This window comes from Bacteroides pyogenes DSM 20611 = JCM 6294, from assembly GCF_000428105.1.
Classification (GTDB): Bacteria; Bacteroidota; Bacteroidia; order Bacteroidales; family Bacteroidaceae; genus Bacteroides; species Bacteroides pyogenes.
This window is the reverse complement of the sequence record NZ_ATZH01000033.1, coordinates 1-50142: the sequence shown is the minus strand read 5'-3', so window position 1 is coordinate 50142 and position 50142 is coordinate 1. Positions and strand designations below refer to the sequence as shown.

General features: G+C 46.5%; 31 protein-coding genes and 1 pseudogene. 11 read left to right on the top strand and 21 right to left on the bottom strand.

Going from position 1 to position 50142, the window contains the following annotated elements; genetic code table 11:
* Positions 1-1096: 1096 nt before the first annotated feature.
* Positions 1097-3874 carry a transglutaminase domain-containing protein gene (locus C234_RS0109440; protein ID WP_027325558.1) on the bottom strand — a complete coding sequence of 926 codons (2778 nt, stop codon included), beginning with the start codon at positions 3872-3874 and terminating at the stop codon, positions 1097-1099.
* 296 nt (positions 3875-4170) lie between these two features.
* Between C234_RS0109440 and C234_RS17800 the strand changes: the two genes are divergently transcribed.
* On the top strand, positions 4171-4308 hold the full coding sequence (locus C234_RS17800; protein ID WP_162830788.1) for a hypothetical protein: 138 nt from the start codon (positions 4171-4173) through the stop codon (positions 4306-4308).
* Positions 4309-4698: 390 nt separating this feature from the next.
* Here the strand turns inward: C234_RS17800 and C234_RS0109430 are convergent, their stop codons facing one another.
* Both C234_RS0109430 and C234_RS0109420 read right to left on the bottom strand, forming a co-directional pair.
* Positions 4699-5400: a DUF4627 domain-containing protein gene (locus C234_RS0109430; RefSeq protein ID WP_021646855.1), complete on the bottom strand. Its 702-nt coding sequence runs from the start codon at positions 5398-5400 to the stop codon at positions 4699-4701.
* A 292-nt stretch (positions 5401-5692) separates the two neighbouring features.
* Positions 5693-7627 carry a heparinase II/III domain-containing protein gene (locus C234_RS0109420; protein WP_021646857.1) on the bottom strand — a complete coding sequence of 645 codons (1935 nt, stop codon included), beginning with the start codon at positions 7625-7627 and terminating at the stop codon, positions 5693-5695.
* 532 nt (positions 7628-8159) lie between these two features.
* Between C234_RS0109420 and C234_RS17490 the strand changes: the two genes are divergently transcribed.
* Positions 8160-8579, top strand: a complete 420-nt coding sequence (locus C234_RS17490; protein WP_148295200.1) for a hypothetical protein — start codon at positions 8160-8162, stop codon at positions 8577-8579.
* Between the two features lie 39 nt (positions 8580-8618).
* Here C234_RS17490 and dinB read toward each other — a convergent pair whose 3' ends face one another.
* A complete protein-coding gene (gene dinB, locus C234_RS0109410) occupies positions 8619-9710 on the bottom strand; it encodes a DNA polymerase IV (protein ID WP_027325556.1) in 1092 nt (363 codons plus the stop codon).
* Positions 9711-10075: 365 nt separating this feature from the next.
* On the opposite strand from dinB, the gene uvrA reads away from it, so the two are divergent.
* Positions 10076-12850: an excinuclease ABC subunit UvrA gene (gene uvrA, locus C234_RS0109400; protein WP_027325555.1), complete on the top strand. Its 2775-nt coding sequence runs from the start codon at positions 10076-10078 to the stop codon at positions 12848-12850.
* Between the two features lie 604 nt (positions 12851-13454).
* On the opposite strand, the gene C234_RS0109390 is transcribed toward uvrA, so the two are convergent.
* Genes C234_RS0109390 through C234_RS0109380 form a run of 3 tightly spaced genes read right to left on the bottom strand, consistent with a single transcriptional unit; the run spans position 13455 to position 15601 of the window.
* A complete protein-coding gene (locus C234_RS0109390; RefSeq protein ID WP_021646867.1) occupies positions 13455-13940 on the bottom strand; it encodes an outer membrane beta-barrel protein in 486 nt (161 codons plus the stop codon).
* A 24-nt stretch (positions 13941-13964) separates the two neighbouring features.
* The gene (locus C234_RS0109385) at positions 13965-14174 is read right to left on the bottom strand and encodes a hypothetical protein (RefSeq protein ID WP_021646868.1); all 210 of its coding nucleotides are present in this window, start codon (positions 14172-14174) and stop codon (positions 13965-13967) included.
* Positions 14171-15601 carry a carbon starvation CstA family protein gene (locus C234_RS0109380; protein WP_027325553.1) on the bottom strand — a complete coding sequence of 477 codons (1431 nt, stop codon included), beginning with the start codon at positions 15599-15601 and terminating at the stop codon, positions 14171-14173. Before C234_RS0109380 ends, C234_RS0109385 begins: the two co-directional genes overlap by 4 nt.
* Before the next feature lie 107 nt (positions 15602-15708).
* On the opposite strand from C234_RS0109380, the gene C234_RS0109375 reads away from it, so the two are divergent.
* Positions 15709-17166 (top strand): glycoside hydrolase family 10-like protein, encoded by a 1458-nt coding sequence (locus tag C234_RS0109375; RefSeq protein WP_027325552.1) that lies wholly within the window; start codon positions 15709-15711, stop codon positions 17164-17166.
* Positions 17167-17633: 467 nt separating this feature from the next.
* Here C234_RS0109375 and C234_RS0109370 read toward each other — a convergent pair whose 3' ends face one another.
* Positions 17634-18842 carry a hypothetical protein gene (locus C234_RS0109370; RefSeq protein WP_027325551.1) on the bottom strand — a complete coding sequence of 403 codons (1209 nt, stop codon included), beginning with the start codon at positions 18840-18842 and terminating at the stop codon, positions 17634-17636.
* Positions 18843-19100: 258 nt separating this feature from the next.
* On the opposite strand from C234_RS0109370, the gene C234_RS0109365 reads away from it, so the two are divergent.
* The 5 genes from C234_RS0109365 to C234_RS0109350 all read left to right on the top strand — a co-directional run bounded on the left by C234_RS0109365 (position 19101) and on the right by C234_RS0109350 (position 27922).
* Positions 19101-20279 carry an ATP-binding protein gene (locus C234_RS0109365; RefSeq protein ID WP_027325550.1) on the top strand — a complete coding sequence of 393 codons (1179 nt, stop codon included), beginning with the start codon at positions 19101-19103 and terminating at the stop codon, positions 20277-20279.
* 30 nt (positions 20280-20309) lie between these two features.
* On the top strand, positions 20310-23858 hold the full coding sequence (gene nifJ, locus C234_RS0109360) for a pyruvate:ferredoxin (flavodoxin) oxidoreductase (protein ID WP_027325549.1): 3549 nt from the start codon (positions 20310-20312) through the stop codon (positions 23856-23858).
* Positions 23859-24147: 289 nt separating this feature from the next.
* A complete protein-coding gene (locus tag C234_RS17890; protein ID WP_187423448.1) occupies positions 24148-24312 on the top strand; it encodes a hypothetical protein in 165 nt (54 codons plus the stop codon).
* Positions 24313-24410: 98 nt separating this feature from the next.
* The gene (locus C234_RS16795) at positions 24411-25238 is read left to right on the top strand and encodes a GLPGLI family protein (protein WP_051290227.1); all 828 of its coding nucleotides are present in this window, start codon (positions 24411-24413) and stop codon (positions 25236-25238) included.
* Positions 25235-27922: a TonB-dependent receptor gene (locus C234_RS0109350; RefSeq protein ID WP_027325548.1), complete on the top strand. Its 2688-nt coding sequence runs from the start codon at positions 25235-25237 to the stop codon at positions 27920-27922. Before C234_RS16795 ends, C234_RS0109350 begins: the two co-directional genes overlap by 4 nt.
* Here the strand turns inward: C234_RS0109350 and C234_RS0109345 are convergent.
* Complete coding sequence (locus C234_RS0109345; RefSeq protein ID WP_027325547.1) at positions 27906-28232, bottom strand: MGMT family protein; 327 nt, start codon at positions 28230-28232, stop codon at positions 27906-27908. The two genes, C234_RS0109350 and C234_RS0109345, sit on opposite strands and share 17 nt — an antisense overlap.
* Before the next feature lie 16 nt (positions 28233-28248).
* Between C234_RS0109345 and C234_RS0109340 the strand changes: the two genes are divergently transcribed.
* A complete protein-coding gene (locus C234_RS0109340) occupies positions 28249-28434 on the top strand; it encodes a hypothetical protein (RefSeq protein WP_027325546.1) in 186 nt (61 codons plus the stop codon).
* Positions 28435-28662: 228 nt separating this feature from the next.
* Here C234_RS0109340 and C234_RS0109335 read toward each other — a convergent pair whose 3' ends face one another.
* The 6 genes from C234_RS0109335 to C234_RS0109310 form a co-directional block, all read right to left on the bottom strand.
* A complete protein-coding gene (locus C234_RS0109335; RefSeq protein WP_051290226.1) occupies positions 28663-31533 on the bottom strand; it encodes an alpha-amylase family glycosyl hydrolase in 2871 nt (956 codons plus the stop codon).
* 105 nt (positions 31534-31638) lie between these two features.
* On the bottom strand, positions 31639-33255 hold the full coding sequence (locus C234_RS0109330; RefSeq protein WP_027325544.1) for a SusE domain-containing protein: 1617 nt from the start codon (positions 33253-33255) through the stop codon (positions 31639-31641).
* Between the two features lie 19 nt (positions 33256-33274).
* On the bottom strand, positions 33275-34906 hold the full coding sequence (locus C234_RS0109325; protein ID WP_027325543.1) for a RagB/SusD family nutrient uptake outer membrane protein: 1632 nt from the start codon (positions 34904-34906) through the stop codon (positions 33275-33277).
* 11 nt (positions 34907-34917) lie between these two features.
* Entirely contained in the window at positions 34918-37917 is a 3000-nt protein-coding gene (locus tag C234_RS0109320) for a SusC/RagA family TonB-linked outer membrane protein (protein ID WP_027325542.1), read from the bottom strand.
* Between the two features lie 92 nt (positions 37918-38009).
* The gene (locus C234_RS0109315) at positions 38010-40217 is read right to left on the bottom strand and encodes a glycoside hydrolase family 97 protein (protein WP_027325541.1); all 2208 of its coding nucleotides are present in this window, start codon (positions 40215-40217) and stop codon (positions 38010-38012) included.
* Positions 40218-40408: 191 nt separating this feature from the next.
* Positions 40409-42265 (bottom strand): glycoside hydrolase family 13 protein, encoded by a 1857-nt coding sequence (locus C234_RS0109310; RefSeq protein WP_027325540.1) that lies wholly within the window; start codon positions 42263-42265, stop codon positions 40409-40411.
* A 241-nt stretch (positions 42266-42506) separates the two neighbouring features.
* Between C234_RS0109310 and C234_RS0109305 the strand changes: the two genes are divergently transcribed.
* On the top strand, positions 42507-44102 hold the full coding sequence (locus C234_RS0109305) for a DUF6377 domain-containing protein (protein WP_027325539.1): 1596 nt from the start codon (positions 42507-42509) through the stop codon (positions 44100-44102).
* Between the two features lie 220 nt (positions 44103-44322).
* Here the strand turns inward: C234_RS0109305 and metH are convergent, their stop codons facing one another.
* From metH to C234_RS17665, 6 genes and pseudogenes are all read right to left on the bottom strand, one after another.
* On the bottom strand, positions 44323-47082 hold the full coding sequence (gene metH / locus C234_RS16225) for a methionine synthase (RefSeq protein ID WP_051290224.1): 2760 nt from the start codon (positions 47080-47082) through the stop codon (positions 44323-44325).
* A gap of 20 nt (positions 47083-47102) precedes the next feature.
* A complete protein-coding gene (gene smpB, locus C234_RS0109295; RefSeq protein ID WP_027325538.1) occupies positions 47103-47555 on the bottom strand; it encodes an SsrA-binding protein in 453 nt (150 codons plus the stop codon).
* 9 nt (positions 47556-47564) lie between these two features.
* A complete protein-coding gene (locus tag C234_RS0109290) occupies positions 47565-48110 on the bottom strand; it encodes a Yip1 family protein (RefSeq protein ID WP_021646027.1) in 546 nt (181 codons plus the stop codon).
* Positions 48111-48146: 36 nt separating this feature from the next.
* Positions 48147-48896: a hypothetical protein gene (locus tag C234_RS0109285; RefSeq protein WP_027325537.1), complete on the bottom strand. Its 750-nt coding sequence runs from the start codon at positions 48894-48896 to the stop codon at positions 48147-48149.
* Between the two features lie 78 nt (positions 48897-48974).
* Positions 48975-49478: a DMP19 family protein gene (locus tag C234_RS0109280; RefSeq protein ID WP_027325536.1), complete on the bottom strand. Its 504-nt coding sequence runs from the start codon at positions 49476-49478 to the stop codon at positions 48975-48977.
* A 394-nt stretch (positions 49479-49872) separates the two neighbouring features.
* Positions 49873-50142 (bottom strand): annotated as a pseudogene (locus C234_RS17665) (IS982 family transposase); the annotation flags it as partial.

The window sequence follows — 50142 nt, the reverse complement described above, 5'->3', positions numbered from 1 at the left end:
TTTTCGGAAGCCCCGTAAAACTCTCTGTAAGAAAGATAAAGACAACCCGGACAAAGAAAAAGCGGGAAAAGAACCCATCCTTTGCCGCACGGACGGTAAAGATAAGCATTTTATTCCCATAACTCCAAATTTTAATGGGGAGTTTTTTTTAAATGGGGAAAAACAGAATATCAAACCGAAACCGGGCTTTTGCAACATGTCAACTCTAGAAAGCCCTCCCACGCCGGGAAAGCGGGTGCAAAAGTAGAAACTTTTAAAACAACATCCAAATATACAAAGGAGTTTTTTTGAAGAAAATCAAAAAGAAAAACATAAGAGTCTAAAGGACAGGAAGATGAGAAAGGAGATAAAAGAAAGCCAAGCTATCTACTCGCCTGTTGTTGCCCCCCGGCAGAACAAACAAGGTGTGTGAGCAAGAACAATCAAAAGAAGAAAAATCGATTTATTACCTCTTCAACAGCAATACTATTTAAATCTTCAAATAATGATAAAAAGCTATTACCAAGGTAGTAAGCCGAAACGAACATAAATAATACAAAGTACTAAACTTATAGGTTGACATCAATGAGAAAAATCACATATTACTACAAAAATAAAGCTGTAAAATCAATCTGCCACACTTGAATATCTTACATGAAAAGCTGTAACTGTAATCCACAGTTGCCTGAATCATTCTTGCATACTTCAACATTTACATTTATGAAAACACTCACTGCATCTATCTTTTCAATTGTAAGAAACAAAAGTTTTATGTAAAAAGAACCGGCTGGGAATGTTTTACTCCATTCCCTAAGCCTTTCCACCTATTATTATAAAGCTCATTCGTTTCACTTACTAATTGCCAAACGGCTTATGACCAACAACTCCCCATCAATATTATAAAGTTCATCGGTTTTACATAATTAACTGCCGAATAACTCATAACCACCACCCCGATGAATATTATGAAATTCATCCGCTCTACCTATAACTACCAAACGGCTTGTATGCGGCAACTCCAACGACTAATGCACACTATATCCTCGATCTCTTATAACTGCCAAACGGCTTATATGCAGCAACTCCCGATGAACACCATAAAAAGCATCCGTTCTATTTAAAGTCCGTGAATCACTTTAAGCAATTGCTCTCCCAATCCGATAGTATATCCTTGCGAAACAAAAACCACCCTGTTGAACGTATCGGAGATGATAAACAGTGGAAGATTTGTTTGACCGGAAAGCTTCATGGAAGTCACAATCTGCTTCCGGATACTATTGTCGATATCGATACCATAAATAATAGTAGAGGGTAACCCCGGGAACTCATCGGGGCGGAACTTCTTGTATTGCTCTTCAGACGAGAAAAGAAGAACGATTTTCCGTCCCCATTTTTCAAGCTCGGCACTCCGGGCAGCAATATCCCTCAACGCATGATTGGTAGGCTCCTGTCCTACTCCTAAAATTCCGACCACAAAATATCCACGCCCGCAAGCCTGTAAGAGACTTCGGGAAGAACATTCTCCTGCCGTTTCATTTGGTTCGCTTCCACAAGAAGCACTTGTCTGATTTGCCTTATCCGTACCTATCGGACGATACAGAGACTCCGAATTGAAACTGCCTATAACCTGCACGGCATCCTTACTCTCGCGCATCACCAAATCAGTTACAGTTCTTCCTCCACTCGCTACATTAAAGAAAGAAAGACGCGAGAGAACCGCACCGCTGGCCAGACGGGTTCCGGTGACGAGCATATAATATCCCGCATCCAGTCTTGCTCCCCGCTTCAACAGATTAGCCCAAGTCGCACCACCACCCATATCAACATCGCCCTCGTCATAGTTTAACAACCGGAAAGTACCGTCTTTAAAAACAGATAGCGTAAAATGAGAGTAATATTTCGGATCGTCTAAAGAAGGAACGGGTTTGTATGTCGCGGACACAAGACCAGCAGAAGCCTGCGACGGAACACTTTCCAAGAAATCCACATCAAAAAGCCGCCCTTCTTTCAACCGGACTTCTTTCCCATTCTCCATAAAAGGATTTTCATCCATATACTGCACCTTACCCGTTACCTCATCAATCCATGCCGGTATACCCAGTGTGCGAGCCATCGCCACAAAAAAGATATCACGAGATTTTTCATCGGCTACCTTCGCTTTCCACACGCCTGCCGGAGAGATTGGAATGCGCTGCGAGTTCAAGCCATTATCAATCTTAATGTTTTCCTTACACCATTCCACCAAGCGGACGGGGTTCTTAACGAATGCTTCGGCATCGGCCTGCGGAATCACATTATTGAAAAATCCGCGATAAGGCGTTAACATTTCATTGGCCACGCGCTGATTAGCCACCCTGACACTTGCTGCCATCCCCACTTTCCGGGGGTCAGGCGCATGACGAATAATATCCTCCAACACAGTTGCCGACACATCCCGCCAATCTTTCGCAGAAAGCGCCTGAAGAAGTTCGACGGCAAGTTCCTGCTTATCTTGGGTCTGAGCCGTTTGGACAAAATCGAGCAACGTCTGATAGTTGCCTCTGGAAGCAACCAGCATCTTCACCATGCTACTCCTTGTGTTCGAAGCAAGGTCTACCTCTTTCAAAGCAGCTTCCGCCCGCTCCTCCGTCATCATGGTAGCCACGTACGCATTCCGTATAGAATCTTCCTGCGCCAATCTTCGGTCGTTTTCCGCACGCATTTCGGGAGAGACTTCCGGCAAATTCGCTCCTTCGGCAGGAGGAGTTATATCCAGTTCCAACGTATGAGCATCCCCTTCCTTACGGTCTAACGCCACTTCCACAGTATCTTCTTTACCGAACGAAACCTTTCGATAACCGAATCTGCCGTCCTTAGAGACCCATACCAGCATGTCTCCCTTTCCCGCTGTCAGCGCAGCTTTTCCTTCCGTGTCGGTATGCTTGGCGGCAACCGTATAAAACTCGGCATAGTTGTAAACCTTAAATTCTACCTTCGCCCCTGCTACTGCCGCACCCTTCTCATCGGTAACCCGAACCGTCACTTTCGCTGTCGGGGCATAATTGTCTATCACATTGATTTCGGTATAATTGGAGGTTTCACGCATAATCTCTTCAGGACCATCGTAATGTCCGAACACTTTGGTATGCATCAACATTCCCCGGCTGGCAGGTGCATTGAACCATCCCAGATTCAAGACCGGCTCCGGCTCGCAAGCTCCGAAGAAATACCATTCTCCGTCAGCCCATGCTTCTACCCATGCGTGATTGTCATCGGTATGAGCCCAGCGGGGAGTATAGACCTGACGAGCAGGAATACCGACCGACCGCAAAGCCGCTACAGTGAATGTAGACTCTTCTCCGCAACGCCCGTAAGCTGTTTTCACCGAAGCAAGCGGAGAGCTGGTCCGCGCATCGCTCGGGCGATATACCACTTTCTCATGACACCAATGATTTACTTCGAGAATAGCCTCTTTCATGGAAAGCCCTTTCACTCGCTCCTTCAACTCCTGATAAAACACCCTTCGCGAGTCGTCGAGATTCTCATTATTCACTCGAACAGGAAGAACAAAATGACGGAACAGCTTGTCGGGAATATCCTTCCCCCAGCTCATTTCAGCTCGGGCCTGCTCCGACAAACGGTAGTTTTCCAAATAATACTCGCCGGGGTAATCTGTCAAATCACCTATCGGCATGTAGGCATAAAGAAACATCAAGGCCTCTCTTTCGGCAACAGAAAGGTCTGCTTGCGAAAAGATTGCAAATAAATCGCCGTTAGGAAGAGCCTCTTTCTTTCGTTCAAAATCCTCGAGCACTTTATTGCGATAGGCCTCTTCTTTGAGGAAGTGAGATTGACTGCAAGCTCCGAGAAAGAAAGGAAGCAAAAACAGAGGGAGAAGACGAACAAGTGTTTTCATATATCTACGCATCTATATTATATAATAAGGTATAGCAATAATAGCGACAAATTTACAAGATTTTATCATAAGGACATAATAAAACATCCGGAAAATAAATGGGAAATAATTGTAACAGAAATGTAATATCCGTTATATTTGAGCCTCTATAACAAGAAAAAACTAAAATAAAAAGCGATTTTGTATGTTTTATAGCATATATTCCGAAAAAGAATCGTATATTTGCAACGTAAATAAGAAACAAAAGTAAAATCGCTCTTCAAAACGTGGAGAGCAAAAAAAAGAGGAAAAAAGTTATGAAAAAGAATGTAGATGAAAAAATCATGATGTTACAATACCGCATCAAACGCTATCAAGCAATGGGAAACGGTATTATGTGTCAAACCTTAAACGGTAAACTTCAAAAACTGCTGAACGAGCAGATTGCCATGTAATTAAGCACACAGAAATATAACAATGAGAGCGGGGAGTCTTTTCAGATTCCTCGCTCTCTTTTTATACACGCCGCAAATCAATGAACCGGCATGTAGAACAAGCGAATGAAATGGAAAGACATGCCTCTCTTTTCCACATACGAACCGGTATCACGAAGAGCAGGTCTCAGTGCCGATATTTCATACAAGCACAAAAAACTCTGCCTAAAAAACTTTTCACGTTTGCCTGAGAAAAAACGCATTTAGGCAAACGTGAAAAGTTTTTTAGGCAGCAACCGTTTCTTTCTGCAAGTTCTATCTTTTCAAAAACGGCTCTTTAAAGGCCCCTTTTTCTTCGGGGATTGCCGTACGCGCTGTGTGTTGCGGTAAGGCTATCCCCGACCCGCGCCTTTATTTCTTTTTCAACGAAACATCCGAAACTTCTACGACAGCCCCTTTGCCCTGAGCAAGGATAGCCACGTAGCAATCTTTCAGGATAGCTGCATCGTCGTCCGTATCGGTAACTTCCAGATTGGGATTGGCTTTCTTGCTGTTGATTACATTCACCACCTGGCTCATATCGTAGTACACAACCACTTTCGTCCATTTGCCTGCCGACTTCAACTTAAAGTTGTATTGCGCTCCCGAAGCATTCGGCTGCGCGTCCGCATCATAATCTCTGCGCACGAAGAATGTGGTGTTCGCCTTGCCGGCCTCATTCTTTTCTTCGTTCGTCTGTTTGATGTACACCCCTACCTGAGTGTCCTCCTTGTCTGCCTTTGCATAGAAAGTGAGCACGTACACTCCTCTTTCCAGCCCCTTCGTCACCCGTTGTCCCAAGAAAGCCTTGTACCACGAAAGATTTTTCTCGGCTCCCGAATTATCCATCTTCACCGCATTCGGATAGGCCGTGTCCGATGTTTTCGTCCATGAGATGGTCGTAGCGCCTTCCGTTTCATTGTTCATTACAAACCATTCACCCTCGTTTGCTTTGTTCGGGTTGGTGACTTTCGCAGTCACTTCGGTTTCAAACTTACCGTTATTAATCAGATTCTGAGCACTGATTCCGGCTCCCATTGCAGCCAAAAGGCTAAAAAATAATACTTTTTTCATACTTATATCATTTAAAACTGGTTATTATTTGCAAGTTGCTTCAATTCTTACTCCCCTTGATTTGAGACGACCTGTTGCGACTGATTTGTTCGTGTGACAGGCCGGGCAGTCGGCTATTCGACGAAAAACGCAAACCAACAGAGGCGAAAAAGCTGCTCAACCGAAGAATGAAAATCATTCAAATCATGCGGAGTGCCGACCGCTTTCATGCGGAAAAGCTGCTCAAAGCACGAATGAAAACAAAAGGAAGTCGCCAGTCAAGAGCTTCTTTGCAGAAGGTTGAGACAGCTTCTTATTTTATTTTTCGAATAACAAATCTGTAACTGCCGCTCAACCGTTTCTCATCCGTTTTCAGTGTAATGCGGTAGATTTCCTTTCCCCATACGTTCGAAAGGCGCGGATCGGTGAGCTTTATCGTTTCGAGTTCGGGTCTGAATTGAGACGGATATTCCATCTCCACTTTCTGCCCTTTCACCTCGACGACGATTCTGCCTGCCGACGGGAAAGACGTTTCACCCCAAACGAGGAAGTTGAACTGATTGGGAACTACCGCCTCGCTAAGCTCGTAACGGTCGGTGATGGTGAGCTTGGCATCGTCGAGAGTATACCCGCGCACCCAGCTTTTCACCTTTGCTTCGGACGGGTATGCCGATGCGATATCCAAAGAGAAAGTCCGCTTTCCGGCGTTGCAAACAGCGTTCGTCGCCTTGTACTCCTGCCCGAATGCCTCGCCAACTCCGTTAATCACAGGCAGGTTGTGGTAATTGCTCTGCATCGTCCAGATCGTGTAACGCTCTTTGCTGAATGTCTGTTTAGTGTATGTTCCCACCCCGGCGTCGATGAATACGGGGATGGTATTGACGTAGAAAGAGAACGTTCCCACATCATTATGGTTATGGCTCTCGTTGTTGAAACCTCCTTTGGCGGCCACAAACAGGCCTTGTTTGCTCTTCATGTAGCAAAATTCGGTCTCGGGATACCAAGTCACATCGGGCATATCGTGCTTGGGTGCAGTCTGCGCCAGCTCGTTGCAGCAGAGCAACGATTCGAGCGAGCGGAAAGCATCGTTGCCCATCGTAGCATACGGTTTCCTCCCGTTGAGCAGGTAAGCGGCGAAGTGCTTCATTTCATCGCTGCCCACCGCCTTTCCATACCGATAGATCAAAATAGGATCTCCCCCGCCCTGAGCGGACGCATCGGCAAAGTTCACCACCCAACCGTTGCCCACATAAGAGCGTGAAATGTACTCGCCCATCCTCCGTATCATCGGTTCGTGGAATAAAGAAACCTTTCCTCCCGTTCCTTGGTAAAGGATTTCGAGGTAGTCGAACAGTTTGCCGGCGGCATGTCCCCAGTAAGAAGGACCTTCTTCGCAGGCCCCGTCGGACTTTACGAAGTTGATAAACTTATCGACCGACTGCATGGAACGATACACCGCCTTCGCCAGTTTGTCCTTGTTGTTCTCCATCAACAGAAAGCAAAGCAGGACGTTGGAGTTGCACCACGGGTTCCAGTTGTTGATGATTTCGCCCGGTTTCCAACCGAACGCCATCCACCACATCTCATCGTCATTCATATAAGGATCGAGTATACGCTCCTTGATTGCTTTGCGCATTTGCAGCGAAACGACCGGATTGATTTTATCGAAAGAACTGCGGAAAAAGTAGTGTACCCATGCCATCAAAGCTCCGTATCCGCCCGACCCCAAGTCGATGATCTGTTCACGAAAGTCGGGTAGCGACCGCTTGCTGCTCTGACGGGGCAAGTGAGCCGAAAGCACCCACGAAGTCATCTCGCAACTGAAAAACGCTCCATTCAGCAATTGGTCGATGAAACGTCCTTTCCCTTCGGCAAGTTCGGCAAGCATCAGCGCGTTGAGAGCCAATCGGTTGGCTTCGTAAGGCTGCTGCATCACATTGCGGTCTCCGGTGCGTTCGTACGCCAGATAAGCAGTAGCAGGGATCGATTTCCACTGGTAAGACAAGTATTTCTCCCCGTTTGCAATCAGCTTTTGCTTGTTGTCCCCCATCAGAGAGTCCCATGCCGCCCGGTCTGTATAAGCCGGATACGCCACCCAAGCCTGCTTCATTACCAATACGTTTTTCAACGTTGCTTCGTCTGCCGCCCGTTGCAGCATGTTGCGCTCGGTGTAAGCGTAGGCCTTGAAAGACAAGCTTCCCGCAACCGCCAGCAACAGAATACATAGCCAATGTTTCGTTCGATTCATGATATTATATAGATTTTAAACAGCACAAAGATAAGAGTTCCTATATAATATAAGGTGAAGAAATCATACGAACCTGATGGCAAAATAGTACAAACGACCGGGTCCGGGCGTTCGAAGCGTCCTGACAAGGGTTTTGTCTGCCCGAAATGGAAGTTCCCGCTGTGGCAAGCAACGAGTTTTTTCATGATGGAGAGAGCCTCGTGGGTTGGATGAGCAACAGTGTTTTTATAGGGCAGAAAGCCTGCGAGTTTGACAAACGGCAGTGTTCTTACAATGAAGAAAAACCTCCGAGTCTGGCGGACAGAAGTGTTTTACAGGGAAAAGAGCCAGCGAATAACAGGACCAGAAACGCTGTCTGCGGTAAAATAAAGCCGGTGAGTATGATAAACACAGCCGCTTTTAATAAGAAAGAAAATCTGTGAGCGCAAAAACAGAGCCTTTGTCCGTTCCGAATAGAAGTTCTATTTACCTCAAACAAAGGTTCTGTTTGCTGTAAATAGAACCTTTGTTTTTCCATTTAGAAAGGTCAGGCATGTTTCAGACAGAACTCTCGGTGGTCAAAACAACTCGTAAACCTATACAACGTCGTGCAACCAATCAGTACCAGACAGAACTCTCGGTGGGCAAAACAATTCGTAAACCTATACAACGTCGCGCAACCAATCGGTACCAGACAGAAGCCTCGGCAAGCGAAGCAGCGGCTTCACTCCGGTTTCGCCCACTAAAGGGTAAAGCAAGATTCTTACAAGAACAAACCGAAACTTCCACAAAGAAAGAAAGCAACACTACCCACATTCGCTCTCCAAGAAACCAAGAAAAAACCGGGAACCTTACAGGAATCACAACAAGTTTTTATTCAGTTCGGCTGTTATACACAGAAAAACAAACCCCAACCTCATCTGTGTGTTATCAAATACCGCCAAGTTACCGGCTGTCATACACAGAAGAATAAACTCCACCCCCACCCCAAACCTCAATGAGGAAACACGCCTCACTCCCAATCGCTAAACTCAAAGCTGAGCTGTTCCCAAACGCCATGTTGCTCCGGCCCTTCTTCTTTCGGATGAGAAACAGAAAGACCGATGAGCCGGATGGGATGCTGTTCATAGTCGACGGTTTTGAGCAACTCCTTTGCCAGCGGTAACACCGAGTCCAGATCGGTCAGTTCTTGCGGACGGGTTGCGCTCCGGGTAATCTGGGTGAAGTCGTGAAACTTTATTTTGAGCGTCAGCGTATTCCCCCTGAAGGCTCTCCGCCGAAGCCGTTCAACAAGTTCCACCGCCACGTGGTAAAGCTCGATGATAACCGACGAACGCAGGGAGATATCTCGTTCCAGCGTCCGTTCGCAACCGACGGACTTACGTATGCGGACTGCCTCCACCGGACGATCGTCGATACCACGGGCGCAATGGTAATAGAGAGAGCCTGCCTTCCCGAAATGAGCCGTCAGCATTTCGAGCGTGCAATTCCGCAGTTGAAGCCCGTTGCGGATGCCGAGCAAGTGCATCTTCTTTGCCGTCACAGGTCCTACGCCCCAGAAAGACTCGATGGGAAGACGGGCGATAAAGTCGAGAGCCTGCTCGGGATGAATGGTACACAAACCGTCAGGCTTGCGGCGGTCGGACGCTATTTTCGCCAGAAACTTATTGTACGACACACCCGCCGAAGCCACCAGATGCAGCCTTTCCCGTATCTTCCTCTTAATCTCTGCGGCTATATCCACCGCCAGAGGAATGTTCCGTTTGTTCTCGGTGACGTCGAGAAACGCCTCATCCAACGAAAGAGGTTCCACCAGATCAGTGTACTCATGAAAGATTTCGTGAATCTGCCGGGAGACGGATTTATATACATCCATCCTTCCGGGAACGAAGATAAGCGAGGGACACAAGCGTTTGGCTTTCTGCGAAGACATTGCCGAACGCACCCCGTAGCGGCGGGCTTCATAGCTGGCAGCGGCAACCACTCCCCGCTCCTCAGCATGTCCCACAGCCACCGGCTTGCCCCGCAACTCGGGATTATCCCTTTGCTCCACCGAGGCATAAAACGCATCCATATCGATATGTATAATCTTCCGCAGCGACATCGGTTCTGTTTTACAAAGGCAAACGTACTACAAATTACCGAAAACGGAAAAAAGAAACGCATGAAAGAAGCACAAACCCGGTAGAAAAAGCATTGTTCCGAGACGGAACTCATAGCCTGCGTTATACATCAAGAAGCACGAACTCCGCAAAAAAAGCATTGTTCCGAAACGGAACTCATAGCCTGCGTTATACATCAAGAAGCACGAACTCCGCAAAAAAAGCATTCCGGAGAAGCGGGAAAGGGCGGTCGACGGACTTCACACACAGGCAGCCGCAGCCGGAAATATCATCTTAATGCAGCAAAAAGGTTTCTTCTACCGAGAAAATCGTTAACTTTGCCGCCTACTACAGAAAAGAAGCATTTATGTCAGAAAACAACTGTATCTCTATCAGAGGAGCACGGGTGAACAACCTGAAAAACATCGATGTAGATATTCCCCGCAACCGGCTTGTGGTAATCACCGGACTCTCGGGTTCGGGCAAATCGTCGCTCGCTTTCGACACGCTATACGCCGAAGGACAACGCCGTTACGTAGAGAGTCTGAGCAGTTACGCCCGCCAGTTTCTCGGAAGGATGAGCAAACCCGAGTGCGACTTCATTAAAGGAATCCCGCCCGCCATCGCCATCGAGCAGAAGGTAAACAGCCGGAATCCGCGATCGACCGTAGGAACATCGACCGAGATATACGAGTATCTGCGCCTGTTGTACGCGCGCATCGGCAAAACATTCAGTCCGGTGAGCGGAGAAGAGGTGAAGAAACACTCTACGGAAGACATCGTAAACTGCATGCTCTCTTATCCCGAAGGAACGAGATATACGGTGCTGACATTGATTCGCCTGCGTGAAAACCGCACGTTGCAAGAGCAATTGGAGATCGACCTGAAGCAAGGATTCAACCGCGTGGAGGTGAATGGCGAGATGAAGCGCATCGACGAATACACTCCGGCGAAGGGCGATGAAGTCTACCTGCTGGTGGACCGCATGGCTGTGGCAAGCACCAAAGATGCCGTGAGCCGCCTGACCGACTCTGCCGAAACGGCGATGTACGAGGGCGACGGAAATTGCATGCTTCGCTTCTACCTGCCCGACGGAAGCACACGACTTCATTCTTTCAGCACGAAGTTCGAAGCCGACAGCATCGTTTTCGAAGAGCCAAACGACCAGATGTTCTCGTTCAACTCGCCCATCGGAGCTTGTCCCGAGTGCGAAGGATTCGGTAAAGTCATCGGCATCGACGAGCATTTGGTCGTACCCGACCGTTCGTTGTCGATATACGACGGCGCCATCGTCTGCTGGCGAGGCGAGAAAATGGGCGAATGGAGGGACGAACTCATCCGTAATGCGGAGAAATTCGGCTTCCCTATCTTTACTCCTTACTACGAACTGACGGACGAGCAACGGAGAACGCTTTGGGAAGGCAACGAGTATTTCGGCGGCATCAACCAGTTTTTCCGCATGCTCGAAGAGAATCAGTACAAGATACAATACCGCGTAATGCTTGCACGTTATCGCGGGAAAACGCTCTGTCCGAAATGCCGGGGCACACGGCTGAAGCCGGAAGCGGGCTACGTGCGGGTAGGCGGCAAAAGCATCTCGGAACTGGTAGACCTTCCGGTCACCGAACTGAAGCGGTTCTTCGACACCCTACGGCTGAGCAAACACGACACGGACGTAGCGCGGCGCATCCTTGTGGAAATCAACAGCCGCATCCGCTTCCTTATCGACGTGGGATTGGGATACCTCACGCTCAACCGCCTCAGCAACTCCTTGTCGGGCGGGGAAAGCCAGCGTATCAATCTGGCAACGTCGCTCGGAAGCAGCCTTGTAGGAAGTCTTTACATCCTCGACGAACCGAGCATCGGGCTTCACAGCCGTGATACCGACCGGCTTATCCGTGTGCTGAGGCAGTTGCAGCAATTAGGCAACACGGTGGTAGTGGTGGAACACGACGAGGAAATCATCCGTGCCGCAGACTACATCATCGACATCGGGCCGGATGCCGGACGTCTCGGCGGGGAAATCGTCTATCAGGGCGACATGAAAGACCTGCGGGAAGGAACGAAAAGCCATACGGTACGCTATCTTCTGGGAGAAGAAAAAATACCCGTCCCCCGGCACCGCCGCCCGTGGAACAACTATATAGAACTGAAAGGCGCACGCGAAAACAATCTGAAAGGAGTAGACGTACGCATTCCGCTGAACGTTATGACCGTTGTTACGGGAGTCTCCGGTTCGGGAAAAAGCACCTTGATACGCGACATCTTCTACCGGGCGTTGAAGCGCGAACTGGATGAATGCAGCGACCGCCCGGGCGAGTTTTCTTCCATCGGAGGAAGCCTGCGCGACCTGCGCAACGTAGAGTTTGTCGACCAAAACCCCATAGGAAAGTCCTCACGCTCGAATCCGGTGACCTATATCAAAGCCTACGACGAGATACGGAAGCTGTGGGCAGAGCAGCCGTTGTCCAAGCAAATGGGATATACGCCGGGCCATTTCAGCTTCAACAGCGAAGGCGGACGGTGCGAAGAGTGTAAGGGCGAAGGCTCCATCACGGTGGAAATGCAGTTTATGGCCGACCTCGTGCTGGAATGCGAGTCATGCCACGGAAAGCGTTTCAAAGCCGATACGCTGGAAGTAAGATACAACGGCATGAACATATACGACGTGCTCGAAATGACGGTGAACCAAGCCATCGAATTCTTTACCGTCCACAAGCAGAAGAAAATAATAAAGAAACTGCTGCCGCTGCAAGAAGTGGGTCTGGGATACATCAAACTGGGGCAGTCGTCTTCCACCCTTTCGGGGGGTGAAAACCAACGCGTCAAACTTGCCTTCTACCTGAGTCAGGAGAAAGCAGACCCCACGCTCTTCATCTTCGACGAACCTACTACGGGACTGCATTTTCATGACATCCGCAAGCTGCTCGACGCGTTCGACGCATTGATTCGCAGAGGACACAGCATCGTAATCATCGAGCATAACATGGATGTGATTAAGTGTGCCGACCACGTGATCGACTTGGGTCCCGAAGGAGGAGACAAAGGAGGGAACATTGTGGCGGCAGGTACTCCCGAAGAAGTAGCGGCTTGCGGCGCCAGCTATACGGGACAGTTCCTGAAAGAGAAACTGGAAGAGTGAAAAGTACGCGCAAGAAATAAGGCGGAGAAACACCTGCGGAAAAATTGTTCGTACACGTAGCAGGCGAGGAATATACGTAAAAATCTATTGGGAAGGCATATATGAAAAGCTGCTATTGCAGGTCGCAGGCAAAGAATAGCAATAAGAAATAAGGCGGAGAAACACTTTTTCGAATTCCTGAAACCTACAGGAGAAGAAAGTTCCTGCCTAAGAAAAAAGGCGTGTTTGCTTAAGAAGATTTTCGCATTTGGGTAAGCGCAATTACTTTTTCAGGTAAGCGCAATTACTTTTTTAAGCAAGCGCAATTACTTTTTTGAGCAAGCGCAATTACTTTTTTGAGCAAGTGCGATTACTTTTTTGAGCAAGTGCGATTACTTTTTCAGGTAAGTGCGATTATTATTTCAGGCAAGCCCGGAAATCTTTTCAGGCAGAGAAGGAAAAATGACAACTATTCCCTTTTTCGTACCTCTTACCCCGCCTGCGCAGATATAGGCTTATTCCGAAAGAATTCTCCGAATGGCATTGCAAGACGCCGCAAGCAAACCGGAGGAAAGAAACCTTCTCAAACCCGAGATTACGAAAAAGGGAACAGTTGCCGAACCGGTTAGAAATAAAATCCGAAGCCGACTTTCACCCCGAAGCGCGACATGTCGCTATCGTTGAAGCGCCACTTGTAATAAACCGCCGGTTCGATGGTAACGGTGCGCGAAAGGAAGTAAGCATATCCCGCTTCGATGCCCAATCCCCAATCGCTGCGATGGTTCTCACTATCCCAACGAAAATGATTCCAGTCGATACCGCCGCCGAGGTAAATTCCCGTAGAATTGAAATACACACGCATTCCCGTACCCAGATTATATTCGTCCACCGGCTTCGACCAATCGGCTCCGGCATTCACCAACAAGGCAAAACCGTCTGCCAAAAAAGTACCGACTTGCGCACCGATACCGAAACGGGCTTTATCGTTCTGCGAATACGAAAAGTTCAACCCGCTCAAGGAAGGGTTAATAATCACGGTGCCTTTCTCAAACTGCGCCGAAGCAGTCACCGTCACCGTCAACAAGCAAATAAGTAATGCAAATTTTCTCATCAAATTAATTAATTAGTAAATAAACTATCTGTCATTCTCGCGGCGGTCGCGCATTTGCTCTTTCTTTCGGAGCACCAGCCACAGAAGTGCTACAATGATATACGAGCCCGCCACCGTGAGATATTTCTCGGTTTGACTGATTTCCGTATTGCGCGGCAACAAGTAAGCAGCCGTGACGGAAACATAAACAAGAAACGCAATCGCAATCTTCGTCGATCTCTTTATTTTTTTCATACTGACAATTTCCTTTCTTTTCGCCGACCGAGCCAAACGGCAAACCAGACAACGGCAACCAATGTACATCCTGCCCCGAAATAATAGGAAACCGCATGCGACAGTCCCAGTCCTTCGGGAGCGATACAAATATATGTAGAGCATACGCTTGTCATAAACAGCGCAGACACCAACGTTATCCAATAGGGTTTCTTCGAAATGGCGAGGTAGACCGTAATAGCCCACAGCGTGAATACCGCCAGTGTCTGATTGGCCCATGCAAAATAACGCCATATCATATTAAAGCCGTTCGCGTCGCGCAGACTGTAGAAAAGCAAACCTACAGCCACAGCAAACAGCGGAATACAGATGTACAGGCGATAGCTTACGCGCTTTTGCTCCATTCCCAGAAAGTCTGCCACAATGAGCCTCGCCGAGCGGAAAGCCGTATCGCCCGACGTAATGGGGGCGGCAATCACCCCCAACACAGCCAGCACACCTCCCAGAGTGCCCAGCCAATCTTTCGTGATCACATCTACGATGACAGCGGCATTGCTTTCTCCCATTCCGTTTTCATGAAAGAAATAGGTGGCGGCAGCCGCCCAGATAAGCGCAACCACGCCTTCGGTGATCATCGCCCCGTAGAAAACCGGGCGACCGTGACGCTCCGATTTGAGGCAACGAGCCATCAACGGGCTCTGAGTGCCGTGGAAACCGGAGATGGCTCCGCATGCAATGCTGACAAACATGATGGGGAAAACAGGAAGTTTGTCGGCTTCCGGATTTGTGTTGTGCAGTCCGTCCCACAGTTCGGGCAAAGGCGGATGATGCACGTAAAGCATCAGCAATATCCCGACAGCCATAAACAGCAACGCAATGGCAAACAGCGGATATATCTTGCCGATAATCTTGTCAACCGGAAGCAAGGTAGCCAGAATGTAATAAACGAATACCACAATGATCCAGAAAGTGGCGTCCAACCCCTGCGGTGTCAGCTTGGCAAGCAGCCCGGCAGGCCCTGCAACGAACACCGAGCCTACCAGAATCATCAGGATCACCGTAAAGCCCCGCATGATTTGCTTGGTCGTCAATCCCAGATAACGACCAATGATTTCGGGAAGGCTTTCGCCTCCATGGCGCATGGAAAGCATTCCCGAGAAGTAATCATGTACTGCGCCGGCAAAGATACTTCCCAAAACTATCCATAGATAAGACGAAGTACCGAACTTTGCGCCCATGATAGCCCCGAAGATCGGCCCCAATCCTGCAATGTTCAGAAACTGAATCATAAATATCTTCCACGTAGGCAAAGGGATATAGTCTACTCCATCCGTTTTGGCCAGTGCCGGCGTTCTCCGGTCGTCGGGACCGAAAATGCGCTCCATCAGGCGTCCGTATGTAAAATAACCTGCTATCAGCATCAACAGGCAAAGCGTAAACGTAACCATGGCATGCTCTATTTATTGGCGCAAATGTAACATAATCTCATGACACAAACCAATATTACGGACACTTTTACTAACTTTGCGGGGATTTAAAACAAAAGCACAAGGGTATGAGGCGATATCTTTTTATTCTCTTATTTCCGTTTTTATATTTCTCCGCCACGGCGCAACCTAAGCAGGAGGTTCGTGCCGCATGGGTCACGGCGGTGTACGGTTTGGACTGGCCGCGAACGAAAGCAACGACTCCCCAAAGCATCCGGCGGCAGAAGGAAGAGCTCACGGATATACTCGACAAACTGAAAGACGCCAACTTCAACACCGTGCTTTTTCAGACACGCACACGCGGCGACGTGCTGTATCGCTCGGACATCGAACCGTTCAACGCTATCCTGACGGGCAGAGCGGGTGGCGATCCGGGATACGACCCGCTTGCTTTTGCCGTGGAAGAATGCCACAAGCGGGGGATGGAATGCCATGCATGGATGGTTACCATTCCGCTGGGCAACAAGAAGCATGTGGCATCGCTCGGAAAACAGTCGGTGACGAAACGGATGAAGAGCATTTGCGTGCCGTATAAGAACGAGTATTTCCTCAATCCGGGGCATCCCTCCACGAAAGAGTATCTGATGAAGCTGGTACGGGAAGTGGTGGGCCGGTACGATGTAGACGGCGTACACTTCGACTATCTGCGTTATCCCGAACATGCGCCCCGCTTCCCCGACCAATACGACTTCCGGCGTTTAAGCAAAGGACGCACTACGGACCAGTGGCGCCGGGACAACATCACCGAAATCGTGCGCTATATATATAAAGGTGTAAAGGCCATGAAGCCGTGGGTGAAAGTAAGCACCTGCCCCGTAGGCAAATACCGCGACACGTCGCGCTACTCTTCATACGGCTGGAACGCTTTCTTCACAGTGTACCAAGACCCGCAGGGATGGCTGGGCGAAGGCATTCAAGACCAGATATATCCGATGATGTATTTTCAGGGAAACAGTTTCTACCCGTTCGCGCTCGACTGGCAGGAGCAGAGCAACGGAAGGCACATCATACCCGGTCTGGGCATTTATTTCCTCCACCCCGACGAGGGAAAATGGAAGCGCGATGAGATAGACCGGCAGATGAACTTCATCCGCAATCACGGCATGGCCGGGCAAGGCCACTACCGTGTGCAGTATCTGATGGAGAACACACAGGGGCTTTACGACGAGCTGATAGAAAACTTCTACGCTTATCCCGCACTGCAACCGCCGATGAAATGGCTCGACAACATCGCCCCGTCGGCACCGTCGGACTTGAAAGCAACGCCTGACGAATACGGCTATACAGAGCTCACATGGCGTGCCTCGACGGACAACGATCCGCACAACGCGCCGATGTATGTGGTGTATGCTTCCGACGAATATCCCGTAGACACCCGCCGTGCGGAAAATATCGTAGCGCAAAACGTTCGCGACACCCGCTATGTTTATGCCCCGATACGGGTATGGACTGCCAAAAAGTATTTCGCCGTAACGGCCATCGACCGATACGGCAATGAAAGCGAAGCCGCGCAATTGGCAAAATAAGTTTTCAGTAACGGGCTGCACACAAAACCTCTGTTTACTATAAACAAAACTCTATCGGTGAGAGACAAAAATTCTATTGATTACAAACAGAAGCTCTGTTGACTGCAAACAGAAGTTCTGTTGACTGCAAACAGAAGTTCTGTTGATTACAAACAGAAGTTCTGTTGATTACAAACAGAAGCTCTATTGACTGAAAACAGAGACTCTGTTGATTACAAACAAAAACTCTGTTGACTGAAAACAGAAGCTCTGTTGACTGAAAACAGAGACTCTATTGATTACAAACAAAAGCTCTATTGACAGCAAACAAAAGCTCTATCGGTTATAAGCAGAGCTTTCATTGGGAATAAATAAAACCTCTGTTTACAATGAGCGCAGTTTCCGGTTGCCATCAATCGAAATGCGGCAACGCAACGACAGGCTAAGCAAGCGTCCGTTCCCTTACCCGCAAACGCAGATGCCGCCGGCTACAGCGATTCGGAAGCGTGTTCCCCGCAAACCATCCAAGCCCTGTATTTGCTGTGCTTGCTCACCGGAACCAACGACAGATAGCCCGAGCGGATCTTCCCGTCCTCTATTTCAAGCGGACAGGCTGCCGCCATCCGCCGGTGTTCCGCCAGCGCTTCTCCCTCTGCGTGATGGTAGTCGATACGCATTTCTCCTTCGGCATCCGCTGCCATATAACGGTCTTTCACGCACCGCGCCACCACTCCCATATTCATCCGCAGGTTGATTTCCACGCAAGGATGTATGCGATAGCAAGGCTTCTCACCCGGGAAATGGCAAATCATCATATCCACTCCCAGATAACCCTCGCAGACAGAGCCGATGAGCCTCGACAATTCTTCCTCCAGACGAACTTTCAACCGCTCTATCGCCCCGACGGGAACATAAGCGGAAAGTTTCTCCCGGATGCGTTCGTTGCTCAACAAGCAGTTGCCTTCGTACATGCCGCTTCCCCCGGTTCGGAACAGGGAATAGCCCGCGAAAGCCACCGCTCCCCTGCCGTCGGAATGAAACTCCATGGCAAAATCGGCTGTCTTCCGGTACACAGGTTCGGCAATCACCCCGCCTTGCGAAGCGCCAATACGCTCGCACCAGCCCGAAATGAACGAAGTATATGCTCCTTTGCACCAGTTCAGCCCCTTGCCGCTGCCCGAAAGAGGAGCTTTCAACAGGCTGTTCTCCCGCCCTTCCACAAAGCTCCGCCACTCGTCGGGCGTCTTCAGGTAAAAGGCTTCGCCGCAAAAATGCTCGTCCGCTTGCAATGTCCGAAGCAATGCCGCCGCATGCGAACGGTGGGAATACGTTCTCAACGCTTCCAGACCACCGGCGGAAGGGAGGCTCGATTCGGCGGCGCCCAACGAAAGCAGCCGTCGCCGCAAAGCCGGATCCCATCCCCACGGAGAAAACGAATAGCCTGCCGCATCCGCCACTTCGGGCGGAGTGACCAGTTCCACCCGCATTCCCAGCCGCTCTTGCATCTCTTTCAGAAAATCCGCCGCATACGCCGAAGGAGCCAATACGGCATTCCCATCCCCGGCATACCACACCGGAAGCAAAGCCAAATCGGAAGCCATTTGCCTTGCCGACGCCGGAGCCATGTAATGGCTTTCGCCGCTTGCCAACGCCAAGTCGTGCTCCGGATTGAATATATAAAGACGTTTACCCGTCATTTCGTACAACATTTTTCTTGCTTAAAACCCGTTTCTGCCTCATGCGGCATTCACACGGCAAAGGTAGTCAAAAATACCGGATCTGAGATTCTGCTTCAATGTCCCGAACAGCATCCCGGAAAAATATGCACGGAGGAAAAGAAACCGGGAAAACAGGCAATAAAGACAAACTAATAAATAAAAGCACAAATTTGCTATCTCTACTTTGCAAATACTAAAAAAAGAACTATATTTGCGACCTAAAATCAAAGCAACGAAATGGAATCATTCTACCGCACACACAACTATCTTGTCGAGCATACGAATGCTCCTGTCCGACGCGACCTCATGGACGAGATAGATTGGAGCGACCGCCTGATCGGCATCAAAGGTAGCCGTGGCGTAGGAAAAACGACTTTCCTCCTCCAATATGCCAAAGAGAAGTTCGGTACCGACCGCTCTTGCCTGTTCATCAACATGAACAATTTCTATTTCTCGGGACACAGCTTAGTAGACTTCGCTTACGAATTTCAGAAACGCGGCGGAAAAGTGCTATTGATCGACCAAGTGTTCAAGCATCCGGAATGGAGCAAGGAACTTCGTATGTGCTACGACCGTTTCCCGAACCTGAAGATAGTCTTCACCGGATCGTCCGTCATGCGGCTGAAAGAGGAAAACCTCGAGCTGCGCGACATTGTGAAAAGCTACAACCTTCGCGGCTTCTCGTTCAGAGAGTTCCTGAACCTGCAAACCGGAATGAAGTTCCGCGCTTACACTCTCGAAGAGATTCTTGCCAACCACGAGCAAATAGCCAAAGGCATCCTCTCGAAAGTACGCCCGTTGAACTATTTTCAAGATTACATACATCATGGCTTCTACCCCTTCTTCCTCGAGAAACGCAACTTCTCGGAGAACTTACTGAAGACGATGAACATGATGCTCGAAGTAGACATCCTGCTGATCAAACAAATAGAACTGAAATATCTTCCCAAAATAAAAAAGCTGCTGTACCTGCTGGCGGTAGACGGTCCGAAAGCGCCGAACGTGAGCCAACTGGCAAGCGATATACAAACCTCGCGCGCCACAGTGATGAACTACATCAAGTATCTGGCCGATGCGCGTCTTATCAATCTGGTTTACCCCAAGGGAGAAGAGTTCCCCAAGAAACCGTCGAAGATAATGATGCACAACTCCAACCTGATGTATTCCATCTTCCCGGTGAAAGTGGAAGAGCAGGACATATTGGACACTTTCTTCACCAACACCCTGTGGAAAGACCACAAAGTGCATAAGGGAGACAAGAATATTTCTTTCATGGTAGACGATACCAGACCGTTTAAAATCTGCTGTGAAGGAGCCAAGATAAAAAACAACCCGAACGTGACCTACGCGCTTCATAAGGCGGAGATAGGCAGAGGAAACCAAATCCCCCTCTGGATGTTCGGTTTTTTGTATTAGCGATTTATTTACTTAAATATTAATGTAGTTATGACTAAACAGAAGAAATTCATCACTTGTGATGGTAATCAGGCTGCCGCGCATATTTCATATATGTTCTCCGAAGTAGCCGCCATCTACCCCATCACCCCTTCTTCGACTATGGCCGAGTACGTAGACGAATGGGCTGCCGCAGGACGCAAGAACATCTTCGGCGAAACAGTATTGGTGCAGGAAATGCAATCTGAAGGCGGCGCTGCCGGTGCGGTGCACGGTTCGCTTCAGGCGGGAGCTTTGACTACCACTTATACTGCTTCTCAGGGTCTTCTTTTGATGATCCCCAACATGTATAAAATCGCCGGCGAGTTTTTGCCTTGCGTATTCCATGTATCGGCACGTACCATCGCTTCGCACGCGCTTTCTATCTTCGGCGACCACCAAGACGTCATGTCGGCACGCCAGACAGGATTCGCCATGCTGGCCGAAGGTTCCGTACAGGAGGTAATGGACTTGGCGGGTGTTGCCCACCTTTCTACCATCAAAGCGCGTGTACCGTTCATGAACTTCTTCGACGGATTCCGTACTTCTCACGAAATCCAGAAAATTGAAATGCTGGAGAACGAAGACCTCGCTCCGCTGATCGACCAAAAAGCGTTGGCCGAATTCCGTGCCCGTGCATTGAACCCGATGAAGCCGGTTGCCCGCGGTATGGCCGAAAACCCCGACCACTTCTTCCAGCACCGCGAATCGGGAAACAGCTACTATGAAGCAGTTCCCGCCATCGTAGAAGAATACATGAACGAAATCTACAAACTCACCGGTCGCAAATACGGTTTGTTCAACTACTACGGCGCCGAAGATGCAGAACGCGTGATCATCGCTATGGGTTCTGTGACGGAAGCCGCCCGCGAAGCCATCGACCACTTGGTAGCCCAAGGCGAAAAGGTAGGTATGGTTGCCGTACACTTGTACCGTCCGTTCTCTGCCAAGCACTTCCTCGCAGCCGTTCCGAAGACAGCGAAGAACATTGCCGTGCTCGACCGCACGAAAGAACCGGGTGCTAACGGCGAACCGCTGTATCTTGACGTGAAAAACTGTTTCTACGGACAAGAAAACGCTCCGGTTATCGTTGGCGGACGCTATGGCCTCAGCTCAAAAGACACTACTCCGGCACAGATCCTCTCGGTATTCGAGAATCTGGCTTTGCCAATGCCGAAGAACCACTTCACCATCGGTATCGTAGACGACGTGACATTCACCTCGCTTCCGATGAAAGAAGAGTTGGCTTTGGGCGGCGAAGGCATGTTCGAAGCCAAGTTCTACGGTCTGGGAGCCGACGGTACGGTAGGCGCCAACAAGAACTCGGTGAAGATTATCGGCGACAATACGAACAAATACTGTCAGGCTTATTTCTCTTACGACTCGAAGAAGTCGGGAGGTTTCACCTGTTCGCACCTGCGTTTCGGCGACAACCCGATTCGTTCCACTTATCTGGTAAATACTCCGAATTTCGTGGCTTGCCACGTACAGGCCTACCTGCACATGTACGACGTAACGCGCGGTTTGCAAAAGAACGGTTCTTTCTTACTCAACACCATCTGGGAAGGAGAAGAACTGGCTAAGCACCTGCCCAACAAGGTGAAAAGATATTTCGCCAAGAACAATATTTCGGTATACTACATCAATGCTACCCAGATTGCACAGGAAATCGGATTGGGCAACCGTACCAACACCATCCTTCAGTCGGCATTCTTCCGCATCACGAACGTTATCCCCGTAGATCAGGCTGTAGAACAAATGAAGAAATTCATCGTCAAGTCATACGGCAAGAAGGGCGAAGACGTGGTGAACAAGAACTATGCGGCAGTAGACCGTGGCGGCGAATACAAACAGCTCACCGTCGATCCGGCTTGGGCCAATCTTCCCGATGATGCGAAAGTGGAAAACAACGATCCGGCATTCATCAACGAAGTGGTTCGCCCCATCAACGCGCAAGACGGCGACCTGCTTCCGGTATCGGCATTCAAAGGAATCGAAGACGGTACTTGGCATCAGGGAACAGCCAAATTCGAGAAACGCGGCGTAGCGGCTTTCGTTCCGGAATGGAATCCCGAAAACTGTATCCAGTGTAACAAGTGTGCTTACGTTTGTCCCCACGCTTCCATCCGTCCGTTCGTATTGGATGCCGAAGAACAGAAGGGCGCCAACTTCGAACAGCTGAAAGCCGTAGGAAAAGCATTCGAAGGCATGACATTCCGCATTCAGGTCGACGTACTCGACTGTCTGGGTTGCGGCAACTGTGCCGATGTTTGTCCGGGCAATCCGAAGAAGGGCGGCAAGGCTCTGACCATGAAACACCTCGAAAGCCAGTTGGCACAAGCAGAAAACTGGTCTTACTGCGCAGACAATGTGAAGAGCAAACAGCACTTGGTAGACATCAAAGCAAACGTGAAGAACTCTCAGTTCGCTACTCCGCTGTTCGAATTCTCGGGCGCTTGTTCAGGTTGCGGCGAAACTCCGTACGTTAAACTGATCACTCAGTTGTTCGGCGACCGCGAAATGGTTGCCAACGCCACCGGATGTTCTTCCATCTACTCAGGCTCCGTGCCCTCTACTCCGTATACGACCAACGAACAAGGACACGGTCCGGCATGGGCGAACTCATTGTTCGAAGACTTCTGCGAATTCGGTTTGGGTATGGAACTGGCCAACGAGAAGATGCGCGCGCGTATCGTTAAAATAATGAACGAAGCCATCGCCGGCGACTCTTGCTCTGCCGAACACAAAGAGCTGTTCAAAGAATGGATCGAAAACATGCTCGACGCCGACAAGACAAAAGAACTGGCCGCCAAGATCATTCCGCTGGTAGAAGGCGCGAAAGACAAGTGCGAACACTGCCGCCAGATTGCCGAACTGAAACATTATCTGGTAAAACGCAGCCAGTGGATCATCGGTGGCGACGGCGCTTCATACGATATCGGCTACGGAGGTCTCGACCACGTAATCGCTTCCGGCAAAGATGTGAACATCCTTGTTCTCGACACAGAGGTTTATTCCAATACGGGCGGTCAATCGTCTAAGGCAACTCCTGTGGGCGCCATTGCGAAATTTGCCGCAGCCGGCAAGCGTGTACGCAAAAAAGATCTCGGTCTGATGGCAACTACTTACGGCTATGTATACGTAGCACAGATTGCAATGGGCGCCGATCAGGCTCAAACACTGAAAGCCATCCGCGAAGCCGAAGCATATCCGGGTCCGTCGCTCATCATCGCTTACGCTCCGTGTATCAGCCACGGATTGAAAGCCGGTATGGGTAAGAGCCAGGAAGAAGAAGCCAAAGCGGTTGCATGCGGTTACTGGCACCTGTGGCGCTACAATCCGGCACTGGAAGCAGAAGGAAAGAATCCGTTCCAGCTCGACAGCAAAGAGCCGAAGTGGGAAGACTTCCAAGGTTTCTTGAAAGGCGAGGTTCGTTACGCATCGGTAATGAAGCAATATCCTGCCGAAGCCGAAGAACTGTTCCAAGCTGCCGAAGAAAACGCAAAATGGCGTTACAACAGCTACAAGCGATTGGCAAAAGGCAACTGGGATGCTGAATAATTAAACAAGAATCAGTATTCTGAATCATAAGCAAGGGGCTGTCCGGAGAGATCGGGCAGCCCCTTTTTCTCTCTATGGATATTTTTCATAATAAAAGGATTTCCACAATATAAAATTAACATCTTCTACATTGTAAATTCATTTTTTTATTTTATTTTTGTAAAACAATAAAATAACTTTAAATAGCATTTCAATATATCTCTATAAACAATAAGTATGTTGAGACTATCAAAAAAAGCAACAAATATGGCTGACTATTTTAGTCATATAACTTTTAAATCATATGCTTATGAAAAAGTTGTTTTTAATTTGTGCGCTATTAGCGAGCACAACATTGGTATTTGCAAAAAGCTACCAATATTTTATAGCTTGCGGTAAAGTGTATGCAACTGATGCTAGAGTTCCAGCATCAGTTATAGTGGCCCTCATAGACTATATGGAAGATAATTGTTAATTGGAATCGGGGGTAGATATGCCCTATTAATAATAAAGACAGTGGCATATCTACTCTTTTTGTTTGTAATTTTTCGAAAAACATCAAACTTTCTTCCTATGAAAAAGAGCATTTATCTTTCATTTTTAGCCCTTGCCTTAAGCTTGTCCAGTGCCTTCGCCCAGCATGAGCCGTTCCTTGAATGCCATTATACGGAATCTTATATAGACTATCCGGAAAAAGGGAAAGTGAAACAAGACGAAATGGTGTTGAGCATCAGCAAAGGGGCTTCTGAATTTTACAGCCTATGGTGTAGGGAACACGCCAGACTGCGCGACAGCCTCACAGCGAAAGGGGCGTCGCTGGAAGAAATCTTGGCTGCAAGAGACAAAGTGAAGTATCCGGTGAGCACGCAACACACAGTGATCTACAAGAATTATCCGGAGAAAGGCAGATTGACACTTACAGACCAACTGATAAAGTCATCCTTTCTATACACGGAGAAAATGGAAATTCCACAGTGGGAGGTCTTCGGAGAAAAAAAGCAGATTGCGGGATATGATTGCCAAAAAGCGGAAACAAACTTCTTGGGCAGAAAATGGACAGCATGGTTTGCTCCGGACATACCCGTCGAAGACGGACCTTGGAAACTATGCGGACTTCCCGGACTGATATTGCAAGCGGAAGATTCGGAAAAAGAGTATCGGTTCACATGCATCGAAATAAAAAACGTTTCGGATGCCCCCGCTATCCGGCTGCCTAAAAAGAATTACATCAAATGCAGCAAAAGCGAATATTTGAAGTCGCTGTTCCTGCATAAAGAAGACATGAACACTTTTCTGAGAAAGCACGGAATAGAACCTCCGGTAGAAATAACTTCGAATGGAAAAGCAGTTTCCGCATTTCCCAAGCGGAAATTCAACTACATAGAAAGAGTAACGCCATGAAACGCGTGAACTTTTTCCTTACATATTGGGAAACAGGCTCCATGAAACACTTCGGCATCTTCTGTCTCATTTTCTTCCGGCACATGGTTGTAGCCGCGCAAACGGGTTATACAGGCAAAGTGGCGGACGGACAAAACAAACAACCGCTGGAAGCGGTTGCGGTCAGCTTGCTTGCGGCAGACAGCACCATCATGTCTTATTCGTATACCGACAGCAACGGCCATTTTGAAATCATAAACCGGGGAACGCGAACTGCAGAATTCCTGTCGTTCACGTACATGGGATACCGGAGAGTCCTGTTGCCCGCCCGAAGTTTTAAGAACGGAACGACAGTCGAACTGGAGGAAACCACATATAAAATCAAGGAAGTAAAAATAACTGGTCAACGGATCAGGAAAGAGAAAGATACCATCACCTATACCGTGAGCGGATTCAGAATGCCACAGGACAGAACCATAGAAGACGTACTGAAGAAAATTCCCGGCATTGAAGTAACGGCAAACGGAACCATCAGGTTTCACGACAAACCCATCAACAGATTTTATATCGAAGGCATGAATCTGATGGAAGACAGGTATGCCTTGGCGAGCAAAAACATCCCGGCAGGCATGGTAAAAGAGGTGCAGGTTTTGCAATCGCACCAGCCGATAGCCGCTTTAAGAGGAAAAACGTTCAGCGACCATGCCGCATTGAACTTAACGCTGGAAGACAGCCATAAAAACAAGCTGATAAAACTCATAGACGCAGGCATCGGAGCAGGAAACGACCCGGATGTATTGTGGGACAACCGCCTGCTGGGAATGCTCTTCGGACGAAGGAAGCAAAACCTGAGCATGTACAAAAACAACAATACGGGCAAAGACATCGCTGCGGAAATACTGCCTTTGGGACAAAGCGGTGTCATCGACATAAGCAGGGATGAGGAAGATGCGGAGCTTTTTCCCGTTTCCATTTCACAGAACAAAGAGGCAGATCCTTCGAGATACTTGTTCAACGATGCTCATCTGGGTGCGATAAACCACCTGTACAAGCCCGATAAGACGAACGACATACGCCTTCAACTGAGTTTTCTCCACCAAAAAGAAAGAGCGGAATACCGGTCGGGCACCACATATTTCTATCCTTCGCAAACCATCACGGTAGACGAACGGGAGCAATATAACGGGCAGGAGAACAGGGCGGAAGGAGAATTTACATATCAGTTGAATGACAGCGCCCTGTTTCTGAAAAATAAAATAAAGGGGCTACTGGGGCTGCACAAGAGTTCTTTAAACCTTTGGGTGAATGATGAGAAAACCGGACAGCGCACACATCCGCAACGAAAATTCCTGCACAATCATTTCGAACTGGTGAAAAACACTCGCCGCCATTCGTTCTCAATCTATTCGGCCAACTCTTACCGCGATCTGCCACAACATTTCACTGTGGAGCCGGGACTCTACGAAGAATTGCTGAACCAAAACAATCCTTACGGCAAGTTCGCCCAAGATGCCCGCCTGCAATCTTTTCAATCGGATGCTTACACCTATTTCCAGCACAAGATCGCGGGGTGGTATCTGAAATACAAGGCGGGTATCTCTTACGCCCGGAAGAAGATGAGTTCCGCGCTTTCCATCAACGACACGCCTGCGGGCGATGAATATCACAACGATTTGACATTGAAAACGCTTCACGCATATATAGAGCCTCGCTTGAACTTTAAAAACGATTTCTGGGACGTACAGTTCAGTATTCCCCTCTCATTCTATCATGCCGGCCTGCGAACCGAACGGCCGCAATCCGAGCAGTCACGGAAAAATCTGTTTTTGCCTGCACCGTCACTGAACGTCAAGTATGAATTCAGCCCATATCTGACACTGATTGGCCGCTCTTCTCTTTCCTGCATACAACCGGACATTCTGAAACTATACGGCGGATACATGTTCACCTCATACAGGTCGGCTTTTGCGTTCCATTCGAAACCTGTGTTCGACAAAAGCTACTACAACAGCATAGGCGTGCGTTTCGTACAGCCGCTCACCGGATTCTTCGCAAGCCTGACGGGTTTTTACACCTTAAACAAGCAAGAACTTATTTACGGCTACCGCAACAAAGAGAAATACCTTTCGGTGACGGAAACTTACGACCGCCCTCATACAAACCACCTGTACGGCGTAAATGGAAAACTGTCGAAAACGTTTGCCTGGAGCAAGCTGTATACCTCCGTAGGCATGAGCTATTCCAACAAAAAAGACAAGATGCTGCTGGAAGAGCGGATGGCGAACAGCACCATGCAAATGTATTCTTTAAGATTCGATTTCTCCCTGCGACCGGTAAGAAGCCTCAGCTTCGAAGGGAGCAGCTCCGCCATACACACGCTGTCGCAGCTGGACCTTCCGGAGAACGGCGCGGTAAAAGCATGGAGCTTTCATCATACGATAGACCTTAACATCGTTTTCTCGCAGCACTGGAAAGGAAGAGTCACCCAAGAGATATCACACAACAACAGAAACCGGAAAGCAACTTATTTTGCCGACGCTTCGCTGCTTTTTTCGCATCGTCTGTTCGAAATCGAGTTTGCCGTGAATAATTTGTTGAATCACTCCACGCTGAACCATACGTATATCGACCATCTCACACAGCGATACTCCGCTAATACGCTCCGTCCGCGGGAATGTCTGATAAAGGCTATGTTTTCATTCTAAAGCGTTTCAAGTCCACACAACCGTTGGCTTTCAGCCGGACGCCCTCCGCCAGCAGCAATTCTTTCTGTTCCGCCCATCCGGGGACGAGGCGTCCCGCCGCATTCACCACACGATGACAAGGGAGGGAAAACTGCGGCGGAACTTCCTTCAACGCCTTCCCCACCAGACGCGAGCGTCCGGGCATACCGAGCAGGGTGGCAATCTCTCCGTAAGTGACGACTTTTCCCGGAGGGATCTGCGCCACTATCTCGTAAACGCTGCGACGGAAATCATCCGAAAACCGGGCTTTATCTACTTTGTAATCTCTCATCATCCAAACTTTTTTATTGACCGAAAAAAAGCCCGCGGGCTTTGAAAAAAACACGGCGGCCTTTTTTAAAAAGGCGGCGGGCTTTGAAATCAAAGGCGGCGGGCTTTTTTTTGAAGCACAGCAAAGTTTGCGAACAAGCATTGCCGCCATTTTCTCCGGTCGCCATATTGAATATTATCCGGTAGCGGAAACATCGCCTTAAATTCCGAGCAGATGCCGGAGATAACATTCAGACGATTACAGATTCCAAACAGTTTTTGCAAAACGTCCGAAAGCGAACAAACGCAAATTTACACAATTTCACGGAAACCCAACAGTCTCCCCATGTAAATTTACGTTTGTTTCTTCTGAAAGTATTGGTTCGGTCTAGCCGATTTCTTCAGCCTCTTATGCTGTAAGCCTGCTTCATTGCCCCGACGGGTGGAAACTGCTATTCGAAACTGGTGTACAACCGGAATTCGTGTGCCGGAACTTTCACGTTCTGCGTAGAAGAAGTGACATTCAAGCGGTCGCCGCGAAGCTCATACCATGTGCCCGTATGGCCGAAATCGGCGTTCACTTCCGTTTGTTCCTGCGAGAAATTGGCAACCACTACCAGCTTTCGGGTAGTGCTCTCCAGTTTCATGAACCGTCCCGCCGTCCAGTCGTTCTCTCCCACTCTCCACTGTTTGAAAGCGTTTGTTCCAAACAAGTCGGGATAGCCGTTGCGCAGCTTCATCAGCTTGCAGTAAACTTCATACAACGCCTTTCTGTCGGGCTGCTCCACATAATCCCATCTCACCGGCTTCGGGTCCATTCGGTTTCCTTCGTCGCCCACCACTCCGTCCGGACGCGAGTTTATGGAAAAGTCGTAGCCCAGCTCACCGAACTGCCAAATCATCTTCGGGCCGGAAACGGTAAGGAAGAAAGCCGCGTTCGAAGCGAGTTGGTTCATACGCGCCGGCAACCGGTCTTTAAGCGGTCCGTTGCCATAAGCAATCTGCTTATATCCCATGCGTTCTTCGTCATGACTTTCCATAAAGCTTATCATGCTGCCCGCAGGCCGGCCGTTATTACGCATCGCCTCGAAAGAAGAATCCTCTTTCCAGCCCATTGCCGATTGGCAATACCTGCCGTTCATATTGTGCCACAACTTCATGCCCGCATTCGCCAAAGCCGTTTCTTCCTCCTCGTCGCAGAAATGTTCGAGAATCATCACCGCATGAGGGTTTGCAGCGTGCACCGTATGGTAATAATCGGTAAGGATGGCGATGCGCGAATCGTCTTTCTTTGCGGCAGTAGCCTCCGTGCTCGATTGTTGCGTAAAGCCTTTCGAGAGGTCGAAACGGAATCCGTCGAACTTATACTCCGTCAGCAAAAATTCCAGATTGCGCTTGACGAAAGCGCGTACCAGCGGCGACTCGTGATTGAAGTCGTGGAATACACTGTAAGGGTGCGGAGCGTCGACGTTGAACCACGGGTTGTCGGGCAACGTTTTATTCTTCGCGGCATCCCAATAAAGCTTTGCAAACGGATGATTGCCGGTGGCATGGTTGTAAACCACATCGAGAATGACAGCCATCCCCCGTTGATGGCAGGCATCGATGAATTGTTTGTACATTTGTTTCGTTCCGTAAGCCTTGTCGAGCGCAAAGTAATAACAAGGATTGTATCCCCAGCTGTTGTTCCCGTCGAACTCCTGCACAGGCATCAGCTCTACGGCATTCACCCCCAGCGTCTTCAGATAGTCCAGCTTCTGCATCGCTCCGTTGATATCGCCCGTCGAAGTGAAATCGCGCAGCAGCATTTCGTAAACCACCAGACTGCCGGCATCCTTTATCTTGAAGTCCGGCACACTCCAATGATATTCATCCTTTTGGATCTTGAACACAGACACGATTCCTCTTGCCCCTTCGGGGTAATTCCTACTCTCCGGATAAGTGGAGGCAGCGATGTATTTGTCGTGGTCAGGGTCGAGTATCTTCTCGCAGTACGGGTCGCCCAGACGGATTCTCTCTCCCCCTTTCATCCCGACATAGTATTGAAAAGCATACTCTTTCGCAGCATCCAATCCGTTCAGCGTTATCCACCAGCAACCCTTGGCGTCGTCGCGCCGCATCTGACACCCCTCTTCGTTGCTCAGTTTCCACTGATTGAAGTCGCCCACCACATGAGCGAAATCTTTGTGTCTGCCCGAAAGAGTTTTGTCGTACAGCACCAGCGTAACCGTGCCGGAGTTAATCACATTAATGCCTTCGCGTACGCCCGAAGGAAGCGGAGCATACCAGATAGCAGCCGGCTCGAAAGCCGTATATTTCGTATCCGTGACCTCGATGAACGAATCGTTTTCTATACCTTTCTTCGTTCCGTCGGCACTGCGGATGACTACCCCCAGCTTTGTCACCGGAGTTTCGCCCGAACCGAACCATGCACGTACAGAAGGCTTGAGCGTAATGCTCCACACATTCTCTCCCACCCTGGTCATCTTGCATTTGTCCAGATTATCGTTCCAGCCTGCCGGCACATAAAGCCAAGTTCCTTCATCCAACACACCGGCATGAATATACACATCGCCGGCATATCCGTAAAGCGGAGTTCCTGCCGGAGCCTTGAACGAAACGGTCAGTTCCTTGTCGGCATCGGGCGATTCGGGATGATGGCTTAGACCTCCCGCCATACTTCCCGCTTGCACCACTTTCAGTTTCTCCGAGAGAGAGCCGCTCTTGATAATGATTTCTCCTTCCCGATCCCATACACCTTCGTTGGGAGCGATATCGAAAGTAAGTTCAGTCGAAACAAGCCCCCTTGTCTTTACCTGAGAAATCCAACTCCGATGCGCCTCAGGAATTTCCACCTCGAAATCAATATTCGCCTTCACCTCCACCACAATCTTCTTACCTTCTTTGGGAACCTCAAAATGCGATGAAGTAAGTGTGAGCGCGTCTTTTTGCTTTTGGGTGATGACGAGGTTCTTTTCGATATTACCGCCCGTCGTCAAAACCAGTTTTACACTCCGGCTGTCATACCCGGTGTTTTCTTTCACATTTACGCTGACAGAGGCGTCTCCCCCCGAACCGGATGCAGAAGACACCGTACACCAATCTACCGCATGCGAATCGGCTCCGATTAATAAAATTCTCCACGGACCTCCTGTTTTGAATGATATGTTGCGGCTTCCGGACTCTGACGTAAAATCCATGCCTTTCTCAAAATAAACGGCAGTTTCGGATGAAAAGGTCAAAAAGTCCGCATCTTCTTTATCGGAAGAGCAGCCGAAAACAAAAAAGAGAAGCAAAGAATAAAAACAGAGTATTTTTTTCATTGTATTTTCTTTAAGAGTTCAAAATATATATGCCAACAAACGTATGATAAAGGCAAAAGGATTGGAAAGAATGCCATCCTCCAATCCTTTTGCCATAAACCGGTTTTAGTTTTTCGTCACAGTCGCGCTCTTAGCTTCCGGATTCAAAGTAATCGTATAATTGCCTGCTGTAATAGGTATATTATCGCCACCCTGAGTCAAGGCTCCCAAGTCGCCGCCGAAATTAATAGCCCAATCGGCATCCCAACGGAATTTGAAATGACCGTTTTTCATGTCCATTGTCACCGTCCATAACTTAGTTTCCGGATCATACGTCATCCATGTATCTTTACTCCAGTCGCCGGGGGTGGCGTCGCCCACAACTCCCCAACCGGATTGCATGAACTTACATGTTTTCTTTTCGGTATTTACAATAAACTTGTAATATCCTCCATGAGTCATCTCGATGTTCTCTCCTCCATTGATGCTGATAGCGAAAGTACCGCCATTGTTTTCGGCATTCCAAGCGATCTTCCCATTGATACCGATCCAAGAACCTGCATCGTGGAACTTAAAGAGCGTACCTTCGGGCATGTAATGAGCGCCCGAATACACATAATTTCTGTCGGGAGAAGTAAGTTTGTAACAATCTTCACCACCGGGGTTCCATCCTTGATAGCTACCCGGCATGGTAATAAACTCGCTCGACGGAACAAACGATGTTTCCGTTAAAAAGAAAGTATATTTCCCGGCTTCAGTCAGGTTCAAGGTCACCAAATAAGCAATATCTTTATCTGCTTTCATTTTAAAGTTAGGACCGTTTGCTTTCAAAGATTCAGTTTCATCTACCGCCACTTCTTTGGGTCCCTCCGAAACAGCTCCCAGATTTATTCCCCAATCGGAATTTGCCCTGAACTTGAATTCTTTGCCGGCGGTTAATTTCACCACCTTTGTCCACAGGCGCGTTTCCGCATCATAATCCAAAGAAGTATCCGAGCCCCATCCTCCGGATGTCGCATCACCGATAAGCGCCCATTGCTGCGCAGCGCCTACCGACTTCAATTCGCCGCCTGACAGCAGAAGATGATAGAATCCCTTATTCGCAATCTGTTGTCCCTCAACGATCGGCTGCAATGTTTTGCCATCCAATATGGCAAAAGTTGCATTGTCTTCAGGAAAATCTACATAGCCTTCGTAGTCTCCGTTTTCATCAAGGTCTCCCAGCATGTAAGCTTTCGTCCAGTCCCAGTCAGGATAGCCTACCGCTACATAGACATAGTTCCATTCTACTGCTTTCGGGTCGTAAGGCACAACCTTAAAATCAATCGCTTCGGCAAAATTCTCATTCAGTTTCGAGTCATAAGCCGAGCAAGAAAGAGATATCGACATATTTCCCGTTTGTCCCGGGTAAACATTCATTTGACCCAGAAAAGCGTTAATATCCTTGTAAGACAACGATAATTCATTGGATTTCGTTACTCCCAGATTCAACGTTTTACCGTTGTCCTTATTCGTCATCCTTACCGTATAATCCGCCACCGCCGCGAATCCGAAATCGGCGGGCTTCCAGCGCACCGTAAACATTTCAGTCGCATTGTCTGCCGTGAATCTATATTCGCTCTGAGCCAGTTGTTCCAATTTTGCCGGAGACTTTACGCTCAATACCGGGGTAGCATCGTCTTCACATGAGGAAAAAGCCAATATCCCCATGCACAATATAGTGAATAAATATATCTTTTTCATAACTTAGTATTCTTCAATGTTATCTCTTATATCCTTCGTTCTGTATTAAAGCTGTGTTCGAACCAATCTCATCCGATGGCAACGGGAATAGTTTCAGATACTCCTCGACAGCTTTTCCGCCGGGTATTCCGCCTTTCCACGGCCATAAGTAAGAGCTTCCGGTGAATTTTCCGAAACGTATCAGGTCGGTACGTCTCTGAGCTTCAAAGAAGAATTCGCGTCCTTTTTCATCCAACAGAAAATCCAGATTAAAATCGGATTCGGTGATAACAGCCGCAGCCTTATCCTTATATGCGCGCTTACGCAAATCATTCACATATTTTAAAGCAGTAGCGCGATCGCCTCCCTGACCGCCACGAAGGACAGCCTCGGCATAGCTCAAATAAATTTCGGCCAAACGAATCAGGGGGAAGTCGATCCAAGCCTCTTTGGAAGGAGGCATGCTGCCGTCTTTATTCACATTGTAATATTTGGCAACGGGAATTCCGTTATCTTTAAACGCGGTTTGATCTACAATTTCTATATTCTGAGTAAGATCGGTATGCAACATAGCCTTACGGTTGTCCTTATCCGACTCTTTTTCTTTTTCAAAAAGTCTCAGCAAAGACGATTTGGCGCGAACACCCTGCCAAGCGTCTTTGGCATTCGTTACATCTTTCAGTTCGGCCGATCCCCAGCAAAGGAAAGAAGTCATTCCTCCCCATGTCAAAGTCTCTTCTCCTTCGTATCGGATGGGGAAAATCATCTCTTTCGACGTGTGGTTATCCGCTTTAAACATATCCCCATACTCAGGCTCCAACTCATAACCTACTTTCAGTATCTCCTTGCAAGCGGCAATGCAATCCGAATAACGGTTTTCGCCGATATATACTTCGGCATTCAGATACAACCGGGACAACATAGCCCATGCCAGCGACGTATCCGCATGCCCGTATTGCTGAGAATATCCCACTACCGGTTTCAGCAAATCTCCGGACTCAAGCAGAGATTTCAATTCTGTTTCGATAAAGGAGAACAACTCTTTGGGAGATATCTGTGTGGGAAGTTTGTCTTTTTCTCCCAACGGACTATCTTCAGTTACCAAAGGAACATTACGATACAAATCCAACAAATACCAATAGTTCATGGCACGTAACAGACGCGCTTCCGCACGATACTGTTTCAAATGCGGGGCTACCTCACCCGTAATGCCTCGCTTAGCTATTTTATCCTCAGTAGTCTCTCTTAATAAGGCATTCGAAAGATTGATCTGATAAAACAAACGGTAATAATTACCTTTAATCCAAGGGCTGTTGGCTCCCCACGTCACCATGTTGAATCCCGGTATACCGTCATCGGTCCATGCACAGTGAGCCATATCGGTAGTCAACTCTTGCATATTCCAAAGTACCCGCAGAAAAGAAGCCTGACTACCGCCATCGACTCCCGAGACATCTACGTCGTTATCGCCACCGGCATTTCCGGCCATTACCATGCCTGCGTATATTTTTGCCAAGCTTTCCAAATATGGAGCTTCCTGATTTCCCAGAACCTTATCCGGAGTCTTTTCACGGTCGGACAGAGGAACAGTATCCAAATCGCCTACGCATGAAGTTCCGGTAAACGCCAACCCTATCAGGGCAGCAGCTATATAATATTTTACTGTTTTCATATTTTGATAGTTTAGAAGTTAAGATTAAGTCCGATCATAAACACACGCGGACGGGGATAGATGTTGTTATCGATTCCTTCTCCGCTTATTTCAGGATCCAAACCGCTGTACTTTGTAATAACAAACGGATTTTGCACCGTTGCATAGACCCTTGCGGTCTGCTTTTCGTTAAACAATTTATTGAATGTATAGCCCAGTGAAATGTTGTCCATTCTCAAGAAAGAAGCATTCTGCACATAATAGCTCGAGCGACGGCGCGGTTCTTTGAAATTCGTATCTCTGGCGCTATTGATCCTGTTTTTCAGGAAGCCTGTATTATCATACATTTCAGAACCTCCCCATGCCTCACGGTTAGATTGAACATTATTGTAAACATAGTTGCCGATACTTGCCCGCATGGCAAACGAAAGATCCCAATTCTTGTATGAGAGTTGTGAAGTAAGTCCCATAAACACATCGGGAGCCGACTTTTTATAGGCAATCAAATCTCCGTCATTCTCTTTTTCACCGACTTTTCCGTCACCGTTATGATCGACATAAGCGCCTTCGATAGGTTTGCCGTTTTGGTCATAAATCTGTTCGAAAACATAGAACGAATTATAAGGATTATTCACCGCATTGATCATTACGTTAGTACCGGTAGCTCCATCGATACCCCCATGAATAACTCCCACATAGTTCGGATCGTCGTTGATGGTCATCTTTGTAATTTTGTTTTTATTATATGAGATATTATATCCCAAATTCCAATTCCAATCCTTTGAAGTAATGGCATGAGCGTTGATTGAAAACTCAATACCCTTATTTTCCAGTGTACCTACGTTCGTGAGCAACTCATTATTGAAGTTTGTTCCTGCAGCAACAGCCACCGTATTCAGCAAATCTTCCGTTTTACGATAATACAGGTCTAATGCTCCCGTAATGCGTCCGTTCAGGAATCCATAGTCGATACCGACATTGTAAGTGGTAGTTTCCTCCCATTTCAGATTGGCATCGAAAGCCAACGGAACCAATAATGAATATTTGTTGTCGCCGAAGAAATAAGCAGCTCCGGCTTTGCTTGCCATATAACGGGGAAGATAGGGATAATCGCCGTTTCCAAGATTTTGTTGTCCGGTAATACCGTATCCCAAACGAAGTTTCAGATCGGATATGGCTCTTACATCTTTCATAAATCCTTCTTCGTTCATCTTCCATGCCAAAGCTACAGAAGGGAATAACCCCCAACGGTTATCTTTATTGAAACGGGAAGAGCCGTCATTACGAAGCGTGAAGGTGAGTAAATACCGGTTCATCAACGAATAATTCAAACGACCGAAGAAAGATACCAGATAATTCTCTGTTTCATAGCTGTCGGGATCTTTGTATTCCGAGGCGTTCTTTTTCTTTGCCATTGCTTCCGAATAAGGATAAGAGCGGCTTGTACTGTTATAAAAGTGTTGCCATGAATATCCGGCCATCACGTCTAAATTATGTTTTCCGAACTCTTTCGCATAATTCAGATAGAAATCAAGCAAAAGGTTGCGCTTCAACTGATAGTAATGTGAGTTCTCGCCCCAGCCTTGTTTATAATTACCGGTTACCCAAGTCATCGGAGAATTATCTTCGATAATAACATCTCCTTCACCTTTGGAAACATCATATCCTAAGTTCAGGTTGGCACGGAGTTCAGGCAAAAAGTGCATTCTGTAATCGATCTGAGCATTACCGATGCTTCTATAAACGGTAGACTCGTCATGCTTTTGCTCTAACATGGCAACCGGATTGGCCAGCGCGATACCGATAGGCGATTTTGATTTATCCAAAGCCATATAATATCCGTTTCCGAAATCCGAACCTTCCATGTAAACAGGCTGTGTCGGGTCAAATTGCGTAGCTATACCGATCGAACCCGTATCAGCAAAACGATTGGTATTATATACGCCTTTCACATTCAACTGAATGTTCAGCTTCTTTTCGAAGAAATTCGGATTTAAGCTGACAGCACCCGTCCAACGTTGCAAATTAGATGTTTTCAAAATACCGTTTTCATTGGTATACGCAAGCGATACGCGATATGGCATATGAGGTATTGCACCTGCTACGCTGACATTATGGTCTGTGCTGAGAGCGGTACGAAATATTTCTTTCTGCCAGTCCGTTGAAGATTCACCCAAAGCGGCGTACTGATTGCTTTCCTTACCGAACTTTTCTTCCACAAAAGAGCGGAAATTATCAGCACCCATCACGTCTACGGTTTTCGTTTTAGCACTTACAGAAAACGTACCGCTATAATTTACCTTGACCTTACCCGATTTTCCTTTTTTCGTTGTTATGATAATAACACCGTTGGATGCGCGAGAACCGTAAATCGCAGTTGAAGAAGCATCTTTCAGAATCGTAAAAGTTTCAATATCATTGGGATGAATCGTCGCCAAAGGATTACTCATACCATCTATACCGCCATTATCTACCGGAACGCCATCGATAACGATCAACGGATCATTGCTCGCAGACATAGACGAACCTCCACGGACACGGATAGTGGCTCCGGCTCCGGGAGCGCCGCCATTGGTTATCACACTCACACCGGCAGCCTTACCGACCAATAAGTCGGTTGCCGATGTTGCAGCTCCTTTTACCATTTTATCCGCATCGATCGCTAAAGTCGATCCGGTCAGGTCGTTCTTCTTCACCGTACCATAACCGATAACCACTACATCCTGAAGTAATTGGGAGTCGTCTTTCAGAACCACATTAAGCACGGGTTGTACCGGTAATTCCTGTGCTTGGTATCCCACGAACGAGATAACTACAACATCACCCTGTTTAGCTTGCAACACAAAGTTTCCGTCAAAATCGGTGATAACTCCATTGGTTGTTCCTTTTATCAATACGTTGGCACCGATTACCGGTTCTCCTGTTGCGTCTTTCACATGTCCTTTTACCGTCATTTGCTGTGCAAACGTTCCTATGGACAAGAGTAAGCCCACTACGAAAAGTAGTGCCTTAAGCATCAAAAACCTTTTCATGTCATTAATTTAAAGTTAAGTTAGTATATAAGATTTAATTATTCTCTCACAAAATACCTATTGAAAACTTTGCGTTTCAGAACCTTTTTATTTTAAAACCTTTTCAATCCTTTCAACTCTGATTTATCTTTTACCTCTTTAATGCTGATAGCGTATCCGCCTCCATTGGCGGCACGAAGATTTAACTTGGTTTTATTGCCTACCACTCCTTTGCGAATGGTGTATGCTTGCGGATTCTTCTCCCAGTCGGCATCGTTCGCATCGGCATATATCGTAGCGATGTATTGTTTTCCCGGATCAAGGAAATCAAAAACAAGTCGGGAGGAGTGCCCTCCTTCACCGGCAGTACAGCCTACGTACCAGTCGTTTGTTCCCTTGGCCTTGCGGGCAATAGTCAGATATTCACCCGGTTCAGCTTCCAGATAACGGGTTTCATCCCAATCGATCGCCACGTCTTTGATGAATTGGAAAGCATCCATAAACCGTTCATAGTTTTCGGGAATGTCGGCAGCCATTTGCAACGGACTATACATAGTGACATACAAAGCCAACTGACGGACTAAAGTAGAGCGCACGCGGGAATGGTTGTCCGGATTCATTTTACTGCAATCTGTCTCGAATATACCGGGCGTATAGTCCATCGGTCCGCCCAACAAACGAGTAAACGGAAGTATTGTCGTATGATTTACATTGTTTCCTCCAAAAGATTCATATTCCGTACCACGCGCCGATTCATTACCGATAAGATTCGGGTATGTACGACAGATTCCTGTGGGACGAACCGCTTCATGAGCGTTAACCATGATCTTATAGTCGGCCGCTTTCTTTACCGCATACAGATAATGATTGTTCATCCATTGTCCGTAATGATGTTCCCCACGGGGAATGATGTTGCCCACATATCCGCTTTTCACGGAATTGTATCCGTTATCAACCATAAATTGATAAGCTTTATCCATATGACGCTCGTAGTTGCGAACGGAAGCCGAAGTTTCATGGTGCATCATCATCTTTACTCCTTTGCTTTCCGCATACCGGCGGATTTCCTTTACATCAAAATCGGGATACGGAGTAACGAAGTCGAACACATAATCTTTACTGTTGCCGAACCAGTCTTCCCATCCTTCGTTCCAACCTTCTACAAGTACGGCATCGAATCCATGGGCAGCTGCAAAATCTATATAACGTTTTACATTGGCAGTGTTGGCTGAATGTTTACCATTCGGCTTCGTTTTTGTATAATCGGTAACTCCCAGCTTTACACTGCTCAATTCGTCTGTGTAGGCCCATGAGCCTTTTCCTGTAATCATGTCCCACCATACGCCGATATATTTCACCGGCTTGATCCAAGAAGTATCAGCTATCTTACAAGGCTCGTTCAAATTCAATGTGATACGCGAAGCAAGAATATCGCGAGCATCGTTGCTTACGATAACCGTACGCCAAGGAGACACAGAAGGCGTTTGTATATAACCTTTATTACCCTGTACATCGGGGGTCAACCATGATTCGAAAACGAAATTCTTGTCATCGAGATTCAAGTTCATTAGAGAGTAATCGATCAAGGCAGCCTCATGAAGATTGATATATAAACCGTCATCGGTTTTCATCATCAGCGAGGTTTGCACCCCTGTAGGTGAAAAAGGAGTCTGTGAGCAGTTCGGAGTGATTGCTTTCTTCATCAATCCTCTGATTTCCGACAAGCGAGAAGTAGTATAATCGTACTCTTGCGTATCGTAATCGCCGGGTATCCAGAAAGCAGTATGGTCACCTGTCATGGCAAACTGAGTGCGTTCATCTTTTATAATGAAATAATTCAGATTCTTCTGGCGGGGGAATTCATAACGAAAACCTAATCCGTCATTAAACAAACGGAAGCGTATCAAAAGTTGGCGATCGGTTTCGGTCTGATGCAATGTCGCAGCCAATTCATTATAGTGATTGCGAATTTCTTTTTCTTCTCCCCAAACCGGCTGCCAAACTTCATCAAATGTAGAAGTGCTCGTTTCTTTCAAAACAAAGCCGCTATAAAGATTTGCTTGTGCATCGAGCTTTGTCAGATCTCTTCGGTCTACCCAGTCGAAGTCTGTCTTGGCTACATCTTCTTTTTTCAGCTCCAAACCCAACCGACTGGTTTTGATAACCGGTTTGCCTTTATAGGTCAGTTCATATGTAGGAATGCCTTTTTGATTGATTTGAAAAGTCATAACCAGATTTCCATCCGGAGAGGTTATTCTTTGTTGCGCATTCATCAAAAACGCAACGCAAAGAAAGGTGATAAGTAGAAATTTTTTTTTCATTTTATTTATGGTATTAAATTATAAGCTAACAGCCATCCCTTTTATTTCGGGATACTGCAAATTTAGCCTCTATCTTACACAAACATTTTCAATAGAATAAAAATAGAAACACATATAAATCATATCATACTGTATATAAGCCGATTAATCATTTTCATATAAGTGATAAATATAAGTCGTAGTGAACTTATTCAGAAAGAAAAAACATAGAAACCACGCGCGGGAAGTGTCACATCTTTTTCGAGCCGGATCGTTTTGTTCGTCAAAACATCGATGGCAGTAGAAGAAGGCAGAATTTCCCGATAAGGAATCAAGTCGATTGTCTGTTCTCTATCATTCCCATTCAGGAAAACCACCACCGATTTTTCTCCGTATTTACGCCGATACGCATACACGCCTTTATAAGGAGCAATTTGCTTCAAATCGCCTTTGGCTATCGCTTCGTTTCCTTTCCGCCATTGCAGCAATGCGCGCATAAAGGAAAAAGCTTCTTCCTGCAATGCGGTGCGCCCGGCGTTCACAAAACAATTGAGGGTGTCTTCCTTCCATCCTCCGGGGAAATCGCAACGAAGTAATCCGTCACCATTCGCTTTATCGGCGGACATTAAAATTTCTGTTCCATAATATATCTGGGGAATACCGCGTGTAGTCAATAAAAACACAAGCGCTTGTTTATAACGGTCGAGATTCTTAGTATCATCATCGGAGCGAAAGAAGCGTGAGGTATCGTGATTGTCGAGGAAAGTCAGCAGATTCATCGGATCGGGGTATACGATATCCTGTGCCAAATATTCATACAGCCTGAAAAGTCCTCCGTTCCAGTCGGTCGTTTCTTCATCGAATGCCTTGTTCATGTGCTCCATTAACGGAAAGTCCATGACAGTAGGCAGATAAGAGTTTTTCGGAGCGGCCAGTTTACTGTCTTTTTGCCAATAAGAAATCAACACATTGCTTCCCAGCCATGTTTCTCCCACAATATTCAAAGCAGGATATTCTTCATTCACAACCCGGCACCATTTCGCCATCATATCAAAATCTGCATAAGGATGGGTATCCTGACGGATGCCGTTAATACCGGCATATTCGATCCACCAAATACTGTTCTGAATTAAATAGGTTGCCACATGACGATTCCTTTGGTTGAAATCGGGCATCGATTCGGTAAACCAACCATCGACAGCTATCTTTTTCGCATAGTCGGTTGCATACGGATCGGACTGAGTAATGGTCTGATAAGTAGTCTGTACATATTCGCCTTCATAATTAAACCAATCTTTGGAAGGCATGTCCCTGAACAGGTAATTCTCTCTTCCGCAATGATTGAAAATCATATCCATCACTACTTTGATCCCTTTAGCGTGCGCCTGATCGACAAAGTGGAGAAAATCTTCATTAGTGCCCAAACGGGGATCTATCCGGTAATAATCGGTAACGGCATACCCGTGGTAAGAGCCTTCTTTCATGTCGTTTTCCTGAACCGGATTCAACCAAAGAGCGGTAACACCTAAATCGGCTATATAATCTAAATGTTCTTCAATCCCTTTCAAGTCTCCTCCATGGCGAGCGAACGGATCGTTACGATCTACCTTCGATTCAAGCATTCCCGGAACTCTGTCATTGGAATAGTCTCCATTGGCAAAACGATCGGGCATGATCAGATAAAGTACGTCTCCCGAATGAAAGCCTTCAACATTCTCCGCTCCCACCCGGCGAGGTTTCAGTTCATAAGGAACCGTCAGTCGGTTCTTTCCTTGTTTCAAGAAAATATGAAAATGTTGCGGAGAAGCTTTCGACACATCCAGATAAAGAAGCAAATAGTTGGGGTTTTCTTGCTTTACCACCTCCTTCAATAGGATATCGCTTGATGAAAGGGTGACCGAGGCGGAGGATATTTGCTCGCCATACAGCAATATTTGCAACTCAGGATTCTTCATTCCCGCCCACCAAAAAGAAGGGGCTACTTTTTTAATGACAGGAGTTGCCGCAATGATTTTAGAATGACATCCCCAAAAAGTAGAAAGAGCTACTAATATAAAAAGTCTTTTCATGATAAACTGTTATATTTAGGGTTACCAAAAACGTTTTATGCAAAAATAAAGCTCCTATTCACAGCTTTGGGACATTAGAATAAAAATATAAAGAATAAAAAAAGTATTTCGTTGATTATAAGGATAGGTTGCCGGTTATAAAAAGAGAATAATATAAAGTATAATGAAAATAGTAACGACAATTTTTTTTATATTTCTTTCTATATTTATATCTTTGTAAGAAGCTAAAGAAGAAATTTATATGAAAAAGATAGTTTACTATATCCTGATTTTCTTACTTATCCCCTCATCTGCATTATTCGCAAAACATAGAGACGATAAAGCAATCTTCAAACAACTGGATAAGGTGATGAATGAGAAAAATGCCCTGCAACTCCGGAAAGAAAAAGAAATAGAAGAGCTGAAACAACAGCTTACGCACTCCGATGAGGTATTGAAGAAATACAATCTCTGCGGTTCGTTATTCGACACATATTTACACTATCAAGCCGATTCCGCACTTTATTACATCGATCTCCAAATGGATCTTTTGTCTTCACTTCGTCGACCGGAATTAAAAGTCGAGTTGATTATCGATCGGGCTACAGTAATGGGAGTAATGGGAATGTATAATGAAGCGTTGGAGCAATTACGGCAAATCAATCCCCGGAAGTTGGAGAAAGAGACCCTGCAATCTTACTATCAAACGTACCGTGCCTGCTACGGCTGGCTGGCAGATTATACGACCAATCAACAGGAAAAAATCAAATACCTGAAGAAAACCGATTTGTATCGTGACTCCATTATTGCTTCCATGCCGGAAGGAATAAACAGGACAATCGTTTTGGCGGAAAAGAACATAGTGAACAACCGCCCTGACACAGCAGTGGTGATATTGAACAAGATATTGGAAGATTCAACAGACTTACGCCAAAAAGCGTACATCTATTACACTCTTTCCGAAGCCTACAACATTAAAAAAGACATAGAACAGGAAGCCTACTATCTGGCACTCACAGCAATCGCAGATTTGGAATCATCGGTCAGAGAATACGCTTCGCTGCAAAAACTGGCTCAATTGATGTATGAACGCGGAGATATCGATCGCGCTTACAAATATTTAAGCCGTTCGATGGAAGACGCTGTCGCTTCCAATGCCCGCCTGCGTTTTATCGAAGTAACACAGTTTTTTCCAATCATCGACAAGGCCTATAAATTGAAGGAAGAGAGACAACGCGCCGTGTCACGCATATTGTTAATCAGCATCAGCATATTGTCATTATTCCTGCTCATAGCCATTTTCTTCCTATATCGGTGGATGAAAAAACTTTCTGCCATGCGACGTGACTTGAGTATAGCCAATAAACAAATGTTAGCTGTAAATAAAGAGTTGGAAGAGACCGGCAAAATTAAAGAAGTGTACATTGCCCGTTATCTCGACAGATGCGTGAACTACTTGGACAAGCTGGAGACATACAGGCGTTCGTTAGCCAAATTAGCGATGGCTTCGCGAATTGAAGACTTATTCAAAGCCATTAAATCCGAGCAATTCATTCGCGATGAACGGGATGAATTCTATAATGAATTCGACAGATCTTTCTTGAAACTGTTTCCGAACTTCATTTCTTCATTCAACGATCTGCTGATGGAAGAGGGGAAAATATATCCCAAATCGGATGAACTGCTGACCACAGAGCTTCGCATTTTCGCGCTTATTCGTTTAGGTGTGACGGACAGTAACCGAATCGCTCATTTCCTGGGATATTCTTTGGCCACTATTTATAATTACCGGAGTAGAATACGCAATAAGGCAGCAGGAGATAAAGAACAGTTCGAAGAAGACGTTATGAAGTTATAAGCTCTTTTCGGATATATCATATCTCAACAGTCATATTGTCCGCTAAATATTTTTGAATATTGGGCAATCAATTCAAAAGTCAATGGCAAATATTCGCTGTAACCTACGGCATATATCTTTCTATCAAAAGTTCATTGATTATTATCCTGCTACTCTCAGGTGCATGTGATTCCGCGTAAGAGCATTCGAGCTTTGGGGTGGAAGCTGAAAATAATTATCTCTAAAACAAATTAAGCTTGTTTTTACGAGCTTCTTCCAATGTCACAGTTTCTCTGCGCAAATTTTCACTTTTTTTGCGCATCACCTCATACTCCATTTCCAATTCGGTTACTAACTCCTCTTTTGTTTGAGGATTCAGCAGGCGGGAAGCAATGCCTACGTTTTGTGAGGCATCTTTTAAATGAACCACCGGAGCGCTATAAACAGGAGCGATTTTCAGAGCAGTATGCATCTTGGAAGTTGTGGCACCACCGATTAGCAGAGGAATATCCAGCCCCGCTTTCTCGAGTTCAACCGCAACATGTGCCATTTCCTCCAAAGAAGGAGTAATCAGTCCGCTAAGTCCTATCATGTCGACTTTTTCTTCTATAGCGCATTTGACAATTGTTTCAGCCGGCACCATTACCCCTAAATCTACAATCTCGTACCCATTGCAAGCCATCACCACCGAAACGATATTCTTACCGATATCATGCACATCGCCTTTCACCGTAGCCAATAAAACTTTACCCACCGAGGTCGCCCCCTCCTCTTTTTCCGATTCAATCACCGGCTGCAAGATGGCTACCGCCTTTTTCATGGTACGGGCTGTTTTTACTACTTGAGGAAGAAACATCTTACCTGCTCCAAAAAGCTCTCCCACATGATTCATTCCATCCATCAACGGACCTTCTATGATATCTACCGCCTTATTGTAAATCGACAGAGCTTCCGTCAAGTCTTGCTCCAGATAATCGCCTATTCCTTTCATTAAAGCATACTGCAAACGTTCTTGCACAGGCTTGTCACGCCATTCCGGAAACTCTAAATTTACAGAAGCGTCCTTTTCTTCGGTCGATTTCCGGTCTCTTTCTTTCAGTTTCTCCGCCAGTTCGATCAGATGTTCTGAAGCATCGGGACGACGATTCAGCACTACATCTTCTATTTTTCCCAGCACGTCGGCCGGAAGATCGGTATACAAAACCGACGCTCCCGGATTCACAATACCCATATCCATTCCATGCTTGATAGCGTGGTAAAGGAAAACGGCATGCATGGCTTCACGGATATAGTTATTTCCACGAAATGAAAAAGAAAGATTACTTACTCCACCACTCACATGAACACCGGGAAGGTTCTTCTTTATCCAGCTGGTGGCTTCGATAAAATCCACGGCATAATTGTTATGCTCTTCGATGCCCGTAGCTATGGCAAGCACATTGGGATCGAAAATAATGTCATGCGGATCAAAGCCTGCTTTTTCGACCAACAAACGATAAGCACGTTCGCACACTTCTATCTTACGAGCTGCGGTATCGGCCTGCCCCTTCTCATCGAAAGCCATCACTACCACCGCTGCTCCATATTGTCGAATAAGACGGGCATGTTCCAAGAAGTTTTCTTCTCCTTCCTTCAGAGAAATGGAGTTTACAATCGATTTACCTTGCAGGCATTTCAAGCCGGCTTCAATCACTTCCCATTTCGAAGAATCGATCATGACAGGTACCCGGGAAATTTCCGGCTCCGACATGATAAGATTCAAGAACGTAACCATCTCTTTTTTCGCATCCAACAAGCCGTCGTCCATATTCACGTCGATGACTAACGCGCCGTCTTCTACTTGACGGCGGGCAATAGAAAGCGCCTCTTCGTATTTCTTTTCGTTAATCAAACGGAGAAACTTACGCGAACCCGCCACGTTGCAACGCTCACCGATATTCACAAAATTCATATCAGGCTTTACTTGCAACAATTCGAGTCCCGACAACCAAAGACAATCCGGTGGAGAAGCAGGAAAGTGTGGTTTGGCTCCTTTTACCAATGCCGGATATTGGGCGATATAAGCATCGGTAGTTCCACAACAGCCGCCTATGATATTAACCAATCCCTCGTGTATGTACTCTTTCACTTCGTGGGCCATATCCTCGGGAGTCTGATCATACATGCCTAAACTGTTGGGAAGTCCCGCATTCGGATAAGCGCTGATATAATAAGGAGCGCGTGCGGCCAATTGTTCCAGAAACGGTTTCAGTTGCTTGGCGCCGAACGAACAATTCAAGCCTATCGAAAAAATTGGCGCATGTTGTACCGAAGCCAGAAAGGCATCGAGCGTTTGCCCCGACAAAGTACGTCCTCCGACATCCGATACAGTAACAGACAACATGAGAGGTAACCGTACATTCATTTTCTCCATCGTTCGGACAGCAGCAAAAATTGCAGCTTTGGCATTCAACGTGTCGAAAATTGTTTCAATCAGGATGGCATCGACTCCTCCTTCGACCAATGCTTCCATTTGTTCGCAATAGGCGGCAGACAGTTCATCGTAGGTCAGAGCACGAAAAGCAGGATTATTCACATCCGGACTCATCGAACAGGTTTTGTTCGTAGGACCTATCGAACCTGCCACAAAACGGGGTTTGTCCGGATTTGCCAAGGTATATTCATCAGCCAAGGCGCGAGCCAACCGTGCTGCCGCAAGGTTTATCTCTCTGACATACCCTTCCACATGATAGTCTGCCATAGAGACGGCCGTCGAATTAAACGTATTTGTCTCGATAATATCCGCGCCCGCTTCGAGATATTTCCTATGAATATCCTCAATCACATCAGGGCGGGTAAGGCACAATAAATCGTTATTTCCTTTCAGCTGACCGGGAATATGGGCGAAACGCTCTCCGCGAAAATCTTTTTCCTCGAGCTTATATTGCTGAATCATAGTGCCCATCGCACCGTCCAGAATCAAAATACGTTCAGGTACGAGCTGAGTAATAGTTTTTTTCATCTCTTTTTACCTAATAAAAACTATCTTTTAAACATTCTCTCCATATCACGGCGATCGTCTTTTTCTTTCAAAGCCTCTCTTTTATCGAACTGTTTCTTGCCTTTAGCCAAGGCTATCACCAGTTTTGCCAATCCTTTTTCATTGATAAACAAGCGTACGGGAACAATGGTAAAGCCGGGAGTTTTCATTTCCCGCTGAAGTTTCTCCAATTCTTTTTTTTCAAGCAACAGTTTCCTGTCTCTACGTGCCGTGTGATTATTGTACGAACCGTAAAAATATTCGGCGATATGCATGTTCTTCACCCACAATTCGCCTTTCACAAAATAACAAAACGTATCTACCAAGCTCGCCTTGCCCAAACGAATGGACTTTATTTCCGTACCGGTGAGCACGATGCCCGCAGTGTAAGTATCCACTAACTCATAATCGAAAGTGGCGCGTTTGTTTTTTATATTGACAGGAGATTGTTTCATTTTCACACGTTAATTTAATAGAGTTGTCAGTTTATTAAACACAAATTCAATCGCTGCCGGACATAATATGAGCAAAGCAGACGACAAAAGCGTATATTTCAATCGATCATTTTCTTTCACTTTCATCACAATGGGAGCTCCCTCCCATACCACATAAACAATATAAAACTGCAACAACCAGGCTATAATCCTGAAAGAGGGTAAAAGTCCCGTTATTATCTGAAGCAGAAACAACACAACCAAAGAATATCCCGCAAATTGTTGTGTCAACAAAACCTGAGAAGGCATGCCGAACATCTTTATTCCAGCCTCATTGATGGCATAAGCAGCCAGAAAATAGCCTCCAAAAAGAGCCACTGCCACAGCGCAACAGTTGGTCATCGCTATCTGAAAGCTTTCCGGGCCTCCCCAACCGTATGTCAATAAAGAGCCAATGAAAACAGATAAAGCACATAAACCGATCATAGGATAGACAAAAGCCATAAAGACTTTACGCCTATCCTCCTCCATACAAATTTCCTCCCAGGCTTTGGCCGGAGAGGAAATCAGTTTCATTGCTATGTTAAATAATTCTTTATAATTCAAAGTTTACTACTTTTTATTAAAAGGATATTCATAAGAATATGTTTTTTCCTGTGCTTCGGAATACTTATCATTGAATTGATTTTCCTTAATTAAGACCTCTACTTTAGTAACCTCATCGGATTCAATACCGGATAAAACCGACGACAAATCATAAGCTTTGAAATCAAAACCGTCTGTATCTCTTTGCACATCGTCTTCGGGAGTTATGCTATGATGCAAGTGCAAAGTCAACACACCATCTTTAAAGCCCGTTTCATGATCATACGTCATGGCAAAGGTATGCCGTTGAATTTCCTCTTTCAACTCCTTTTCGTCAGCGTATCGTTTGTATTTAAAAGATATAGGTAGAACCAAAATGGTCTTGTTGAAGAATCCTCCTCTAAAATTATAAGGTTCTAAAGTAACAAATGGCGCATTTCCTGTTTCTTCAGCCGAAGAAATCGGAGATTTGGTAAAATAGTAAGGATTCTCCAGCAACGTGATAGTTATCGAAGTCGCATTTGCCGGCACAGTGGATTTATCATATTGATAATTAATCAATGCCATTTCTTTGTTGTCGGGTACTGTTATTGTTTGATTGGGTATTAGTTTTACTCCGACAGAGTTAGTGAAAGAAACAGGCAAATCATATGTATTGACTTGCACAAAAGTCTGTACTTGCACTTTATCGTTATCACTATCGTTCAGACAAGAGCACACAGACAAACTGGCCAATACAGCTGTTAAGCACATTAGGTAAAGCTTCTTTTTTCTCATAAGTATAGTATTTTAGATTTGCAAATATAAAAATTCTAATTCATAACTATAAATGCGACAATAAAAAATATACTGCATCTATTTCATTGTTATTTTTGCAAAAAGCTCCAAATGATCGTCCACATAGCTTGCAACTGTTGCTGTAATCCGTTCTTCCATATCCAGAAACTCTTCTTCCAAATCATCAAAAGCTTCGTATTGCTCATACATCGCCATAAACTCTTCATCGGTCCGTTCTCTCTCCAAGTCCTTCCTATGAACATCGTATATTTTCTTTGCGCCATAAATCAGCTTCGAAAAATCTCCTGCGCCCCACAAACGCATGGCTTTTGCAAAAGGATTATCAAAGATATATGGACCATAGCCGTTCTGAATCAATTGGCAAAATCCACCTTCCAATATCTCATCACGGAAGATCCGATAAGCCAGCAGCGTGTGTTGCTCTCCTGTCAGCAAAGGCATTCTGTCGGCAGTCAAACTTCCAGATAGTAACTCTTTGTATTTATCGGTAAAAACCCGGATAAATTCATCCATTCCTTCGCCTGCCGCCTTTTTCAAAGCTTGTTCCCTTATTTCTATCATAAATTTATTGTAATGTAGACAGCCAGCAAAACTACAAAATATATTTCACTTTATACGTGAATTCGAAGTAAGAAACATGAAAAAAGAAAAAATCCATTTTCTTTCTACCTATGATTTAAAATGACAGATTTTTTGTTTACTCGAAGCTTATGCACGCAAAAAGCTCCTGAAAGAAAATCGTTTTTTCGAAAATCAAAGAATTTCGCTTAAAAAACGAAATTGCCTAAACGTGAATATTCTCTCAGACAAAAACGTTTTTTCCTTCTTCAGAATATAAAGATTCACCCAAAGTGCTCACACCCCGATAAAGCTTTTTCAAACATTTAAATTGCACAGAAAGTAAAAGCAACGAGCAGCATATATAATAGTATACTATGTATACCCGTTGGTTGAATTAAATTAGCGAATATTTTATCTTTCCAATCGGACGATGATTAGCGTAATTGACATATTGCATGAAAGTCATAGCGGCAATCTTTGCTGCCATGCGGGTGAAAAGTCCGCAGGATTGCTTTGCGTAATTTCGTATCATCATAAGCGTGTCGTTGAGTTGGGAGAATACGGTTTCGATACGTTTTCTAAACCGCTTGCAAGCCCATGATGTGGGCTCTTTCCGGTTCTTCTGATTCAGCCGATAGGGAACTTCCAGCGTAATGTTAGCGAC

Excerpts from the sequence above, each read along its gene's own strand:
- C234_RS0109305 (WP_027325539.1), top strand. The coding sequence starts at position 42,507 with ATGAAAAAGATAGTTTACTATATCCTGATTTTCTTACTTATCCCCTCA.
- C234_RS0109380 (WP_027325553.1), bottom strand. The coding sequence starts at position 15,601 with ATGGTTACGTTTACGCTTTGCCTGTTGATGCTGATAGCAGGTTATTTT.
- smpB (WP_027325538.1), bottom strand. The coding sequence starts at position 47,555 with ATGAAACAATCTCCTGTCAATATAAAAAACAAACGCGCCACTTTCGAT.
- nifJ (WP_027325549.1), top strand. The coding sequence starts at position 20,310 with ATGACTAAACAGAAGAAATTCATCACTTGTGATGGTAATCAGGCTGCC.
- C234_RS0109385 (WP_021646868.1), bottom strand. The coding sequence starts at position 14,174 with ATGAAAAAAATAAAGAGATCGACGAAGATTGCGATTGCGTTTCTTGTT.
- C234_RS0109350 (WP_027325548.1), top strand. The coding sequence starts at position 25,235 with ATGAAACGCGTGAACTTTTTCCTTACATATTGGGAAACAGGCTCCATG.
- C234_RS0109330 (WP_027325544.1), bottom strand. The coding sequence starts at position 33,255 with ATGAAAAAGATATATTTATTCACTATATTGTGCATGGGGATATTGGCT.
- C234_RS0109365 (WP_027325550.1), top strand. The coding sequence starts at position 19,101 with ATGGAATCATTCTACCGCACACACAACTATCTTGTCGAGCATACGAAT.
- C234_RS17800 (WP_162830788.1), top strand. The coding sequence starts at position 4,171 with ATGAAAAAGAATGTAGATGAAAAAATCATGATGTTACAATACCGCATC.
- C234_RS0109420 (WP_021646857.1), bottom strand. The coding sequence starts at position 7,627 with ATGAATCGAACGAAACATTGGCTATGTATTCTGTTGCTGGCGGTTGCG.
- C234_RS0109310 (WP_027325540.1), bottom strand. The coding sequence starts at position 42,265 with ATGAAAAGACTTTTTATATTAGTAGCTCTTTCTACTTTTTGGGGATGT.
- C234_RS0109285 (WP_027325537.1), bottom strand. The coding sequence starts at position 48,896 with ATGAGAAAAAAGAAGCTTTACCTAATGTGCTTAACAGCTGTATTGGCC.
- C234_RS0109325 (WP_027325543.1), bottom strand. The coding sequence starts at position 34,906 with ATGAAAACAGTAAAATATTATATAGCTGCTGCCCTGATAGGGTTGGCG.
- metH (WP_051290224.1), bottom strand. The coding sequence starts at position 47,082 with ATGAAAAAAACTATTACTCAGCTCGTACCTGAACGTATTTTGATTCTG.
- dinB (WP_027325556.1), bottom strand. The coding sequence starts at position 9,710 with ATGTCGCTGCGGAAGATTATACATATCGATATGGATGCGTTTTATGCC.
- C234_RS0109390 (WP_021646867.1), bottom strand. The coding sequence starts at position 13,940 with ATGAGAAAATTTGCATTACTTATTTGCTTGTTGACGGTGACGGTGACT.
- C234_RS16795 (WP_051290227.1), top strand. The coding sequence starts at position 24,411 with ATGAAAAAGAGCATTTATCTTTCATTTTTAGCCCTTGCCTTAAGCTTG.
- C234_RS0109370 (WP_027325551.1), bottom strand. The coding sequence starts at position 18,842 with ATGACGGGTAAACGTCTTTATATATTCAATCCGGAGCACGACTTGGCG.
- C234_RS0109280 (WP_027325536.1), bottom strand. The coding sequence starts at position 49,478 with ATGATAGAAATAAGGGAACAAGCTTTGAAAAAGGCGGCAGGCGAAGGA.
- C234_RS0109375 (WP_027325552.1), top strand. The coding sequence starts at position 15,709 with ATGAGGCGATATCTTTTTATTCTCTTATTTCCGTTTTTATATTTCTCC.
- C234_RS17490 (WP_148295200.1), top strand. The coding sequence starts at position 8,160 with ATGTTTCAGACAGAACTCTCGGTGGTCAAAACAACTCGTAAACCTATA.
- uvrA (WP_027325555.1), top strand. The coding sequence starts at position 10,076 with ATGTCAGAAAACAACTGTATCTCTATCAGAGGAGCACGGGTGAACAAC.
- C234_RS0109335 (WP_051290226.1), bottom strand. The coding sequence starts at position 31,533 with ATGAAAAAAATACTCTGTTTTTATTCTTTGCTTCTCTTTTTTGTTTTC.
- C234_RS0109345 (WP_027325547.1), bottom strand. The coding sequence starts at position 28,232 with ATGAGAGATTACAAAGTAGATAAAGCCCGGTTTTCGGATGATTTCCGT.
- C234_RS0109315 (WP_027325541.1), bottom strand. The coding sequence starts at position 40,217 with ATGAAAAAAAAATTTCTACTTATCACCTTTCTTTGCGTTGCGTTTTTG.
- C234_RS0109290 (WP_021646027.1), bottom strand. The coding sequence starts at position 48,110 with ATGAAACTGATTTCCTCTCCGGCCAAAGCCTGGGAGGAAATTTGTATG.
- C234_RS17890 (WP_187423448.1), top strand. The coding sequence starts at position 24,148 with ATGAAAAAGTTGTTTTTAATTTGTGCGCTATTAGCGAGCACAACATTG.
- C234_RS0109430 (WP_021646855.1), bottom strand. The coding sequence starts at position 5,400 with ATGAAAAAAGTATTATTTTTTAGCCTTTTGGCTGCAATGGGAGCCGGA.
- C234_RS0109320 (WP_027325542.1), bottom strand. The coding sequence starts at position 37,917 with ATGAAAAGGTTTTTGATGCTTAAGGCACTACTTTTCGTAGTGGGCTTA.
- C234_RS0109440 (WP_027325558.1), bottom strand. The coding sequence starts at position 3,874 with ATGAAAACACTTGTTCGTCTTCTCCCTCTGTTTTTGCTTCCTTTCTTT.